Origin of the sequence: Akkermansia biwaensis, assembly GCF_026072915.1 — a bacterium.
Lineage (GTDB): Bacteria > Verrucomicrobiota > Verrucomicrobiia > Verrucomicrobiales > Akkermansiaceae > Akkermansia > Akkermansia biwaensis.
Genome location: NZ_AP025943.1, coordinates 2,882,834 through 2,940,504, shown reverse-complemented (window position 1 = coordinate 2,940,504; position 57,671 = coordinate 2,882,834). Strand labels below are relative to the sequence as shown.

Annotated in this window: 46 protein-coding genes and 3 tRNA genes (2 of these 49 running past the window's edge); 24 read left to right on the top strand and 25 right to left on the bottom strand. The window is 53.9% G+C overall.

Translation table 11 applies throughout. The features are described from left to right. On the bottom strand, positions 1-102 hold the beginning of the coding sequence (locus OQH67_RS12130) for an adenosylcobalamin-dependent ribonucleoside-diphosphate reductase (protein WP_215436515.1). Its footprint begins 3,441 nt before the window's first position; only the first 102 of its 3,543 coding nucleotides appear in the window; it begins with the start codon at positions 100-102; its stop codon lies beyond the left edge, outside the window. A gap of 74 nt (positions 103-176) precedes the next feature. After that, the gene (locus OQH67_RS12125) at positions 177-383 is read right to left on the bottom strand and encodes a hypothetical protein (RefSeq protein ID WP_215436512.1); all 207 of its coding nucleotides are present in this window, start codon (positions 381-383) and stop codon (positions 177-179) included. Positions 384-549: 166 nt separating this feature from the next. Here OQH67_RS12125 and OQH67_RS12120 point away from each other — a divergent pair, with 166 nt between their 5' ends. Both OQH67_RS12120 and OQH67_RS12115 read left to right on the top strand, forming a co-directional pair. Then, entirely contained in the window at positions 550-1,392 is an 843-nt protein-coding gene (locus OQH67_RS12120) for a hypothetical protein (protein ID WP_215436509.1), read from the top strand. Between the two features lie 85 nt (positions 1,393-1,477). Then, the gene (locus tag OQH67_RS12115; protein WP_215436506.1) at positions 1,478-2,851 is read left to right on the top strand and encodes an NADase-type glycan-binding domain-containing protein; all 1,374 of its coding nucleotides are present in this window, start codon (positions 1,478-1,480) and stop codon (positions 2,849-2,851) included. A gap of 114 nt (positions 2,852-2,965) precedes the next feature. Here OQH67_RS12115 and OQH67_RS12110 read toward each other — a convergent pair whose 3' ends face one another. Beyond that, positions 2,966-4,648 carry a glycoside hydrolase family 16 protein gene (locus OQH67_RS12110; RefSeq protein ID WP_215436503.1) on the bottom strand — a complete coding sequence of 561 codons (1,683 nt, stop codon included), beginning with the start codon at positions 4,646-4,648 and terminating at the stop codon, positions 2,966-2,968. A gap of 49 nt (positions 4,649-4,697) precedes the next feature. Next, positions 4,698-5,384, bottom strand: a complete 687-nt coding sequence (locus OQH67_RS12105; RefSeq protein WP_215841572.1) for a YwaF family protein — start codon at positions 5,382-5,384, stop codon at positions 4,698-4,700. Positions 5,385-5,531: 147 nt separating this feature from the next. Between OQH67_RS12105 and OQH67_RS12100 the strand changes: the two genes are divergently transcribed. Beyond that, positions 5,532-6,041 carry a thioredoxin family protein gene (locus OQH67_RS12100; RefSeq protein WP_251828206.1) on the top strand — a complete coding sequence of 170 codons (510 nt, stop codon included), beginning with the start codon at positions 5,532-5,534 and terminating at the stop codon, positions 6,039-6,041. Between the two features lie 274 nt (positions 6,042-6,315). On the opposite strand, the gene OQH67_RS12095 is transcribed toward OQH67_RS12100, so the two are convergent. The 4 genes from OQH67_RS12095 to OQH67_RS12080 form a co-directional block, all read right to left on the bottom strand. Next, a complete protein-coding gene (locus OQH67_RS12095) occupies positions 6,316-8,649 on the bottom strand; it encodes a glycosyl hydrolase family 95 catalytic domain-containing protein (protein WP_215436494.1) in 2,334 nt (777 codons plus the stop codon). A 215-nt stretch (positions 8,650-8,864) separates the two neighbouring features. Then, positions 8,865-11,975, bottom strand: a complete 3,111-nt coding sequence (locus OQH67_RS12090; RefSeq protein WP_215436491.1) for an efflux RND transporter permease subunit — start codon at positions 11,973-11,975, stop codon at positions 8,865-8,867. Between the two features lie 7 nt (positions 11,976-11,982). Next, positions 11,983-13,116, bottom strand: a complete 1,134-nt coding sequence (locus OQH67_RS12085) for an efflux RND transporter periplasmic adaptor subunit (RefSeq protein ID WP_215436489.1) — start codon at positions 13,114-13,116, stop codon at positions 11,983-11,985. Positions 13,117-13,122: 6 nt separating this feature from the next. After that, positions 13,123-13,593 (bottom strand): MarR family winged helix-turn-helix transcriptional regulator, encoded by a 471-nt coding sequence (locus OQH67_RS12080; RefSeq protein WP_215436487.1) that lies wholly within the window; start codon positions 13,591-13,593, stop codon positions 13,123-13,125. A gap of 229 nt (positions 13,594-13,822) precedes the next feature. Here OQH67_RS12080 and OQH67_RS12075 point away from each other — a divergent pair. The 5 genes from OQH67_RS12075 to ruvC all read left to right on the top strand — a co-directional run bounded on the left by OQH67_RS12075 (position 13,823) and on the right by ruvC (position 17,656). Further along, a tRNA-Asp gene (locus OQH67_RS12075) sits at positions 13,823-13,900 on the top strand. Positions 13,901-14,130: 230 nt separating this feature from the next. Next, positions 14,131-15,156, top strand: coding sequence for a dihydroorotase (gene pyrC, locus OQH67_RS12070; RefSeq protein ID WP_215436485.1), 1,026 nt, complete (start codon positions 14,131-14,133; stop codon positions 15,154-15,156). Between the two features lie 63 nt (positions 15,157-15,219). Continuing rightward, positions 15,220-15,849 (top strand): MBL fold metallo-hydrolase, encoded by a 630-nt coding sequence (locus tag OQH67_RS12065; RefSeq protein WP_215436482.1) that lies wholly within the window; start codon positions 15,220-15,222, stop codon positions 15,847-15,849. A 64-nt stretch (positions 15,850-15,913) separates the two neighbouring features. Then, complete coding sequence (locus OQH67_RS12060; protein ID WP_215458925.1) at positions 15,914-17,116, top strand: DEAD/DEAH box helicase; 1,203 nt, start codon at positions 15,914-15,916, stop codon at positions 17,114-17,116. Between the two features lie 36 nt (positions 17,117-17,152). Then, entirely contained in the window at positions 17,153-17,656 is a 504-nt protein-coding gene (gene ruvC, locus OQH67_RS12055; RefSeq protein WP_067571880.1) for a crossover junction endodeoxyribonuclease RuvC, read from the top strand. A 124-nt stretch (positions 17,657-17,780) separates the two neighbouring features. Here ruvC and OQH67_RS12050 read toward each other — a convergent pair whose 3' ends face one another. Both OQH67_RS12050 and OQH67_RS12045 read right to left on the bottom strand, forming a co-directional pair. Then, on the bottom strand, positions 17,781-18,302 hold the full coding sequence (locus OQH67_RS12050) for a Rossmann-fold NAD(P)-binding domain-containing protein (protein ID WP_215458924.1): 522 nt from the start codon (positions 18,300-18,302) through the stop codon (positions 17,781-17,783). Positions 18,303-18,560: 258 nt separating this feature from the next. Continuing rightward, positions 18,561-18,686, bottom strand: a complete 126-nt coding sequence (locus tag OQH67_RS12045) for a hypothetical protein (RefSeq protein ID WP_257226997.1) — start codon at positions 18,684-18,686, stop codon at positions 18,561-18,563. Positions 18,687-19,408: 722 nt separating this feature from the next. Here OQH67_RS12045 and OQH67_RS12040 point away from each other — a divergent pair. The 11 genes from OQH67_RS12040 (at position 19,409) to OQH67_RS11990 (ending at position 33,825) form a co-directional block, all read left to right on the top strand. Beyond that, positions 19,409-20,194, top strand: coding sequence for a T9SS type B sorting domain-containing protein (locus OQH67_RS12040; protein ID WP_251828294.1), 786 nt, complete (start codon positions 19,409-19,411; stop codon positions 20,192-20,194). After that, positions 20,185-20,826 (top strand): hypothetical protein, encoded by a 642-nt coding sequence (locus OQH67_RS12035; protein ID WP_251828295.1) that lies wholly within the window; start codon positions 20,185-20,187, stop codon positions 20,824-20,826. Before OQH67_RS12040 ends, OQH67_RS12035 begins: the two co-directional genes overlap by 10 nt. Positions 20,827-20,829: 3 nt before the next feature. After that, positions 20,830-25,074, top strand: a complete 4,245-nt coding sequence (locus OQH67_RS12030) for an RHS repeat-associated core domain-containing protein (protein WP_257226996.1) — start codon at positions 20,830-20,832, stop codon at positions 25,072-25,074. 13 nt (positions 25,075-25,087) lie between these two features. After that, positions 25,088-25,651 (top strand): hypothetical protein, encoded by a 564-nt coding sequence (locus OQH67_RS12025; protein WP_215437872.1) that lies wholly within the window; start codon positions 25,088-25,090, stop codon positions 25,649-25,651. A gap of 35 nt (positions 25,652-25,686) precedes the next feature. Continuing rightward, positions 25,687-26,361 (top strand): RHS repeat-associated core domain-containing protein, encoded by a 675-nt coding sequence (locus OQH67_RS12020; RefSeq protein ID WP_215711747.1) that lies wholly within the window; start codon positions 25,687-25,689, stop codon positions 26,359-26,361. Positions 26,362-27,015: 654 nt separating this feature from the next. After that, positions 27,016-27,360 (top strand): hypothetical protein, encoded by a 345-nt coding sequence (locus OQH67_RS12015; RefSeq protein ID WP_215437869.1) that lies wholly within the window; start codon positions 27,016-27,018, stop codon positions 27,358-27,360. A 60-nt stretch (positions 27,361-27,420) separates the two neighbouring features. Continuing rightward, positions 27,421-27,843 carry a helicase-related protein gene (locus tag OQH67_RS12010; RefSeq protein WP_272501864.1) on the top strand — a complete coding sequence of 141 codons (423 nt, stop codon included), beginning with the start codon at positions 27,421-27,423 and terminating at the stop codon, positions 27,841-27,843. 947 nt (positions 27,844-28,790) lie between these two features. Beyond that, the gene (locus OQH67_RS12005; RefSeq protein WP_215433623.1) at positions 28,791-30,194 is read left to right on the top strand and encodes a reverse transcriptase domain-containing protein; all 1,404 of its coding nucleotides are present in this window, start codon (positions 28,791-28,793) and stop codon (positions 30,192-30,194) included. Between the two features lie 60 nt (positions 30,195-30,254). Beyond that, positions 30,255-31,280, top strand: a complete 1,026-nt coding sequence (locus OQH67_RS12000; protein ID WP_215433626.1) for a DUF4917 family protein — start codon at positions 30,255-30,257, stop codon at positions 31,278-31,280. Positions 31,281-31,543: 263 nt separating this feature from the next. Beyond that, positions 31,544-32,692, top strand: coding sequence for an acyltransferase family protein (locus OQH67_RS11995; protein WP_215433629.1), 1,149 nt, complete (start codon positions 31,544-31,546; stop codon positions 32,690-32,692). Between the two features lie 656 nt (positions 32,693-33,348). After that, entirely contained in the window at positions 33,349-33,825 is a 477-nt protein-coding gene (locus OQH67_RS11990; RefSeq protein ID WP_215433632.1) for an NUDIX domain-containing protein, read from the top strand. On the opposite strand, the gene meaB is transcribed toward OQH67_RS11990, so the two are convergent. The 4 genes from meaB to OQH67_RS11970 all read right to left on the bottom strand — a co-directional run bounded on the left by meaB (position 33,800) and on the right by OQH67_RS11970 (position 38,332). Continuing rightward, on the bottom strand, positions 33,800-34,819 hold the full coding sequence (meaB, locus tag OQH67_RS11985; RefSeq protein ID WP_215433635.1) for a methylmalonyl Co-A mutase-associated GTPase MeaB: 1,020 nt from the start codon (positions 34,817-34,819) through the stop codon (positions 33,800-33,802). The genes OQH67_RS11990 and meaB overlap by 26 nt on opposite strands. 20 nt (positions 34,820-34,839) lie before the next feature. Next, the gene (locus OQH67_RS11980) at positions 34,840-36,318 is read right to left on the bottom strand and encodes a beta-N-acetylhexosaminidase (RefSeq protein ID WP_215433638.1); all 1,479 of its coding nucleotides are present in this window, start codon (positions 36,316-36,318) and stop codon (positions 34,840-34,842) included. Positions 36,319-36,385: 67 nt separating this feature from the next. Continuing rightward, positions 36,386-37,867, bottom strand: a complete 1,482-nt coding sequence (locus OQH67_RS11975; protein ID WP_215433641.1) for a beta-N-acetylhexosaminidase — start codon at positions 37,865-37,867, stop codon at positions 36,386-36,388. Positions 37,868-37,966: 99 nt separating this feature from the next. Next, positions 37,967-38,332, bottom strand: coding sequence for a hypothetical protein (locus OQH67_RS11970; protein WP_215433645.1), 366 nt, complete (start codon positions 38,330-38,332; stop codon positions 37,967-37,969). A 128-nt stretch (positions 38,333-38,460) separates the two neighbouring features. Between OQH67_RS11970 and OQH67_RS11965 the strand changes: the two genes are divergently transcribed. Next, positions 38,461-39,723, top strand: coding sequence for an ISL3 family transposase (locus tag OQH67_RS11965; protein ID WP_215433648.1), 1,263 nt, complete (start codon positions 38,461-38,463; stop codon positions 39,721-39,723). Positions 39,724-39,907: 184 nt separating this feature from the next. Here the strand turns inward: OQH67_RS11965 and OQH67_RS11960 are convergent. From OQH67_RS11960 to OQH67_RS11920, 9 genes are all read right to left on the bottom strand, one after another. After that, a tRNA-Gln gene (locus OQH67_RS11960) sits at positions 39,908-39,982 on the bottom strand. 162 nt (positions 39,983-40,144) lie between these two features. After that, positions 40,145-43,294 carry a type I restriction endonuclease subunit R gene (locus OQH67_RS11955; protein WP_215433651.1) on the bottom strand — a complete coding sequence of 1,050 codons (3,150 nt, stop codon included), beginning with the start codon at positions 43,292-43,294 and terminating at the stop codon, positions 40,145-40,147. Positions 43,295-43,480: 186 nt separating this feature from the next. After that, positions 43,481-44,647: a restriction endonuclease subunit S gene (locus OQH67_RS11950; protein WP_215433653.1), complete on the bottom strand. Its 1,167-nt coding sequence runs from the start codon at positions 44,645-44,647 to the stop codon at positions 43,481-43,483. Next, positions 44,637-46,142, bottom strand: a complete 1,506-nt coding sequence (locus OQH67_RS11945; RefSeq protein ID WP_215433657.1) for a type I restriction-modification system subunit M — start codon at positions 46,140-46,142, stop codon at positions 44,637-44,639. The genes OQH67_RS11950 and OQH67_RS11945 overlap by 11 nt, the downstream gene beginning before the upstream one ends. A gap of 225 nt (positions 46,143-46,367) precedes the next feature. Then, positions 46,368-46,871 (bottom strand): threonine/serine exporter family protein, encoded by a 504-nt coding sequence (locus OQH67_RS11940; RefSeq protein ID WP_215433660.1) that lies wholly within the window; start codon positions 46,869-46,871, stop codon positions 46,368-46,370. Further along, positions 46,868-47,644 (bottom strand): threonine/serine exporter family protein, encoded by a 777-nt coding sequence (locus tag OQH67_RS11935; RefSeq protein ID WP_215433663.1) that lies wholly within the window; start codon positions 47,642-47,644, stop codon positions 46,868-46,870. Before OQH67_RS11935 ends, OQH67_RS11940 begins: the two co-directional genes overlap by 4 nt. 25 nt (positions 47,645-47,669) lie before the next feature. Then, positions 47,670-51,431 carry a methionine synthase gene (gene metH, locus OQH67_RS11930; RefSeq protein ID WP_215433666.1) on the bottom strand — a complete coding sequence of 1,254 codons (3,762 nt, stop codon included), beginning with the start codon at positions 51,429-51,431 and terminating at the stop codon, positions 47,670-47,672. 643 nt (positions 51,432-52,074) lie between these two features. Further along, entirely contained in the window at positions 52,075-52,698 is a 624-nt protein-coding gene (locus OQH67_RS11925; RefSeq protein ID WP_215433669.1) for a PA14 domain-containing protein, read from the bottom strand. Positions 52,699-52,770: 72 nt separating this feature from the next. Continuing rightward, positions 52,771-53,046, bottom strand: a complete 276-nt coding sequence (locus OQH67_RS11920) for a hypothetical protein (protein WP_215433671.1) — start codon at positions 53,044-53,046, stop codon at positions 52,771-52,773. Positions 53,047-53,265: 219 nt separating this feature from the next. On the opposite strand from OQH67_RS11920, the gene OQH67_RS11915 reads away from it, so the two are divergent. Beyond that, positions 53,266-53,341 (top strand) — tRNA-Ala (locus OQH67_RS11915). A gap of 242 nt (positions 53,342-53,583) precedes the next feature. On the opposite strand, the gene OQH67_RS11910 is transcribed toward OQH67_RS11915, so the two are convergent. Next, positions 53,584-53,757 carry a hypothetical protein gene (locus OQH67_RS11910; protein WP_215459025.1) on the bottom strand — a complete coding sequence of 58 codons (174 nt, stop codon included), beginning with the start codon at positions 53,755-53,757 and terminating at the stop codon, positions 53,584-53,586. 411 nt (positions 53,758-54,168) lie between these two features. Between OQH67_RS11910 and OQH67_RS11905 the strand changes: the two genes are divergently transcribed. Continuing rightward, a complete protein-coding gene (locus OQH67_RS11905; protein ID WP_215434026.1) occupies positions 54,169-55,014 on the top strand; it encodes an aldo/keto reductase in 846 nt (281 codons plus the stop codon). Between the two features lie 186 nt (positions 55,015-55,200). After that, positions 55,201-56,337, top strand: coding sequence for a metallophosphoesterase (locus OQH67_RS11900; protein WP_215433692.1), 1,137 nt, complete (start codon positions 55,201-55,203; stop codon positions 56,335-56,337). A gap of 91 nt (positions 56,338-56,428) precedes the next feature. Here the strand turns inward: OQH67_RS11900 and OQH67_RS11895 are convergent, their stop codons facing one another. Continuing rightward, entirely contained in the window at positions 56,429-57,241 is an 813-nt protein-coding gene (locus OQH67_RS11895) for a MerR family transcriptional regulator (protein WP_215433693.1), read from the bottom strand. A 286-nt stretch (positions 57,242-57,527) separates the two neighbouring features. Here OQH67_RS11895 and OQH67_RS11890 point away from each other — a divergent pair, with 286 nt between their 5' ends. After that, on the top strand, positions 57,528-57,671 hold the beginning of the coding sequence (locus tag OQH67_RS11890; protein WP_215433695.1) for an efflux RND transporter periplasmic adaptor subunit. Its footprint extends 1,008 nt past the window's final position; the window shows 144 of its 1,152 coding nt (coding positions 1-144); its start codon is at positions 57,528-57,530; its stop codon lies off the right edge, out of view.

Sequence of the window (57,671 nt, the reverse complement as noted above, 5' to 3'; positions counted from 1 at the left end):
TCTGGTGAACTTCAGGCCGCCCAGCAGGTCCTTCCTGGGGGGGAGGATGATTTCCTGTCCGGTGCGTAATTTGAGCGTAATTTGCGAGTTGTCAGTAGTCATGGTTTGCGAAGTGAAAGGTACTGAGGGCGTTGCTTCGTCGCGGTGTTGGGGGCGGCGCGTAACGTTTGCATTATCTACTGAAAAAAAATCGCGATGAAAAGGAAATATTGTACGGATATTTTTAATGCATACCACATATGGTAGTATTGGCGTTGTTTCCAAGGGATTTCCGTCCGGTCTTGCGGACATTTTTTTTGTCTTCCGAATTCAACTTTTTTTGCTTGACGGGAATGCTCTTCCGGGAACGTTTTTTCTTCTTTTCCCTTGCTTCCTTTCATCATGAAAGAGCTATGTAACGGCAGCGGTTCCGGACGGCGGAATTTCCGGCGGACGGCTGGCGGGAGTGCTTTTTTACGTGGAAGGCGGATGAGGGGGGCTGGTCCGACTCCGGAGAAGGAAGATTATTCCTTGAATGTTATTAATGAGATGGATATAGTGTTATCTAACATGAACTACCCTGTAATTTTTCTCTTGTTCTGCTGGGGAGCCGCCGATTCCGGCGTTGCTCTGCCGGAACCCTTTCCCGAAGCCCGCGGTCCTGTTTACGGGTGTGGCGTCACTCCTCAGGGAAGGAGCCGCGGGACGCGGCTTTCGCGGGAATGGAAAAATCCTGGCCGGCTCGGAACCGGAACGGCGGAAGGAAAAGAGGGCGGCCAATGGCTTCAGGACCCTTTTTCCCGGGATTCCGACATGGGGCGCGTCCGGTATCAATGGAGCTACAGGAGCGGCCGCCTGATGAAGGTTCCCCATACACTTGCGGCGCCGAATTTTTGTTTTTCCGGCAGATTGCCCTGTGCAGTGGATCGTGAAGAGTTGGAAGACGCCCTGGAAGATACGCTCATCGTTGCGGAAAATCCTCTTCCGGAGGAAGGACGTCCCTGTATTTTTCTTTACCGGGGGAAGGTTTGCCATTCCCTGGATGAGGTCGGGAAAAATACCGGAGTCTTGTCCATCCTGTATGTTGTTTTCTCTCCGGATGTGGCCGAAGAGGAACAGGCTTCCGTTCGGGCGGCATTTTTTGGGGCAACGGATTTTTATGTGATGAAAGACATGTTCAGCGCCGGCCGGCGGCAGGCTCAAGGGGAAGACATTTTCCTTTCCGGTCCCCGCCAGGAAGAGACCGTTGTGTTCATGGAGGGATTGGGGGCTGTTCCTATCTCCTTTTTCATGACGCCGGATTGGGCGGTCGGAAAAGTCCGGAACAGGGAGAAGTTTTTCCAGCCTCCGGCCCGGGGAATTGCTCATGATTCTCTGTCGAAGGTTCGTTCCCGTTCCGTTATTCCGGATTGAAAGAGGGGCGGAGGCAAGCGGACGGACTCCGGCGGTCCGGAAAATGAACCTTGATGAACGGATGAAGAGACATTATTTTAACGGCATGAGACTGGCTTCTCTCATTTGTCTGGCCGGCGCCGTGGGCTGTGCGCCGTGCATGGCCGCCGCGCCGCCGCCTCAGGAACAGCCCGCTGGGGAAAAGACCCGGCAGGATGCTCCGCGCCATGTCGCGGTCCAGAGCATAGCCCCGGTGCCCGGGTTGCCGGTTCCCATGGATTTGACGCAGGCGGACGGCATCCGCCTGGAGGCCCTGGACCTGACCGTTGCCCTGAAGCAGCACCAGGCTTTCCTGATTTATACCTGTGCCCTGGACATTCCCAAAGGCATCAAGGGGAAAACCATTCCCGTGGGCGTTCCGTTCCGGTACAACCCTCCTGATGAACGGGCCAACGCCGCCAGTCCGGAGCCCATACGCAATCTTCCCTTCACCAAGGCGGTGTTGGATGCCGTGGCGTCCGTGGACGATTTGAAGTGCGATTCCTCCCTTACCGAGGGACGCCACCAGCAGGCGGACGCGCCCACCATGGCTCCCGTGGCCGGCATTGCCCACTGGCTGGTGGCCCAGGTTCCCAATAAGCCGGGAACGCACGTGCTGACTTTTCAGTTTTCCGTGCCTTACACGCAGGATATCAGCATCACCCCAGGAACGGAAGTCAGGATGGGTGAACCGCGCCTGACGCTGCTCACTTCTCCCGTCATGACCTGGACGGGCGGAACGCCCAGGGCGGTGGTGAATGTGTACAGTTCCGAGATGACCAACCAGTCCGTGAAGCTGGACCCTTCCGCCGATGCCAAGTCCATCGTCACGACGCCCAAAGGCGTTTATACCTGGTCCCTGCTGGGGGCGGACGGCCGTCCGTACGCGCCCTCCGTGGTGCTGACTCCCGGCCCAGGCTGGACGCTGGACAAGAATGGCCATGTCACCATCCGCGGGGAGAAGGGTTCCCTGACGGACCAGTACGACATTACGGCCAGTTCCACCCTGGAAAAGGACCCTTACGGCAATCCCTGCTCCCCGGACAATCTGAAACACGGCCAGGGATACTGGGCGGAGGGCGTTTCCGGAGACGGGCAGGGGGAAACCCTGGAGGTGAAGCTTAAGAATCCGGGCCGTTTGCTGGGAATCATGCTGGAATCAGGAATTTCCCCGATAACGCTGCCGGAAAACGATACGGAGGCTCGCCGTCATCCGAATATTGCGTATTCCATGTTCGGCCGTCCCAAAAGCGTCCAGGTAACGCTGAACGGGGAGTACACTTTTGACGCCACCCTGCGGGACGACTGGACGCCGCAGATTGTCATTCCCCCGTATTACAAGGCTCCCGTGCATACCATCAGGATCAGGATAGATTCCATTTATCCCGGGACGGGCACGGCGGATACCTATCTGGGCGTGCTCAAGCCGATCGTGAGATAGGGTGGATAGGGTGGATAGGGTGAGTGGCTCCGTTCTGGGGAGATTTTCCCTTATTTATTCATCCCGGTCCGGGACGGATGAAGGGGGCCTTTTTCCGGGGATGATGGAAGGATTTTAACGGGAGGGGGCCGTTTTGTCCACGGAGAGGACCGTCAGCAGAATTCCCGTATCCGTGTAATGGATGCGCAGGGAGGCTTTTCCGGCGAGCGAGGTTTTCAACGGGGAATCACGGTATATTTCAGCGTCAAAAACGCGGCCTTCCGGCAGGTTGAAGAAAGTTCCCCCGGCGGTCTTTTTAAGGCCGTCCGCCAGGATGATCCGGTCGCCCGGTTCCGGGACATAGAAAAATTCGGGGTACAGGGAAACGTTTTTCTCCAGTTCCAGCCCTCCCTCCGCCTTTATTTTGGGAGACGCATTTTTGCCGTCCAGATGAACGACAAGACGGGAATTCCGGCGGAAAACGGTTTTGCCGGAGATGGACAGGCTCCCGGAAGGACCGAGAGCGACTTGCCCTTTCACGTCCATTTCCCCCTGGAGGGTGACGGGGGCGTTGAAGAGAAACGTGGAGTTCACGAGTGTTCCGCTGCCGCAGCGGAGGATCAGGCTGCCTTTTCCGTGTACGGGGCCGTTGGCGCACAAGGAGGAATAGGGTTCAAACAGAGTCCAGGCGACATCGCCGCCTTCAAGCGCCATTTTCGTGTCAAAGACCATATCTATTCTTTCCAGCGCGGCGATTCCGCTCCGTACGACCAGCGTTTTATCCCTGCCTTCCAGGTGGAAGAATTTTCCTTTCCCGACGGTGAGGGAGTCCACGACGGCGTCTCGGTCCAGAAGCAGGCTGCTTGTCCTTTCCCTGTTGAACCAGACGTTGGCTCCGTCCGGGGGCGCCAGCCGGGCGATTTTCCTGCCGGAAGGCAGGACGGTTTCCCATTGGCGGTCGCTCCATTTTCCGTCGGGCGCGGTCCGGTAGGAATCGGGCAGGGAGTAAACCCGCACGTAGTCCACGTTCATGGCCGTTGGGCTTTTGTCCCTGCTGCCGTAGCCGTTTGCGGGGATGTCGCCTGCCCAGTTTTTATCCCGGATTTCCGAACTCAGGATGATGTATTCCGGAATGCAGGACAGGGCTTCCTGCGTTTTCCAGACTTCCTTTCCGTCCATATAGAACGTGTATCCTCCGGCCGTCCGGAGCACGCCGTAGGTGTGATAGCCTTCCAGAAGTCCGATTTTGTGCTGTTTTGCCGCCGATTTGTGGTGTTCCCCGTAGCCGTGGTAGTGGATGGCCTGGTTGGTTTCATATCCGTTGGCGGGGTTGGGCCTGTATTCCACAATGTCTATTTCCGTGCCGTATTTTCCCGTGTTGCCCACGGTGGAAATGGTGTCGCTCTGGAGCCAGAAGGCGGACCACATGCCGGAAGAGGCATTCCTGTCTCCGGTGAACTCAATGGAAGCCTCGTAAAAGCCGTATGTCCGGTCCAGGCTTTTCTTTTTTGTGGCGATCATTCCGGTATGATGCTTGCCGTTTTCCGTATAGGTGCGGATGCTTAGAATTCCGTTGCCCGCGGAGACGGCCTCCGGGGTGTTTACGGCGTCGTGGCGCGGCCCGGTCTGGCGGTAGAACCATTTTTCCATGTCAAGGGACGCGCCTCCGAATTCGTCATTCCATGAGAGGGCGTAGCCGGAGGGAAGGGGAACGGAAGGCTGCGCCGCGGGAGGATGGGCAGGGATGCCCGGGAAGAGGTGAAGAAGGAAGTAAAAGACCGCTCCGGCGGGGAGAAACAGGTAGAGGTATGGAAACATGGAAGGATGATGATGCAGGATGGCAGGGATGTTTTTCTGCGTAAGTTTTTCAGTTCCGGAACAGGGAACTGCCCGTACGGCCCTTGGGATAATGGCGGAAGGGCAGTGTGAGCAGGTACATCAGGATCAGGGCCGGAATCTGCATCCACAGCAGGTACCAGGGCCACGCCCCCAGCAGGTCCAGCACGGATCCGGAGGCGGGCGTGGAGACCGTAAAGCCGTAATTGGTGCCCAGGAATTTGTTGACGGGATGCACCGCGGCCAGATACAGGTTGGCGAAGAGGAGGGCCCACAGGAAGTCCCACCGCGCCGGCTTCCATTGCAGGGCCAGGGGCAGGTAGAGAGCCGCAATGACCGTAACGCCGTGGGAGAAGAAGAAGGCGAAGTACGTCCATGACGGGAAGTCGTGGGCCACGGAAGGCGTCACCAGCCCCTGAAGAGTGGCGCACAGCACGCAGTAGTACACGATGGAGCGCAGAATGCGGGAAGGTATCCAGAGGCTCAGGGCGCACGCCACCTGCATCACGGAGCAGAAGTGAAGGGGCAGCAACCACTCCCAGGATTTGTCCGGTTCGTCGGCAAGCAGGGCGATCAGGTCCGGAACCAGGCTCAACAGGCATGCGGTCCCCAGCCAGAATGTCGTGCGGTTTCTGACGGATTTTTTGTAGGACTGCCCCAGTTCCACAAGGCACAGGCCCGCCGCCAGCAGAACGGCCAGGGCCGCCCAATGGGACATTCCTCCAAATTCCAGTGGCGGCACGCTGTTCATTCAGTGACTACCATAACAGAGACGGGACGGTCAAGGCAACCGCGAAAACGCGGAATCCTGATGGAAAGGTTCAGTCTTGCAAATTCGCCTTTCGCGGGCATACTTGCCTCCGTGATGAGGCAGGGAGCGTTTATAGTGATCAGCGGGCTGTTGCTGGCCGCACTGGCCGGCTGCGACGATTCCAATGACCGGCGTTCCCGCTATGCGGAGAAGAAGCCCGCTCCGCGTCCGCTGGAGCGGAATTTTGACCCTCCCAGACAGGTATTGCCGCCTTCCGCCCCCAAAAAGAAGGAACCCGCATGGATGGATTACCGGGGGGAGGACATGCGGCAGTTGACGGAACTTTCCGGGCGCAGGGTGCTGGTCGTCTTTTACGCCCCGTGGAGTTCCCAGGCCATGCAGTACGTCCAGGCGGTCAAATCCTATGCCGAGGCGCAGGATGGGAAGGCCTTTGCCGTATTGATTGACGCGGACGCGCATCCGGAGCTGGCCCGCAAGTACGATCTGGAGGCGGTTCCGCTGACGGTCCTGTATCTGGAGGGAATGAAGCTCCGTGAGATGGTGGGAGGCGTTTCAGCGGCCCGTCTGGACCAGTTGATCGAACAGACCGTGCGGGTGGAATAAATGCATTCCCCGGTTTCCTGCACGGAGCAGGCGGGATTTGGAAGAAACGCAGGTTCTGTGCCGCTTTCCTCAGGAGATGGTCCCCTTTTACCGTTTATTCTGTGGACAGGGAACGGAAGCTTTGCCGAAGGGAAGGGGGCACGCACCGGCGGCTCCGGGCTGGCCTTCCGTTTCATCCGGTACGGCACTGAAAGGCGGCCATACCTGCCGGGCCAGAGGGGACGCCGGGGTGAACGAGGCATGGCCGCCTTTACCTGTGTTAAGGCAGGAGGGATTAAAAGGAGATGTTGACGCTGTCCCCCGCTTTCATGACCACATCTTTTTTCCTGCCCTGGTGCATGAAACGGAATTTTCCGGGACGGGAGGCTTTGGCCGTGGCCTTGATGCCGCCGTCCTTCCAGGACAGGTTGACCGTAAGACCCCCGCGGGTGCGGAGTCCCGTGGCCGAACCCTCCGTCCATGAGTCGGCCAGCGCCGGGGCGAGCATGATGACGCGGTAGCCTTGCTGCTCAACCTGGCTCTGGATCAGGCATTGGGCCAGGCCGGACGCCATGCCGAAGTTGCCGTCGATCTGGTAGGGGGGGTGCATGTCGAACAGGTTGGGGTTGATGTATTTTTTCAACTGCGTGTAAATGCGTTCCTCCGCATCGTTGCCGCAGCCGAGCGTGGCGTACATGTTGATCAGCCACGCGGTGCTCCATCCGGTGCATATGCCGTTTTTTCCGGTAAAGCTGCGGCGGTAGTCCACGGATTTCTTGACGGCGGCGGCGTATTCGGGGGTGTTGAGCACATCCCATTCATTTCCCGGAAACAGGCCGTACAGGTGGCTGATGTGGCGGTGGCCCTTCTGGACTTCCTCAAAGGGTTCCAGCCATTCCCGGATGCGGCCGTCCTTCCCGATGGCCGGCTGGGGAATGCGCGGCAGGAACTGGCGGGCTTTTGCCAGTACGGGCGTATTGATTCCGAGTTCCCGGCACGCGGTGATGTAGTTGCGCAGGGCTTCCCTGCCGAGAAGGAGGTCATGGGAACAGCCGTTGGAGACGGAAAGGCTGATTTTTTTTCCTGTTTCATCCTGGACTCTGAAGACGTTTTCCGGAGAAGTCCCCGGACCGGAGATATAGCGCCCTTTCCCGTCTTTCTGGAACCAGGACATGATGAACCGGGCGTTGGATTCCAGGATGGGAAGGGATTTTTTCAGGAATGCCTTGTCCCCCGTGAAGCGGTAGCTGTCCATCAGGTGGGCGCAGGCCCACGCCCCATTCATCAGGCTGGCCGAGTATTCGGGTACGCTCCCGATGTAGTAGGTTTCCTTCCAGCAGTCCACGTTGTGGCCAAAACAAAAGCCGTCAAGTTTCAGGAAGCGGGCGAATTTTTCACCGCCGGGCTGAAGGCTGACCACGAATTCAAGGAAGGGACGGTGGTATTCCCCCAGTCCGGTCACGTCGGCCGGCCACTGGTTCATCTGGCAGTTGATGTTCAGGAAAAAGCACCCCTTCCAGGCGGCGTTGAGATCCGGGTTCCACAGCCCTTGCAGGCCGCAGGGCAGCGCGCCGGGGCGCGTGTTGGCAATGATGCAGTAGCGGCCGAACTGGAAAAGCTGTTCAATCAGGTCCGGGTCCTTGCCTCCCTGTTTGACCAGCTGGATGCGTTCGGGGGTCGTTTTTTGGGCGATTTCGGCAGGCGTGTCCCCAATGTCCACCTGGCAGCGCATCATGCGTTCGGAAAAGTATTTGGCCGTTTCCTGTTCCAGCTTTTTCCATCCTGCCCTGGAAGCGGCGTCCAGAATGTTCCGGTTGAGGTCTGCCAGGTTGTTTTTCAGTGGACTGTCCGGTTCCCGGCTGTTGTAGTCGGTTTTCGTGGAGGAGAGAACGAGCAGTTCCTTGCAGTTGTCTATCCTGAGAATGCCGCCGTCCTGGGAAACGTGTCCATCGATGGCCTGCACCCTGACAGCGTTTTCAAAGCGGGTGCCTCCGTTGTGGCCCTGGCCCTGGAGAATCCATCCGTCCCTGGCTGGAGTGATGACGGATTTTTTGTCCGGATGGCGCAGGGAGAGGGTGACGGTGCAGCCCTTGGGAAGTGTGCAGGTCATGCGGTAGGCGATGCAGTCGGCATAGGGAGCGGCGACCAGTTCCGTTTTCAGCGCCCCGTCCGCAAAATGGACGTCCATTTGGGCCTTCCCGTGTTTCATGTCCAGCTTTCTGGAGAAAGAAGTGGAAGGGGGGAGGTCCTGCCACTGGACGTCCAGCAGGCCGCCCTGCTGGTAACTGCCGGAGGAGGATTTGTTTGACAGGACTTTCCTGCGGAAAGTTTCGTCCGCCTTTTTATAATCCCCGCGGGCGCACCATTCCCTGGCCTCTTTCAGGCCTTCCGCCGCACCCTCCCTGGGGACAATGCTGGACTTGGCAAAGATGCTTTCTTCATTGAGGACGAGAATTTCCTTGGGGAATTCTCCATAGGAAAGGGCTCCCAGCCTGCCGTTTCCGACTCCGTAGCCCTGTGTCCAGATGGTTGCGGACTCGTGGGCGGTCACTTCCATGGGGGCCGGGACTGCCTGGGCGTGGAGGGCGGCCGATGCCATGATGAGAGGAACGAGTGGAGTCTGTTTCATAGTACGGGGCATTATCATGGGACCAAACTGGCGTGCAAGATAAAAAGACCAGCGCCTTTTTTCGGGAGCAGGAAAAGCCGGGGTTTTTTTGCGTCACACGCAGATTTTCAGATTTTATTTCTTTTTAAGAAAATGGTGGAATTTACAAATTCCGGAAATGAAAAAGGACGGAGCGGATGAGCCGCTCCGTCCGGATGGGAGATCCCGGAGACCCATTAGCCGGCCTTGCCGGAGAACAGGTTTTTCACCCATTCCCGGTAGCGCTGGAACATGGAGTACAGAGCCGGAATGAATAGAATGCCCACGATCGTGGCCAGGATCATTCCATAGAAGGTGGTGATGCCGATGGCCTTGCGGCTTTCCGCTCCCGCCCCGGAAGCGATCACCATCGGGAATACGCCGATGATGAAGGAGATGGCCGTCATCATCACGGCGCGGAAACGCTGCCGCGCGCCTTCCAGGGCCGCCTGCTGGATGGGAACGCCGTGTTCGCGCTCCGCCTTGGAGAATTCCACCATCAGGATGGCGTTCTTCCCGGCCAGGCCTATGAGCATGACCAGCCCGAGCTGGGCGTAAATGCTCAGGGGCGTGCTGCAGATCAGCAAGCCGAGCAGGGCGCCCAGAAGAGCCACGGATACGGAGACAATCACGGAGACGGGGACCGTCCAGCTTTCATACTGGGCCACCAGGAACAGGTAGCCGAAGAGCAGGGCCAGGCCCATCAGCAGGACGATTTTTCCGTCGTTCTGGCGCTCCTGGTAGCTCATGTCCGTCCAGGTGATGGAGTAGTTTTCCGGCAGGGGAATGGCTTCAATCTGGTTCATCAGGTCCCCGCTGCTGGTTCCCGGCCTGGTCTGCACGGTCACTTCCGCGGACATGAGCTGGTTGAACCGCGCGATTTGGCGGGGCCCCACCATGTACGACAGGGTGGCCACGGAGCTGAGCGGCACCATCTGGCCCTGGTCGTTCTGGATGTAGGTGTTCATGATGTCGTTGATGGTGGTGCGGTCCTCCGGTGCGGACTGCATTTTCACCTTGAACGTGTAGCCGATGAGGTTGAAGTCATTGATGTACATGGAGGCCAGCTTGCTCTGAAGCGTGGTGAAAATGCGGTTGACGGGCACGTGCATGCTCTGCGCCTTTTCACGGTCGATGTTCAGGAAGAGCTGGGGCGTGTTCGCCTCATAGGAGCTGCGCGGGAACAGGGCTCCCGGGAGTTTTTCAATCTGGTCGATCAGTTTTTCCAGCTCCCGCTCCAGATCCTTGGGGGTTTCATCCCCGCTGGCCTGGAGCATGAAGGAGACGCCGCCGGTCAGGCCCAGCCCCATGATGGCCGGCGGGCTGAAGACGGTGGCCTTGGCCGCGGGAATCTCGTCGCACAGGTTGGAGGCCTGATGGATAATGGAATCCACGGAGAGTTCCGGAGTCTTGCGTTTGTCCCAGGAATCAAGCTGGGCGATGCACATGCCCAGGTTTTCTCCGTTGCCGCCCATGAAGCTGAAGCCGGAGGTGGAGGAGACCTGGCGCACGCCGGGGATGCCCATGAGCTTTTGTTCCGCACTGCGCAGGGCCTGTTCCGTACGGCCCAGGGTGGCGCCGGGCGCAAGCTGGATGTCGCAAAAGACGGTGCCCTTGTCTTCCTTGGGCAGGAAGGATTTGGGAACGGTTTCAAACAGTTTCCAGTTGGCGGCGAAGACCGCGGCCAGGAGAATCAGGGTGAGCCACGCGCGGCGCACCATGACGCCGGCGCACTTGATGTAGCTCCGGCGCGCCCATTCCAGGGAGGCGTTGAAGGGCCGGAAGAGGCTGAACCTTTTCTGCTTCTTCTCCTTCCTGTTCTTCAGCAGCAACACGCACAGGGCGGGGCTGAGCGTCAGGGAGTTTACGGCGGAAAGGCAGAGAGCCACGCACATGGTTACGGAGAACTGCATGTAGATGTTGCCCACCATGCCGCCGAAGAAGGCGATGGGGACGTAAATGGCCACCGTCACCAGCGTAGTGGCGATGATGGCGCCCGTAATCTGGTGCATGCTCTTTTTGGTGGCCTCTTCCGGGGTCAGGTCCTCCGTCTCCAGAATGCGCATGGTGTTTTCCACCACGATGATCCCGTCGTCCACCAGGGAGCCGATCACCAGAATCAGGCCGAACATGGTCAGCACGTTGATGGAGAAACCCAGCGGGTACAGGATGGCGAATGTGCCGATCAGGGAGACGGGAATGGCCAGGGCCGGAATGAGGGTGGCGCGCCAGTCCTGCAGGAACAGGTAGGTGATGCCCACCACCAGGATGAGGGCGATGATGAGTGTTTCCACGATTTCCGCCATGGTGGCGGAAATGTACTGCGTGGGGTCGTAGCTCACCTCATAGGAAACGCCGGGAGGGAAGCGCTTGGAAAGCTCCTGCAGGGCGTCCTTCACCCCGGTCATGGCTTCCATGGCGTTGGCGTCGTCCAGGCGGTATACGGCCATGTTCACGGAGTCCTCCCCGTTGTTGCGGCTGCTGCCCGAGTAGGTTTCCGCGCCCAGTTCGATTCTGGCGATGTCGTCCAGACGGGTGACGTGCCCGTCCTGGCCCGTGCGGACGATGATCTTGCTGAATTCCTCCACCGTCTTCAGGCGGCCGGTGACGTTCACCTTGTACTGGATGAAGTTGTTTTCCCCTTCGGAACCGATGGAACCGGCGGCGGCCTGGACGTTCTGCGCCTTGATGGCGTTGGAGACGTCATCCGGCGTGATGTTCAGGGCGGACATGCGCAGGGCGTCCAGCCAGATGCGCATGCTGTAGTTTTTTTCCGGCATCAGGTTGATGGCGGAAATGCCCGGCACGCGGGCGATCTCGTCCTTCACCCTGGATTTGACGAAGTTGTTCAGCTCCAAGGAGCTCATGTTGGTGGAGCGGAAGGCGAAGAAGCCCAGGATGTCCGAGGAACGCTTCCTGATCTTGATGCCCTGGTCCGTCACTTCCTTGGGCAGCTTGTATTCCACCCGCTTGAGCGCGTTCTGGACGTTCACCATGTTGATGTCCGAGTCCGTGCCGCTCTTGAACGTCAGGGACAGGGAATAGCCGCCGGTGTTGTCCGACTTGGAGGAGAAGTAGATCAGGTTTTCCAGGCCGTTGAGTTCTTCCTCAATGGGGGAGGCCAGGGTCTCCATCACCACCTGGGCGCTGGCCCCCGTATAGGTGGCCTGCACGTTGATGCTGGTGGGGGCGATTTCCGGATATTCCGCCACGGGCAGCTTTTCCAGGCAAAGCAACCCGGCCAGCACCATCAGGATGGCGATGACGATGGCGAATTTGGGACGTTTGATAAACAGGTCCGCAATCATGGAAACATCAGTTTTGAGTGGAATATACGGGGTTCACCTTGGCGCCTGGACGCACCTTGTGCATGCCGTCGATGACGATGACTTCCCCTTCCTTGACGCCGGAGCTGAAACATTGCTCGTTGTTGACCGTGTTGCCCAGCGTGACGTCCCGGCGTTCCACCACGCCCTGGTCGTTCACGACGTAAACATAGCTCTTGTAGGCGTCATGCATGACGGAGGAGATGTTTGCGGCCGGGAAGCGGTCCACATTTTTCTTGGAGAGATTGACGGTCACCACGCCGCCGGGCGTCAGCACGTCCTCCTGGTTGGGGAATTTGGCCCAGACGTTCAGCGTGTCCGTGGTGGTCTGGACGGTGTTGTCCGTCATGAACACCTTGCCCGGATGGGCGTAAGCCTTGCCGTTGGCCAGGGTCAGGGTGACGACGGCCTCCTTCTTCATGTTGTCCTGGGTGCCGAACAGGGAAAGGAAGTCGCGTTCGCTGATGGGAAACTTTACATACACCTCTTCAATGCCCGTGATGGTCACCAGGGAGCCGGAAGTGGGGGTGATGTAGTTGCCCGTGGAAAACGTGACCCTCCCGGTGCGGCCCGTGATGGGGGCCGTGATTCTGGTATAATTCAGATCATCCTTCGCCACGATGATGGAGGCGTCCGCGGACTGTATTTCCGCTTCCAGCGCGTGCATGGTGCTTTTGGCGTTTTCCACCGTGTCCATGGAGACGGATTTGGAGGCGAGCAGCTTGTTGTAGCGTTCAAAGCTGTTCCTGGCATAGAGAAGCTTGGCTTCCAGCTGCGCCTTCTTGGCTTCCGCCTCCTCCACGGCAGCCTTGTAGCGCGTGTCTTCTATTTCAAAAAGGAGGTCGCCCTGTCTGACCACGTTCCCTTCCCGGAACCTGGTGGCCACAATGTTGCCGGAAACGCGGGGCTGCACGGTGACGCGGTCGATGGATTCCACCTGGCCTATGTACTTCTTGTTTACTGCGCTGTCGATCGTGCTGGCCTTCTGGACGAGCACGGTGCTGGGCTTGGCGGGGGCCCCCGGCATTCCCTGGGAGTAGCCCGGCATCATGAGGCTGAAAAGCAGGCCGGAACCGGCCAGCAGGCGGAGCGGAATCTTCCGTTCATGAGTATGTATGTTCATATGGTATTATTTGGTATAGACGTGGTTGTAAAGGGTGTCCACAATGCGGCAGAAATCTTCCTGGTCCTGCTCGGAAAGGATGCCGAACAGGGAATCCAGACGCTTCTTCATGCCGTTGTAAAGCATTTGGAATCTGGATTCTCCCTCCTCGGAAAGGCGGATGCAGAGGGAACGCCTGTCTCGCGGGTTCTCTTTGCGGTCAAACAGACCCTTCTTCACCATGCTGTCCACCAGCAGGGACGTGGAGGGGACGCTCATGCGGAGGTGGTGGGCCAGCGTCTTCAGAGGAATGCCCTCATGGCGGTTGGTCATCAGCCTGTTGAGGGCGCCAAGAGCGTTCATCTGGCGGACGGAGAGCGCCATGATTTTCTGGTAGTGGTTCTCGTCCACTTCATTCAGGTTATCCCGTTTAAACTGGTAGAGAATGGTTTCAAACTTGTGGACGGAGGTGGTAATATCTACGGCAGGTTGGATCATGCGGATGTTATGTCAAATGGTGTGAATAGTTGTCAAACTAAAATAAATAATGCAGGGAAGTTGTTATCGTTTTGAAATAAATAGAGAGTTAAAACGATAATATCTTTAATGATAAACACCGGCGTCCGTTTCCGGTTGCAAAAATAAACTTTTTTCTTGTCAGAATCTTTTCGGGCGTATATAAACCTCACGTCCTCGCCGCAAGGCAGGGGACGGCAGTCAAGGTTATGGAGCGGTAGCTCAGTTCGGTTAGAGCGCCAGCCTGTCACGCTGGAGGTCGCGGGTTCGAGCCCCGTCCGCTTCGCCACCTTGCCTTGCAGAAACAACCGCCTCCGGGCGGTTTTTTTGTGCCCGGCTGCCGCGTTTCGGCATGTTCGGTATGGAGTGCTCCTGCGACAGCTGCTCCTGATTTTATGGGAAAGGAAAGGTACCGGCCGTTCCTGAATTTCTCTGCGGAAATACCGTTTCCTGCCGCTTCCTTCCCGCGGGCGGGGGACCATGCTTGATTTCGAGAGTTGCTTCCGGCATGATGCCCCCATGATTCTGGAACTGCACTCTCCGCTGGACATGCATCTTCACTTGAGGGACGGCGACATGCTGAAACTGGTCGCCCCGCTGAGTTCAGCCTCTTTCGCCGGGGCGGTCGTCATGCCCAACCTGGTTCCCCCCGTGGCGGATGCGGAGGCGGTGCAGGCCTACCGCGGCCGCATTATGGACGCCTGCGGCGGCGATGTATTCAAGCCTTACATGACGGCGTTCTTCCGCTCCTACACGGAAAAGGAGCTGGAGCGGCTCAGGGACCTGGTCTTCGGAATCAAGCTTTATCCGGCGGGGGCCACCACGAACAGCGAAGGCGGCGTGAAGGCCATGAAGGACGCGGAAGCCACCATGGCCATGATGCAGGAAATGGGCATTCCCCTGCTGGTACACGGTGAAACCCACGGATTCGTGATGGACCGGGAAGCGGAATTCCTGGACATCTACCGGAATCTTGCGGAACAATTTCCCCGGCTGACTATTTGCATGGAGCATATCACCACGGCCGCCGCCGTCCGGCTGCTGGACGAATTTGAAAACCTGGCGGCCACCGTCACCCTTCAGCATCTCCTCATCACGCTGGACGACGTGGCGGGCGGCATGCTGCGCCCCCACCTGTTCTGCAAGCCCATCGCGAAAAGGCCGGAAGACCGGGAAGCGCTGCTGAAAGCCGCCCTGTCCGGCCATCCCCGCCTCATGTTCGGCAGTGACTCGGCGCCTCATCCCGTCCATGCCAAGGAAGCCTGCGGCTGCGCCGCCGGCGTGTTTACCGCGCCCATCGCCCTGCCGCGCCTGGCCGCCCTGTTTGAAGAACACGATGCGCTGGACCGCCTGCAGGGATTTGTTTCCGGCCACGCGTGCGCGCTGTACGGACTCACGCCGCCCGCCAAGACGGTGCGCCTGGAAAGGCGGGAAATGCTGGTGCCGGACGCTTATGAAGGATACGGGCAGAAGGTGGTGCCCATGGAAGCCGGGTGCGTCATCCCGTGGAGCCTGATGCAGAGCGGCTTTACAAAAATGACATAAAGCGGGTTGCATGTCCTGTCTTTGTACTGGATATTCACGCCGATTCCATTACAATCCCTCCCCATGGATCGGATTCGTGTTTATACGGGCGGAGTAGCTTCCTGTAATGGTTATCTTTTCAAGACAAAGGATAACACTTACGTGGCGGTGGACGCTCCCTCCGGATTCGCGGATTGGATTTACTCCAAAAAACCCGATATCATCATCACGGACTTGCTGATTACCCATCAGCACTTTGACCATGTGGAGGATGCCTGCCGGATGCGCCAGATTTTCGACTGCCGCATTCATGCCGGCCAGCCGTACAATGAGAACCTGACACTTGAAAAAATGGCCCGCGACGCGTGGGGGCTCCCCCTCAACGTCCAGCCCTTCGTGGTGGATGAAGTGCTCACGTCCGACATCCATACGGCCAACTGGGGCGGTTTGCTCTGGCACCTGCACCAGGTGCCCGGCCATTCTGCGGACAGCATCGTGTACGATCTTCCGGACGAGGGGATCATGTTCACCGGGGACGTCATCTTTGCCGGTTCCATCGGCAGGACGGACCTTCCCGGCGGCAATCTGCGCCTGCTGAAGAAGGGCATAGAAACAAAAGTGCTCAACCAGCCGGCCACCACCATGATCTTCCCGGGCCACGGACCGTACACCACCGTGAAAAACGAATTGCTGACCAATCCGTTTATTTCCTGACCCCGCCTGCCTCGCCGTCCGGCGCCGCGTTGGGGGTCTTGCGTTTATCAAACATACAAAATCAATGTTATTTTCAGAATTAGGCCTATCGGAACCCGTCTTGAAGGCGGTGGAAAAATGCGGTTATGAACATCCCACCCCCATTCAGGAGCAGGCCATCCCCATCATCCTGGAGGGCAGGGACCTGATCGGAGCGTCCCAGACGGGAACGGGCAAGACCGCGGCCTTCGCCCTGCCGCTGCTGACCAAAATACAGCCGATGGGCAAGCCCCAGATACTGGTGCTGGAACCCACCCGCGAGCTGGCGGACCAGGTGGCGGAAGCCTTTGCCGAATACGGCGAATTCACCGGGCTGAAAGTGGCCCTGTTGTACGGCGGCCTGGGCTACGGCAAGCAGACGGAAGAGCTGAACAAGGGCGCGGACATCGTCGTCGCCACGCCCGGCCGCCTGGTGGACCACTTCTACCGCGGCACGATGCGCTTCGGAGAGATCAAGGCGCTGGTGCTGGATGAAGTGGACCGCATGCTGGACATGGGCTTCCTGCCCATCGTCCGTAAAATCGTCAACCTGTGCCCGTGGGAGGGCAGGCAGACGCTCTTCTTCTCCGCCACCATGCCTCCGGTCATTGCCGGATTTGCCAAATGGTGCCTGACGGACCCCGCGGAAGTGACCATCGCCCGCCGGGAAGTGGCCGCCACCATCAACCACGCCATCTATCCGGTGGCCCTGGACCAGCGCGACGAACTGCTGCTGGCCCTGCTCAAGGGAACGGACTTCCACTCCGTCATGATCTTCACCCGCACCCGCAAGGAGGCGGACGCCGTGTGCGGCATGCTCAAGCAGCACGGCTACCGCGGCGAAGTGGCAGTCATGCACTCCGATATTCCTCAAAAGGAACGCATGGAGGCGCTCAAGGGATTCAAGGCCGGCAAATACGAAATTCTGGTGGCTACGGACGTGGCCGCGCGCGGGATTGACATCAGCGGCGTTACCCACGTCATCAACTACCGCGTTCCGGAAAACGCGGAAGACTACGTACACCGCATCGGCCGTACGGGCCGTGCCGAAGCCACGGGGGACGCCTTCACGATCATGACGGCGGATGAAGTGGACTTTGCCGCCGCCGTGGAAAACTTCATCGGCAAGCCCATTGCCCGCAAAAAGCTGGAAGGCTTCAACTACACTTACTCCGCCCTTCTGGAAGACGAGCCCGTGCGCTCCGTCCGCAAGCCCAAGCACGCGGCTCCCAAGCGCCGCAGGCGCTAGGAATCACAAGGAACGGCGGGGAAGGAACCCTGTCCCATGCGTATTCTTGCCATAGACCCAGCCATCCGCAATACGGGATACGCCGTGGTGGAAGGCGACCACCGACGGGCGCATGCCCTGGACTACGGCACGCTGTCCATTCCCCGGACCGTGTCCCAGTCCGGCTGCCTGCTGGCCATCAAGCAGCATCTGGGCAACCTCATTGACAAATGGGAGCCGGATGAAATGGCGGTGGAACGCATCATCTACGTCCAGTCCCACCAGACCGCCATCACGATGGGAGCGGCCAAGGCGGCCGTGGTCATTGCCGCGGCGGAAGCCGGACTACGCATCATGGAATACTCCCCCAAAAGCGTCAAACTCTCCGTCGTGGGGCGGGGCGGGGCGCAAAAGGCGCAAGTCGCCTTCATGGTACGCGCCCTGCTGGAACTCCGGGAAACGCCGGAATCCGATGCCGCGGATGCCCTGGCCATCGGCCTCACCCACCTCTTTGCCGCGGACCCCTTGAAGGCCCACATGATAGAGCGGAAATATATTTGAGGTCGAGGTCTCAAATACGGAAGACAAAAGATCAAAGACCAAAAAGCGAGTGCCCGGACATTCCGTCCCTGGACCTCAACAACTTTAGTCTTTAATCTTTAGTATTCAGTCTTTCTTTCCACCTTTACGGCTTGAAAGTCCTCCCCTTTCCGTCCTGCCACGCTTTCAGGAGGGAGGCGTACATTTTGTTGAGCTGTTCCAGCGTAGCCACGCGGAACTCGACGGTATTCGTATTCGGGTACGCCTTGACGACGGTCGTATCCGGGTCGATGCCTCCTCCGGTCGCCCGGTTGACGGCGCCGGAACCGAGTTCCTTCGCCCGTTCGGTCACATTCTTGATGGCGTTGATTCCCGACCCCTGTCCCAGCGTTTCCAGATAATAAAACTTGGTGGGCGTATTTCCCATGGTGATGAGGGTCACCTCATGCACCATGCAGGCATTGTCCAGAATGTACCTGTGCTGGGCCACGGCCACAATGCGGCTGAGATGCACCACATACTGCCCCTCCGGAAAATTGCCGATCCAGAACTGGCTCTGGTTGTAATCGTCCGTGGATTGAGTAGGAGCTCCCGTCCTGGACTGGGCTGAAAGTGGAGCAGCGGAACAAACGCAAAGCGCCAGAGCAGAAAAGAAAAACCGTTTCATATGCCGTTATTTAATATCAGCCAAGTAGCCGAGGGAAGGAAAATTTGCCGGAACGCCCATTCGCGGCTGTTGCCCGCCTGCCTGGAGGTGGAGCGCGTCAATTGAAGATATACCACATCAATGCTCTGAAGCCGCTTAAGGGAGTATATTTTGATGTCTCACATGAGACCATCGCCCCTTTCAGTGATTTATTGCTGCAAACTCCGTTCGTAACCCTTTCGTCCAGTTTCAACAATCTGGCAAATTCGAGGGTTTTAATCATTTTTCAAGCATTGATGCTTGGTCACATTCCTGATGCTTGTCCGCTCCGGTAAGCACCTGGAAAAAGCTTTCTCCGGTTCCCAGGCAGGTTTCAATCTGCTTGATTTTGTCGGCATCCATCATTCACATGGGCTATGTGCATATCTCATAATGTTGCATGCTGACTAGTTCAGTTCCACACATTTGCAGCGGCCGGGAACATGACTGAGGGCTCCCATACAATCCATCACGACGTCATAGGGGTCGGCGATCCGTCCCACCACCACAGGAATTCTGTACGGTGCTCCAGCAAGGCAACCATTTCCCGATGGCGGGGCATCACCAGGGAGACCGCTCCCGTGACGCCGACAGGACGACATACTTGGTACAAGTGGCGCGGAATACAGGGAAGGACCACTCACGTGGTATCCCTCCAAAGGATAGCTTTTCAACCATGTTTCGTGCTGGTGTAGGAGCACAGGAAATTCTTTCTGTCGATAGAAGTGGACAAATCTCTCAGAATGCGCGCCGGAATACGGGCATGGCGGAATGGTACGGGGTCTACGGAAACGGGAAACCTTTCTCATCTGAATTTCATAAAAATTTAACTGACATAAACAAGAAATCATTCCCTGCGTATCTTTTTCTAACAAATAGAAAATATTTATGTCCATGGCATGGAGAAGCTGATCATAAAAATGATATACTTATTTTTTGATGGAAAATATTCACCATGATTTCATAAGCAAACAGAAATTTTCAAATAAACTTTATTGACACTGGATCTGAATAATACTACTGGGGAAATGATCATAGAGAACTGCCCTCCTCTCATTTCATTATTAATCCCAACACCTTAATACCTTATGAACACACCCCATCGTTTTTCCTCCGGCCATCATTCTTCCGTTCCTGTTTACCGCAAGTGGTACTTTGGTTCCGGTGCAAAACAGTCCGGCTCTATTCGCGGTGTGCGGTCATCCGGTGCCCCGGAGCCCGATCCGCTGCCGTTTGAACCAATCCACGAAAAAGACAACCATAAAGTAGGTCCTCCCAGCACCTCGGCGGACGGGTACGACACCTACGGCACTTTCACCATTCCGGAAGGAGCCGATGGCAAAAAACTTTACGGCACCTGCTCGCTCTTCCTGGGGGTGGACGACTGGGGGAGCCTGGAGGTGAAGGACTCCGGCGGCAAGGTGGTGGCGCAGGTGGACCTGAAGAAAAACTCGCAGACGGAAGGCGAGCAGGGCGGCCACAAATACCACACGGGCACCGGCGGGGCGCAGCTGCCTTCCGGCACTTACAGCTGGGAAGTCAACCAGACCAACATCGACTACAAGCCTGAAAGCGCCAACGTCTCCATCTGCAACTACAGCATCGACGTGGTGCCGACGGAACCGGGCGGCCAAAAGAAACCCGATCCATGCCCGTGCGAGGGAGACACGTGCGACCATAGCGGCGGAACGCCGCCTTCCCCGTCGCTGGCCCGGTCGGGATCCGCGGCGGGTGTGAGAAGCAGTACATTGGGAGATTATTCCTCGGCAGGGTGCAGCGTGACGGCGGAAAGCACGGCCACGCTGATGTACTGGTCGTGCAACTTCGGGGCATTCAGGGGGCTGGGGGTATTCCCGCCGGAAGGGTGGAATTGAGGAGTGAGGAACATGTCTCCGGCCTGGAAAACCCGTCGTCTCTGGCTTACAACCATCCCTTGAACAGCCGTCTGGACGTTCCGGAAGGAGGCATTGTGCCCGGAGTGCGGTTTAATCTGATCCAGGGAGACCGGGTGATTGCGATGCGCTGCTACACCAACGGGTCCGTGCTGCCCATCGGGGTGGACACGTCGGGCGGCGGGCGTGCGGCGCTGGCCACGGTGGAAGGACAATCCTGCTTGCGCTGGGTGGTGGAAGACGGCAGCCAGTATCTCTTCTCGGCGGAAACAGGAACGCTTCTCTCCTACACCACGGCGGACAGGCAGGTCATCTCCAATGCCGCCACTTATCTGGACGTCAGGCATGCCCAGGACGGCTCCATCAGGCAAATCTGGAATCTGTGGGACGGCCTGCTCAACGTGGAAGATGTCACGGCTACGGGCTACACCATCGCGCTCTACACGCCGGGGCAAATCACCGGAACGGACGAACAGGGATTTTATACGGTCACGGGCGCTCCCTTCAAAACGTTTGCCCTCTCCCTTTCCACGGACGGCCAATTCACCATCACGGAACAAACGCCAGCCAGGCAGCCCTATGCCGTCACGTGGTGGAAAAACGGCCTGGCCTGAAACATGCGGAAGGGAACGGGGGAAGACGCGACTACAACCATCCGCACGCGCACGGAGGTGGAAGCGGAAGACTCGGTCTGGCAACTGGTGACGGAAGTTTCCAAAGGGGGCATCATAGCGGCGCGCACCTGCGCCATCTACCAGACCACGGACGTAGGAGACCTGTTGCTCACTCAAGTGGAAGGCTACCAAAGTCCGGAGGCGCAAACTACGCAATACGCCTACGACCAGTGCGGGAGGCTCAAAACAGAGACGGCTCCGGACGGCAGCCAGATCCACTACACCTATGACTTCTACGGCCGGCTGCTTACCCGCGACGAACCGTGGGCGGAAAGCGGGAGGCGCATCACGCGTTACACCTATGCGTTTTCGGGAGAGGACGACTTCAACAACGATCCCGCCACAGAAACGGTGGACCTGCTTCCGCTGGAAGGGCACATCAAAATACTGACCACCACCACTTACAAGTACACGACGGCCAACCACGTCAAAAGGACGGAAAAGCGGGTCACGGGGCTGGGCGTCACGGGCACGCGCCTGACGGCTACGGAACAATGGCTGGCCGGGGCTCCCGACGTCTACGCCCGCGGACGCACCCGGATGACCCGGGAAGTCAACGGCGTGCAAACCTGGCACGACTACGCGGCTACGACGGAACACGGCGCCCTCTACACGGAAACGGTGGAAACGCGCATCAACGGGGAAGCCGTACCGGGACAGAGCACGCGCACCACAACGTGGATCACGGCGGAAGGGCAGCGCGTCAGGGAGGAAAGCCACGTTCTGCTCAGCAGCGGGGAATGGGTCATCACAGACAGCTCCTCTTACGAATTCGACACGCAGAACCGATGGGTGAAGCGAACGGGGGGCAACGGCCGGGTGACGCAGCGCGAATTGATGTGCGACGGACGCCTGCTGTGGAACATTGATGAAAACGGCGTAAGGACCGACTACACATACGACACGGCGCGCCAACTGGTGGAAACCACTCGCTCGGCGGTGATGGACGGGGAAACCGTCATCACTCCGGAAACCATCACCACCTACACCCGGGATGCGGCGGGACGCATCCTCTCCACGCGCCGGGATACGGGGGCCATGACGACCCAAGAAAGCTCATTGTATAACCTTCTCGGCCGCACAACAACCACCACCGACGTCCTGGGCCGGATCACTACCTACGCCTACAGCCAGGACGGTTTGACGACGACGCAAACCGTTCCCTCGGGAGCCACATTCATCACGCGCCATGCACCGGACGGAACGGTCCTGGAAGAATCCGGTACGGGACAGCGGCATCTGGCTTACTCCATTGACTTGGCCAATGACGGTGTGCGGACCTTCACGAAAGCCGTGTCCGGTGAAACGGAAACCGAACTGCAGCGCAGCATTGTCAATGGAATCGGGGAAACCCTGCGCACGGGCGTCCCCAACACCGTCGGCGGAGTCATTTACACGAGAAACACCTACAACGCCAAGGGACAGCTCACCAAAACACAGACGGATGCGGGCAACGCGGCCACGACGATGGCCCCGACCCTGTGGGAATACGACGCCTTCGGCAACAGGACGAAAGAAACCTGGAAGCTGGCCGATCCGGCCACCGTATCCAACTCGCGCATCACTACGTGGAGCTACGGCGTGGAACAGGTAGAAGATGGTGTCTATCGCGTCGTCACGGCGACCAGGAACAACGGCCAGGGGACTATCTATGGCGAAACGCAGAAGACGCTGGTTTCCTCCCTCTCGCTCACGCTGGAAAGCAAAGTCATTTCCATCGATCCCAGAGGAAATATATCCACGCAATGGAGCGAATACGGAATAGGCGCCCTGCGGACACAAAAAAGCAGCATCCCCACTTCCAATGTTACGTCCACCGCTACAGTCATCGACGGGTTCACCACGTCGCAAACGGACCACGCGGGTATTACTTCCACGCAGACCCGCTCCTATGCGGAAACCGGCATCATCTACGCCAGCACCGACGGCCGGGGCAACACGACCACGACGAAGACCGACATCGCCGGGCGTACTGTCTCGGTCACGGACGCGGCGGGCAACACGACTTCTACCGCCTACGGTCCTTATTTCGACCAGCCTTCCGTGGTCACCAACGCGCTTGGGAACACGATGTGCTACAGCTACGATCTCCGGGGCCGCAAGACCGCAGAATGGGGAACTGCCATTCAGCCGGCTCTCTTCGACTATGACGAAGCGGACAGAATGACCAGCCTCACCACCTTCCGGGAAGACGCGGGTGACATCACCACCGATCCTACGGGACGCACGGACGGGGACCTCACCACCTGGAGCTACGATAACGCCACGGGCCTGCTCATCCGCAAAACCTATGCGGACGGCACCCATGAAGACACCGCCTACAATGCCCTGAACCTCAGATCCACGCTCACGGACGCGCGGGGTGTGGTTACCACTTGGGGCTACAACCTGAAAAAAGGAGTCAACAACTCCGTCTCCTACAGCGACTCCACGCCCGGCATCCAGTACGCCTACAACTACCTCAACCGGCTGACCCGGGTCACGGACGCTTCCGGTACGCGCACCATTACTTACACCCCCTACAACGAACCGGACACCGATAGCATCACGATAGAGGGAGTCTCCTACCAGCTCCAGGAAAACTACGACACTTACGGTCGATCCTCCGGCTATACCTTAAAGCAGGGAACGAACGTCCTCCAGGAAGTCAGCCAGGGCTACGCAGACGACGGACGGCTGGCCAGCGCCGGAATCATGCACGGGGGAGAAGAACAGACATTTGCCTACGGTTATCTGGCGGGAAGCAGCCTGCTCTCCAGCCTCGCGATGCCCAACGGCATCGTCAGGGAACTTTCTTACGAACAGCGGCGTGACCTGGCAGTGGCCATAAGCTGCCGTCTGGGGGAAACCGTGCTGGTCTCCCGCAGCCAGAGCTACGACGCATTGGGACGCCCGACTGCCCGCACCCAGCAGCGGGGAACCGAAGCAACTCGTACTGACAGCTTCAGCTACAACGGCAGAAACGAACTCACTGGGGCTACCTTGGGCACCGCCCCCTACGGTTACAGCTACGACAACATCGGAAACCGCAAGACGGCGCAGGAAATAGCCGAGGAACTCACCTACACGGCCAACAACCTCAACCAGTACACCCGCATTGAAGAAAGCGGGGAAACGCCTTTTGTGCCGACGTACGACGCCTCGGGCAACCAGACTCTCATCAAAACCTCAACGGGTATTTGGACGGTCGTGTACAATGCGGCCAACCGGGCGGTGAGCTTCACCAGCCGGGACGGAAACATAGTAGTGGAATGCGGCTACGACTACCAGGGACGCCGCTACATGAAGAAAGTGACGGTTAACGGGACGGTCGCCAGCCATGAGCGCTACCTGTACCGTGGCTATTTGCAAATAGCGGCATTGGATATGCTCAATAGCAAGAATGTGCACCGGACACTGTTGTGGGATCCACTGGAACCGGTGGCAACGCGTCCCCTGGCCCTGGTGCAGGAAAATGCCCTTTACTGCTATGGAATGGACTTTAACAAGGACGTCACGGAGGTGTTCGCTGGAGAGGGAGCTGTTGCGGCAACTTATGACTACTCTCCCTATGGGACTGTAACTGGTACGGGCAACCTTGTCCAGCCGGTGCAGTGGAGCAGCGAGATGAACGACCATGAATTGGCCCTGGTCTACTACAACTACCGTTATTACAATCCTGCAGACGGCAGGTGGATCAATCGTGATCCCATCGCGGAAGAAGGAGGTTGGAATTTGTATGGGTTCGTCGGGAGTAATAGTATTCTTGAAACGGATATATTAGGGACAGCTTGGTCGTCGCTGCAAACAGAGGCGGGAGCCGCATTGGCTGCCCGGCAAGCGGCAGAAGCTGCAGCAAAGGCAGCAGCCAGAGCAGCAGGAACAGCAATTGCTGCTGAAAGAAGTAAAAAGAATAAAAGGTGTGCAGAATTATATCGCGAAAAATCCGAAGCAAAAAAAGAGGCTAGGGGAAGTTCCTGTAAAAAAATGATAATTCCTGAATGTCCTACTCAAGATGAGTGTAACATTTTTAATGATCGATATGAAAAAATGAAAAGGTTCGCGGAGGCACGTAAGGCCTATGATGATGAGTGCTATCAAGGAGGTGACGCCGGACATCAAAAGCAAAGAGAAGGCTGGTTTGAAGGTGCCCAAAATTGTAAAAGTAAGTATGATGAATGTATTACTAAAATAAATCAACTAGTTTAATTATAATTAAATTATGGAAGAGAATTTTTATAAAGAGAAAATTAGAGAATTATACGATTTGTTTCCTGTTTATTCTCCTCCCTTTCCCAGCAATAGTTTGCATGATCTGCTTATTAATTCTGATGATGAAGTCTATAATTATGCCCGGCCTTTATTGGGATTAAGCTGGATAGAGGTTGATTGCAAATTTTGGTATGATTACGGAGATTATTTATTTTTTGCAACAGCCAAAGGGTTTTCTTATTTCCTACCTTCTTTAATAAAATGTTGTTATGGATGGTTTTTAGATCATAAAATTAATGTTGGAACAGCCATAGATTTTGTCTTGTATTGTATGGCAGATAAATTTGACAATGATGCAGAGTTCGAACATGTACTGACTCAGAATGACAAAGGATATTTGTTAAATAGGATCTATGAGGTTTTTTTATCCTATAATATTGATCAAATTCTTGCTGTAAAACAATGGATCACACAGGAAGAAGCATCCGATATGAGATTAAGTAAAGGTGCATTTAATGCAACTACATATCAACATATCTATTATATAATTAATGATGTTTTGAAGTCAAAATGAAAAAAGCGGCTACGACTACCAAGGGCCGCCGCTGCATGAAAAAAGTAACCGTCAACGGAACGGTCGCCAGCCATGCACGCTACCTGTACCGCGGCTATTTGCAAATAGCCGCGCTGGACATGCTCAATAGCCGAAACGTGCTTCGGACACTGTTGTGGGATCCCCTGGAACCGATTGCCACCCGCCCGCTCGCTCTGGTGCAGGATGCCTCTCTTTACTGCTATGGATGGGACTTCAACAAGAATGTGACGGAGGTGTTCGATGGGCAGGGAACTGTTGCGGCGGCTTACGACTACTCTCCCTATGGACAGGTTGCTTCCACGGGAGACCTTGTCCAGCCCGTGCAGTGGTCCAGCGAGATGAACGACGCGGAACTCTCCCTGATCTATTACAATTACCGCTATTACAATCCCGCAGACGGCAGGTGGATCAACAGGGATCCCATCGCTGAAGAAGGGGGATGGAATCTTTATGGGTTCGTCGGAAATAATTCTGTAGGCAGTATTGATAGAAATGGTTTATTTGTTGATCGTTTAGTGTCTGTAGCAATTTCTGCTGTTGTCGATATTGGATTTCAAGTTACTACTAATATTATAGAGGGAAAACCTGCAGATGACATCGATTGGGTTTCCGTAGGTGCTGCAGAGCGTTTATCTATTCCAACACTTCCTCCTCCCTCACCATCTAGGCCATGGCCTGCATTAAATTGAAAATTTAAGAGGTATGTCTGATATATTATGGGCTATTGTTTCATCATTTTTTATATGTCTGCTAAATTCAAAAACAAAAAAAGAAAATAAATTTTATAGAAAGAAAGAAATTCAGAATATAGTTAAAAAATATAAAATTAGCGCTGAAATCATAGGCTCATTATTTCTTATTGTTTTATGTGTACTCATTCTATTAGCTTTATACCAATCTGGCAAGTGTCCTGTGGTTGCTATATTCTTAAGTTCTTTATACACTTTATTATTGATGGTCTCTACGTCTATCCTTGTATACATTCTTTGCAAAATAAATAGACATTGGAATCCAGATGAAATTTACCTTGTAATTGCTATTCGAGCAAACATGTCTCTTAGACGATTGAAACAAGTACAGTTCTTTCTTTTAGGAATGTCTTGTTCAGGACTCATATATTCGACTATTTATTTAATACTAAACGGAATTATCTAATCTAGTCTTGTGTTGCATGATTTATCTGGATTCTTCGTGGCGGATCATTGAACAAGCATATTAAACTTTTGCATTTATCATTTGAATCCTATTATTGGAAAAGAAAAACGGTGTCACAAGGCTATTCTATATAATTCCGAAATTAATTAATAATATTTTCTTTTTTTATAAAATTAATCATCCATATTATGAATTATCCTGAATCTCCTTTAACTGGATATGAATATTTTGAATTGGTATGTGGATGTATTTTTGTAATCTTATTCTTAAGAAGCCTTGTTTGGATCAAAAAAAATACTCTTATTTTTTCATTTAATAATCTCCCCCTTTCAATTGTCAAAATTACAATTTATTTATTTTTGATTTCAGGAATATTTGGAGTTTTATCAACAATTTATTATGGTATAAATATAATATGGAAAAACTTTTCTAATGGGCTTTTGATATCATATATAACATTAATTCTTGCTTATCTTATTATAGTTTACGAATGTTTTAGAATAATAAAAATTTTAAAGGAAATTAAAAAATAAAAATCTGATTTCAAATTGAAATAATTTACAAAACAGATGGATTGACTTTTAAAAATAAAAGTGACTTTAAGATGTGCAATTGATAGACATCATTTCCATTCTGAAGGAAAAGAACGCATGGAGGCGCTCAAGGGATTCAAGGCCGGCAAATACGAAATTCTGGTGGCTACGGACGTGGCCGCGCGCGGCATTGACATCAGCGGCGTTACCCACGTCATCAACTACCGCGTTCCGGAAAACGCGGAAGACTATGTACACCGCATCGGCCGTACGGGCCGTGCCGAAGCCACGGGGGACGCCTTCACGATCATGACGGCGGATGAAGTGGACTTTGCCACCGCCGTGGAAAACTTCATCGGCAAGCCCATTGCCCGCAAAAAGCTGGAAGGCTTCAACTACACTTACTCCGCCCTTCTGGAAGACGAGCCCGTGCGCTCCGTCCGCAAGCCCAAGCACGCGGCTCCCAAGCGCCGCAGGCGCTAGGAATCACAAGGAACGGCGGGGAAGGAACCCTGTCCCAGCGTTTCCAGATAATAAAACTTGAGGGCGTATTTCTCATGGTGATGAGGGTCACTTCATGCACCATGCAGGCATTATCCAGAATTGGCTTTGGTTGTAATCGTCCGTGGACTGAACGGGAGCCCCCGTCCTGGACTGGGCTGAAAGTGGAGCAGCGGAACAAACGCAAAGCGCCAGAGCAGAAAAGAAAAACCGTTTCATGCCCGCTATTTAATATCAGCTAGGCGATGGTGTGAAGGAAAATCCTCCGAATCGCTTTAATGTACTAACATATATCTCTTTGTAAAAGCAATAGATCTTGACTGTTAAATGGTCGTCTCCTTCTTACTCATCGATAAGGAGGTGGAAGTTCTTCATATTCTATATCAATTTTCCAAAGTAATGAGTTTATAATGAATAATGTTAATTTTTTAACAGAGAAATAGGTGTTCAATTCCTGCTGGATTACCTTTCCCTCCCGCGGATTTGCTGTAAAAGGGAAAAGTCTTATGCTGAATGGTTAATCAACTATATAGGTCTCTATTAAAAATTAATTGGAGAAAAAAGTTGAATATTTTTCCAAAAGTAGATATACTAAGCTCACGCCATGAAGGCTATTATTGCAGTGAATGGCCGAATGCTATTGATGTCAATGATTATTGTTGCACCATCCCAGAACATGGGAGCGAGCATCACGGTCAAAGACATTATGGGAATATGGAAGCGGTTCATGCGGCTCATTCTAATGACTGTATCAATCGTACCCATAACTTCATTATAGCTTAATGCAAGATTCGATAACAGGGCTATGTTTAAGCTTGCTTTTACATAGAATGTTTTGTTTATAGGAGAGGAGTTTGATCTATGTCACAGGCTCCCCTGAAGACCTGAGTATAATTTGTATGCTACTCCTCTCCTATAGAGACTGAATAATGAATCTTTCTAATAATTATCAACATAAAATAAAAGCTTATATTCACTGCGATTTTCCTGTTGGATTAAAAAAAGCTACAGAAATTATAAATTCTGATATATCAAAACATCGCTTTAGGCCATTTTTTGGATATAATATCTTTGTTGAGAAGATAAAAAAGCTAAAATCAGAAGAATATTTTTCTTTAAAAAAAGAGCGTCCAGATGGAATTATTTTTATCAATGATTCAAAATTTTTAATAAAAAAAATAAAAAATCGTCCTATAAAATATGCATCTCACCAAGATTCTTGCATTTATTCTAATTTTGCATGTATTCTAGAAATTCCTTATGAAGAAGAGATAAGAAAAAAAGGTCTTCATCTAACTGTTTGTGCTTATAGAAAAAATAGAGGAAGTAACTATAAGATAGCAGCAGAAGCTTTCAGTTATATTAAACCTCTAGAAAATTATATAGTTGGAACTTTTGATATAAGAAGTTTTTTTGATAATATAGACCATTCATTATTAAAGGATAAAGTTTTTGATTTATTAAATAAAGAATCAAAAAAATATTGTTCAAATAAGGAGATATCAAGTATATTAAAATCGCTTTGTCAGTACTCCTATATAGATCTAGATGAAAATATAACTGATAATACAACAGTCAAAACATTTATAAATGATCGTAAGTTACATGGATATAAAGTTGCTTTCGAAATAGATGAATTTAGAGAGTTATGTAAAAATAGAATTATTACCAAAGTGAATAAATATTCACATGGAATCCCTCAAGGTTCCGCCGCTAGCGCAATACTCTCAAACATATATTTGCTAGAATTTGATGCAAAATTACAGAGTGCATTGAAAAAAATAAATGGGATTTATAGAAGATATAGTGATGACATTTTCATTGCTTTTCCTGCAAATTATAATTCTTCCCGTGATGAAATCAATACCTTGATAGAATTAGAACTTTCTCAATTAAAGCTTGAGATTCAAAAAGAGAAAACATGCTGGTATAATATACCAGAATCTTTTAGAAAAGGGAAAATGATTAACTATTTGGGATTTTCCTTTAATGGAAAATATATCTATATTAGAGAATCGTCACTTAATCGATATTTTCTCAAGATGAAAAGAGGTGTTAATCGTGCGAAAATAAGATTTAAAGAATACTGTACGCGGAAAAATCCTAATGGGGATAAAATGTATACTTCCAATCTTCTTAAAAGATATACTTGTTCCATTTGGGTTTTACCTAAAAGGAAATTTAAAAGAGGAACAAAATTATATTATTCTGAAAATAAAAACTTTATTACATATGCACATTCATCAAATATTGAATTTCATAGAAATAAGATTAGAACAAAAATAAGAAAGCAAATTAGAAATCATGTAAAAATTTTCAATGATTTATTTTGAATTATTTTAAGTATGGAATTCTGTTTGTTTTTATTATAGAAATTCATCCAGTATGGTTTTATGATAGACAATATTATAACATTTCAAGAAGCAATAGAAAAATGTGAAGGACAAGGAAAGCATATTCTTCTGGGTAATGGATTTAGTATTGCGTGCAAAAAGGATATTTTTCTTTATGAAAAATTATTTGAAACTGCCGATTTTAAAAATAATATACGGCTTAGGGAAATATTCAATTTACTTAAGACGTATGATTTTGAAAAAATCATACGAATTCTTAATGACACGACAATAATATTATCTTCCTATACTGATGATTCCTCAATAATTAATCAGATGCAATACGATGCAAAATCATTAAAAGAAATACTAATTCAAACTATATGTAGAAAGCATCCTGATTTTCCCAGTGAGATAAAACAAACAGAATATGAATCCTGTCGTTCTTTTTTATCAAATTTTGATAGAATTTTTACTTTAAATTATGATCTTTTACTTTATTGGACAATGATGAATTCTTTGGAAGATACAAGTAAAAAACAAAATTTTAATGACGGTTTTGGTAAAATAAAAGACATTAATGATTATGTAGTTTGGGATTCAAAAAATAATGCAAGTGTATATTTTTTACATGGTGCCTTACACATATTTGATTCTGATGACGAGATTAAAAAATTTACATGGATTAATACTGGTAAAAGATTAATTGACCAAATTAGAAGTGCATTAAACAGTAATAAATTCCCCATTTTTGTATCTGAAGGAACAAGTAAAGAAAAGAAAGCTAAAATTTTTCATAATGCATATCTAAGTAAAGCGTATAGAAGCTTTGAATCTATAGGAAAAAATCTTTTTATATTTGGCCATTCTTTAGACGAAAATGATTCTCATATTTTACATATGATAGCTTCAGGAAAAATAGAAAATGTTTATATAAGTATATATGGGGATGGGAATAGCTCTTATAATAAGAAAATTATTTTAAATGCAAATAAATTAAAAGAAAAAAGTATAGAATGCCGGAAAAATAAAATTCTTCTAAATATTCATTTTTACGATGCAGAAAGTGCTCATGTTTGGGGATAGTTAAATACTTTATTCTTTACTCTTTCTATTTGAAATTTTATTTCCCTTCATTTTTTTTCTGTTTCTTTTTTTTCATTAGTAATCGTACAAATCCTAAAACTTCAATTAGTTTAACGAATATATTTTAGAAATTTATTAATGATATGAGAAAAAAATCTGGGAAGTTAAACAATACATATTGTAACGTTGGAAAACCGAAAATATGGACCATTGTAGCAACTACCATTCATAGACGACCATCTTTTAGATTCCGGAATTTATTCATGTCAGAAACACAACTCTCTACAGCTACGCTTCCGAATACAAAACCGCATTATCATATTCTCGACGGGCTGCGTGGGGTAGCGGCCATCATGGTGGTATGGTTCCACATTTTTGAGGCTTACGCGACCAGCCATTTGGATCAGAATATCAATCATGGTTATCTGGCGGTCGATTTTTTCTTTATCCTGTCCGGGTTCGTGATCGGCTACGCTTATGACGACCGCTGGGGGAAGATGGGGATCAAGGAGTTCATCAAGCGCCGGGTGATACGCCTGCATCCGATGGTGGTGATGGGGGCCGTCATCGGGGGGATCATGTTTTATTTTCAAGGCTGCTCCGTGTGGGATGTGTCTACGGTGACTGTTCTGGCTCTGTTTATCGCCACGTTCATCAACGCGTTGTTGATTCCGGCCACGCCGGGAACGGAAGTCCGGGGGTTGGGAGAGATGTACCCCTTGAATGGTCCCAGCTGGTCCCTGTTTTTCGAGTATATCGGAAACGTTCTTTATGCCTTGTTCATCCACAAGTTTTCCACCAAGGCTCTTGCGTTGCTGGTTTTTGCCGCCGGCTGCGGGCTGGCCGCATTTGCCATTCTGGGGCCGTACGGTGATATTTGTGCAGGATTTTCCCTGACCGGGACAGAGTTTACCGCGGGATTCCTGCGGCTGATGTTTTCCTTTTCCGCAGGATTGCTCCTTTTCCGCATGTTCAAGCCTGCCCGGGTGAAGGGCGCCTTTTGGATATGCAGCCTCTCGATCGTCGTTCTTCTGTCCGTGCCGCGCCTGGGCGGGGCAGAGAATTTATGGATGAATGGTTTGTACGATACGGTCTGTTTCGCCCTGTTTTTCCCGCTTCTCGTCTATCTTGGGGCCTCCGGCAAGACGACCGACAAGTACACGACGCGTATCTGTAATTTCCTGGGAGACATTTCCTATCCCCTGTATATGGTCCATTATCCGTTCATTTACCTGTATTATGCCTGGGTCAAGAATGAGGAGCTTACCTTTTGGGAGTCGTTTCCCGGTGCGCTGGGTGTGGTCGTCGGGAGCATTGTATTAGCTTATGTGTGCTTGAGATGGTATGATATACCTGTGCGGAAGTATCTGATCGGCCGATTTTTAAAGCCTAAGAACAGTGTGAAGGGGTAGGGGGGCTTTCTTCATCAGCATCGGGAAAGGAACCTGGCACATTGTTTCATCTCCTGCTGTGCAGGGGGACATGCATGGTCCTTGGAACGGTCTGCCGATTTCCTGTTGACTGATTGCAAATGATGCCACCTGTTGAGGCGGGAAAGGGAGAAGAAGGCGGCTGTTTCATTTTTGTCCCGGCATGGAAGGTGAAGCATGATCAATTCGAGAAGCGGACATGATTTTTTCCTGCCGCCGCTTTCATTCGTCTTTCCCCTTCCTTGTTTCTTCCACAGTCCATTTCCCGTGTTCCATTGGCTGCATGCACTGTTCATGTTCAACTTCTGCACTCTCTCAATTTGTCAGAATCATCCGTTGCTGTGTTACAAGGCGGAAGTTTGTGGAGGCCGATTTTTTTCCTTCAAGAGATGGGGCATCATCGGCAATCCTTTTTTACCGTCTTTTCATTGCTCCGAATTCCCGCGGTGTTGTTCAGTTAGTTCTCCGTTACCATTTCCTTTCATCCTGAACAATTTTTCACGGGCTGTATTTTCCCATTTGAAGGCAGGAATTTATGGAGAACCGGAGAGCCTTTTCACGTTTTATGTCCTGTAACAGCACTTTTATTACAGGAACATGTCTGGAAATGCCGGGGGGGTTGTGTTAGGACGAGGGACATGGAAAGATTATATCGTCCCAATGTGGCGGGGTTGATGATCCGGGAGGACGGAAAGCTGTTGATTTGTGAGCGTTCCAGGGAACCCGGAGCCTGGCAGTTTCCCCAGGGGGGGATTGATCCGGGAGAGACGGCCCTGGAGGCCGTGCACCGGGAGGTTTGCGAGGAGGTCGGTTTTTTGCCTTCCCAGTATTCCATTGAAGAGTCCCGCGGGGGGTACCGTTATGATTATCCGCCGGAGGTACTCGATTACGTCCGGAAGAAGAGGGACCAGCCTTTCGTGGGGCAGGAACAGGAGTATTTCCTGTGCCGCCTGCACGCGGACGCTCCGGAACCCACGCTGGATTACCGGGAGTTCTGCGCCTTCAGGTGGATAGACCCGCAGGAGTTCAGGCTGGAATGGCTGCCGGATTTCAAGAAGGAGGTGTACGCCAGGGTTCTGGCGGATTTCTTCAATGTCCGGGCAGAGGGTAGGTGAAGTGGCTCAGCAGGTCGTGGGCGGCGGAGACGGGGTCCATTTTATCCGCCGCCACCATGTTTTCCAGAATGGGCATGCGTTCCGCCACGGCGGGATGCTGCTCAAAGGAGGTGAGGAGCGCCTCGTGCACCAGCGCCTGCACCCATGAGAGGGACTGGTTCCTCCGGCGGTTGTACCAGAAGCCGGATTCCTTCATGCTGTCCCGGAAGCGGAAGAGCGTCTCTTCAATGGTGTCCAGTCCGCGCCCTTCCAGGGAGGAGCAGGTGAGGACGGAGGGCGTCCAGCCGGGCGTGGGGCTTTGGAGGTAGTGAAGCACCATTTTCAGTTCCTGACAGTGGGCGGCGGCGCGCTGGCGGTTGTCGCCGTCGTCCTTCGTGACGACGAGGATGTCCGCCAGTTCCATGATGCCGCGCTTGATGCCTTGAAGGTCGTCCCCGGCCCCCGTGATGAGCAGGAGCATGAAGATGTCCACCATGGAGCGCACCGTGGTTTCCGACTGGCCCACGCCGACGGTTTCAATGAGGATGACATCGAAGCCCGCGGCTTCGCACGCGATCATGGTTTCACGCGTTTTCCGGGCCACGCCGCCCAGGGAGCCTCCGGACGGGGAAGGGCGGATGAAGGCGTTTTCTTCCCCGGAGAGCTCTTCCATACGGGTTTTGTCCCCCATGATGGAACCTCTGGAGACGGAGGAGGAGGGGTCGATGGCAAGGACGGCCACTTTGAAGCCTTTTCTGCACAGGTAGGTGCCGAAGGCCTCGATGAAGGAGGATTTGCCCGCTCCCGGAACGCCCGTGATGCCGATCCGGACGGCATTGCCGGAGTGGGGAAGGAGCTTGGAGATGAGTTCCCGGGAGGCTTCCTGGTCCCTGGCGGCGTTGCTTTCTATCAGGGTGATGGCCCTGCCCAGCAGGGCTCTGTTTCCGGAGATGACCCCCTGGACGAGTTCTTCTACGGAGGGGCGGTGGGGGCGTATTATTTTGATGCTGCTCATGAGAAAGGGATACGGAGTGTTTATTTGAAAGGAGGCTCGTTTTCCTTCGTTCGTTCCAGATCGTAGTTGAAGCGTTTGAGGACGAAGGCGCGGTGATCCGCCACCTTGCGCCGGAAGTTGTCCCAGGAGCGGACATTCATCGGGGTCCATCCCGCTTCCGCAATGGCCATGGCCCGCGGATAGGTGCGGTAAAGGAGGTGGTTCAGCGTGGGGAGTTGTTCCGCCCACATGGTGGCCTGCACGCCGATGATGTGGTCCGTTTCCTTTTCCGGCCTGCCGTAGGCGGGGTCCAGCTTGTAGCTTTGTTCCAGCGTGGTGGTAGGCATCCAGCCGCGGTTGTCCTGGCCGGGGATTTGCGGGTAGTCCAGGTAGCAGTGTTCCCCAGCGGCGATGATGAGGGGAAGCCCCTGTTTTTTGGTTTCCGTGATGGTGGAGGGCGTCAGCCCCATGCGCCAGGTGAAGACGGTGTCCCCCTTGCGGTAGATTCCGGCTTCCGCCCACGGCTTTTCATACCAGAGCTGGGGGCGTTTTCCGCGCGCGGCAAGCATGGAGGCCATTTTTCCCTCAAATTCCTTCAGTTCCTCGTGAACGTCCTTCATACCCTTTTTCTGGCGGTACTTGACGCTGAGGGGGCATTTTTCCCAGGTTTTTTCCAGAGGAGCTTCGTCACCGCCCAGATGGACGATCTTTGACGGGAAGATGTCCTTGAGGGCATCAAAGACGGCGGAATAGAATTTCCAGATTTCCGGCTTGTGGGGGCAGACCAGGTGCAGGCTGACGCCTCCGGTGGTGCGCACTTTCGTGCCAGGGTCCGGGAAGCAGAAGAATTCCGGATAGGCCGCAGCCAGGGCCTGGTTGTGGCCCGGAAGGTCGATTTCCGGAATCACCTCGATACCGCGTTCCGCACAGTAGGCCACCAGTTCTTTCAGTTCCTCCCGGGTGTACATGCCTTCGTGGGGCGTGCGGTTACCAAAGCTTTCCGCCCTTTTGGAGGCCACGCTTTTCAGTCTGGGATAGCCGGGAACGGGCAGCCGCCAGCCCTGGTCGTCCGTCAGGTGGAGCTGGAGCTTGTTGAATTTGTAGTAGGCCATCAGGTCCGCGAATTTTTTCAGGTCCGCCAGCGGGATGAAATGGCGCGCGGGATCCACCATCAGCCCGCGCCAGGAGTAGCGCGGCTTGTCCTTGATGACGCCGCAGGGGATGCCCTCCGGCTGTGCGGCAAGCTGGTCCTGGAGCTGGCGGAGGGTGGCCTGTCCGTACAGCCTGCCTTCCCGGCCGCCGGAAGCCAGATGCACGCCGCCGGGGGTGACGGCCAGCCGGTAGGCATCCTTGCCCAGGGAAGCTTCGGCCTTGTCGGAAAGAAGCTTGAGCGTTTTGGTGGTCTGCGGTTTCAGTTCCGTGCGCTCCGGCTCCGGAATAATGCTGTATTTGTCCGCGGCTTGAGCCATGCCAGCGACGGAGAGAAGAGTACAGGCCAGAATGCGGAGGAAGCGGAACATGAAGGGCGGTGATTTCCGGAACTATTCTACCATGATGAACCGTGCGTGATAAGGAAAAACAGCGGAATTACTTTTTGTTTTCCCAGCGGAAGGGCGGTTCGTTTTCCTTCGTGCGTTCCAGATCGTAGTTAAAGCGTTTGAGGACGAAGGCGCGGTGATCCGCCACCTTGCGCCGGAAGTTGTCCCAGGAGCGGACGTCCATCGGGGACCATCCAGCTTCCGCAATGGCCATGGCCCGCGGGTAGACGCGGTAGAGCAGATGATTCAGGTCCGGCAGGTGTTCCGCCCACGCTGCGGCGTGAACTCCCCGTATATGTCCGGTTTCCTGCGGGGATTTGCCGAAGGCCGGGTCCAGTTCATAGCATTTCCGGAGCGTGGTCGTCCGCATCCATCCCCAGTTGTATTGTCCCTGTATCTGGGGAAAGTCCAGGTAGCAGTATTCGTTGGAGGCCATGATCAGGTTCAGTCCGGCCTTTTTCGTCTTGTCAATGGACTGGCGCGCCTGGTCCTGCCGCCAGGCGTACACTGTTTCCCCCGGGTGGTAGATTCCGGCATTTCCTTCGTACCAGAATTGCGGCGTTTGCCCGTTTTTGGCGAGAAGGGCAGTCATCCGGGCGAAGAAGGCCCGCATCTGTTCCTGCTCGTCCCTCATGCCGGCCCTGGCGCGCGCCTGACGGCACAGCGGGCATTTTTCCCAAAGTTCCGTGGGTGCCTCGTCGCCGCCCAGATGGACGATTTTTGACGGAAAGATGTCCTTGAGCTCCTTGAAGACGGCCGCATAGAATTTCCATACTTCCGGCTTTTGCGGGCAGACCAGTTCCTTGCTGTTTCCGGCCACGGTGCGGACTTTCATGTCCGGTTTGGGGAAGCAGAAGAATTCGGGATAGGCAGCGGCCAGGGCTTCGTTGTGGCCCGGCACGTCGATTTCCGGAATCACCTCAATGCCGCGTTCCGCGCAGTAGGCCACCAGCTCTTTCAGTTCCTCCCGGGTGTACATGCCTCCATGGGGGATTCCGTCTCCAAAGGTTTCCGCCCTTTTGGAGGCCACGCTTTCCAGCCTGGGATAGCCGGGAACGGGCAGCCGCCAGCCCTGGTTGTCCGTCAGGTGCAGATGCAGTTTGTTGAATTTGTAGTAGGCCATCAGGTCCGCGAACTTTTTCAGGTCCGCCAGCGGGATAAAATGGCGCGCCGGGTCCACCATCAGTCCGCGCCAGGGGTAGCGCGGCTTGTCCTTGATGACGCCGCAGGGGATGCCCTCCGGCTGTGCGGCAAGCTGGTCCTGGAGTTGGCGGAGGGTGGCCTGTCCGTACAGCCTGCCTTCCCGGCCGCCGGAAGCCAGATGCACGCCGCCGGGGGTGACGGCCAGCCGGTAGGCATCCTTGCCCAGGGAAGCTTCGGCCTTGTCGGAAAGAAGCTTGAGCGTCCTGGTGGCCTGCGGTTTCAGTTCCGTGCGCCCCGGCTCCGGAATAATGCTGTATTTGTCCGCGGCCACGGACGGAAGGATCGCGCACAACAAAATTCCGGCAAATATGGAGAGAAGATGTTTCATGTTTCCAGTATAAGCCGCTCCCGGGAAAAGTCCGTCAAAAAATGTCGATTTTAAATCAGATGGCTCTTTTTATGGCTCAAGATATTGTGACGACACGATCTAGGGCAATTGTCTGAAAGCCGGAGCGCACATGTCAGCGCGGGTGATTTTACCGTTGCTGATTGTCAACTGTAGCATGACGACTTTGACGGTATCTGTCATAGATTGTTCCAGATCGATTTCGATCAGGGTATCGGAATAGCGCGTATTTTTGACGTTTATATTGCAGCAGCTGCGTTGGATGGCATTAAACTTGCTTGTCAGATAATCGACATAGGTATCTGCTCCGCGCATGGTATCAAAGACCCATTGTGAGGCGTATTCAAAATCAGCGGCTAATACATCACGAAGTCCGTTTGTAGAGCGTTTTTCCCATGCGTTGGCAACGAGTAAGGCTATTTTTTCAGCGGTGTGTAAGGCAGACATAGATACATTAATTTGGAATCAATTTAAATTTTATCGGAATCATCTACTTTAATCCTATCCCGCTTCAGTTATTTGAATTTTATCCATCTGGTCATTGGATAAGAAAGGCTCATCGTCACAATCGGTGGATGACCCCACAAAAGAACCGCAAGGAAAAGAACGATTCGTTGAAAAACAAGTTGGGCATGGAGGGACGTATTCCTACCATGCCCGCTGTGTATCATAGAAACTTCAAAATACTCTACACCACAGGCACCCCTCAAGCCACAACTTCACGTGTAGAATACATTACCACTCGTCCTATTACCTGCCCTCAATGTCGTAGTCGTACACTAAAACTCTACGACCACTACTCGCGCAAAGCCGCCTTCATCAATCATGAAGGCGTCAGAAGAACATTGCTCATCAAAGCAAAACGCTACAAATGTCAGCGCTGCTCCCACCTCTTCCGGGAACCCATGGAAGGCCTCCTCCCTAAAAAGCGATCCAGCGAACAATACAGGCAAATGATTGCCCATGAATACTGCAAAAACGTCAACAACAAAACCATTGCTCGTGAATTCGGCCTCTCCCAAAGCACCGTAGAACGCATCATCCACGAACGTTTCCACCTCAAAATCAAAGAAGCCCTCAACTACCCCGCGCCCCTCATGATAGGTATCGACGAACACACCATCCACAAAGGACGAACATTCGCCACCACCATCGCCGACCTGGGCAATCACCGCATCTACGACATCATCGAAGGCAAATCACTCACTCAAATAGAAAGAAACTTAAAACGTTATAAAAACAGAGACAAAGTACAAATGGTCTGGATGGACCTAAGCTCCAGCTACAGAAACATCGTGCGCAAATGCTTCCCCAACGCCAAAATAGTAGCAGACCGCTTCCACGTCATCCGTATGATCCAGCACCACTTCATGGAATTCTGCAAACAGGCCCAACAAACCATACGCTGGCAGCGCCCCATCATCCATCCTCTCAGAAAAAAAGCCAGCAACCTCACCCCGCGAGAAAAACAAACCTTACATCAACTCTTTGAACTCAATCCTGCCATCCACGCCTGTCACACCTTTAAGGAACAACTCTGCGACCTGTTGAGACTTAAAACTCAAAACATCAAACAATGCCGCAACAACCTGCGCAAACTCAAGGAAATGATGGACTCACTCACTCACCATGCACCTGCGGAAATGAAAAAAATAGGTATCACCATCAGAAAATGGTTTACGCCCATCATCCGCATGTGGCACTTCGTCCAAAACAACGGCATCACGGAAGGCTTCCACCGAAAAATGAAACTCATCCAACGACGAGCCTACGGCTATCGAAACTTTCAAAACTACCGCTTGCGCGTGCTGGTTGAATGTGGTGGATTTAATCGATGAAAAACGCTCCAAAATTCCTCTTCCCACCGATTTTGGGGTTGACCCATAAGAAAACGTCATAAAAGCTTAACATTCCAATTTCACCATCTAACCGAACAACAGACTATTCTATCTTACCTGATGGCCAAAATCGTCCAAGTCGCTTTTCAGTGAGCTAAGATCCCTTTTTTAATTGAAGAAAAACTGGCAGCCCCACCAGGACTCGAACCTAGAAATACTGAACCAAAATCAGGTGTGTTACCAATTACACTATGGGGCTGTCTGCTCAGGCATTCCTGCCGTTGCGGGCCGCAGTAAACCACACGGGGCACAGTCTGGCAAGAGAAAAAATCCGAAAGGCGGGAATATGCTGCTCCGCCGATGTCTGGAACAGGCAGATGCGGATTTCATTTTTCATTCCTGGTTGAATGCCTTGCCATGATCAGCTGTTGACCCCGTATTGTTCCGGATCTTCCGCTACTCTGAGGGTTCCCTCATCCCCGGAAGAATCATTCAAATAACTCTTTTTCCTGACATCCATGATGTTATCCGCCCACAGCTCACACTGGCTCATGACGGTTTGAAGAGCCTCCGGCACATCATCGGGCGGGTACTTGTATTTTTTCAAAAGACGTTTGATCATGGTGCGCATTTTTGCCCGCGCCTGGGTGCGCTTTTGCCAGTCGATGGTGCTGTTTCTGCGCAGAGCCTCCGTCAGTTCCCTGCTCACGGCGATCAGCTCGTTATTTTTATAGAAATCCTTAACGGCCTGCGGCCTGTTCAGCGCGTCGTAAAAAGCTTCTTCTTCGGGGGAAAGGCCATGATTTCTGCCTTCCTTGCGGGCTTCCGCCATCTGTTTCGCGAGTTTCAGCATCTCCGCGATGACTTCCTCATTGGTAATTAAGCCATTGATGTAGGAATTAATCAGCCGCTGCATCTTCTCGCTGAATTTTTCCGACTTGACGATGTTGGTCCTCTTGTAAATGGAGACCTGCTCCAGAATCAGCTTTTTAAGCAATTCCAGGGCAAGGTTCTTTTCTTTCATCCTTGCAATTTCCTCCAGAAACGTTGGGTCAAAAAGTGAAAACTCCCTGGAAACATCGGAGAACAGGTTGATGACCCCTTCGCTTCGGATGCTTTGTTTTAGAAGTTCGTTAATCCTGTCATTCATCTCCTTCAGGGAGATTTTCTTTCCGGCTCCCGCGTTTCTGAGCCTTTGCACCAGGACTCGGACGGATTCAAAGAAGGCTGCCTCGAACCGGTCGGCTTCCTGGGCGATGGAGGCGCACAGGGACAGAGCCTGGCGCAACATGAGCGCTTCCTTAAGGAAACATTCCTGTTTCTTTTCCTTATCCCTGCCTATGATAAAGTTAACCGCGCCGCTGATGGTTCTGGCCCGTTCCAGATCAGTGCCCGTTGTGAATTTGGAATAATCAAATCCATGGAACAGGTCCCGGCAGATGCTGAGTTTTTCCAGAAACTTCGGATAAGCCGCCGTCGCCACGTCGGTATCTCCGTAGTTGGCTTTATCCCGGTTCGTATAGTCGTTCATCGCCTGTTTCAGGGCAGAGGCTATGCCCACATAGTCTACCACCAGGCCGCCTTCCTTGTCGCCGAATACACGGTTGACGCGGGCAATGGCCTGCATGAGGTTGTGGCCGTTCATCGGCTTGTAAACATACATGGTTGCCAGGGAAGGCACGTCAAATCCGGTCAGCCACATATCCACCACAATGGCGATTTTCATCGGGCTGTCGTTGTCCTTGAACTCCGTGGCCAGTTCATTCCTGTAGCTCTTGTTGCCGATGACTTCCCTCCATTCTTCCGGATCATTATTTCCAGAGGTCATCACCACCTTCACCTTCTCCCTCCATTCCGGGCGCAATTCCAGCATGCGCCGATAGATTTTCATGGCGATGGGGCGAGAATAAGCCACGATCATGGCCTTCCCGGTCAGCAGGTTTTCCCGATAATGCTCATAGTGGTCCAGTATGTCATGGACAAGGGAGTCAATGGTGTTGTCGTTGCCCAGAATGGCTTCCATTTGCCCCAGCTGCTGCTTGCTGCGCTCAATCACATCCGGGTCGGCGTTGGAGGCCATGATGTCGTATTCGTCATCAATCCGCTTCAAGGTGTCCTGATCCAGATTCAGCTTGATCACCCGGCTTTCATAGTAAACGGGGCGGGTGGCTCCGTCTTCTACCGCCTGAGTCATGTCATAGACATCAATGTAGTCCCCGAATACTTCGCGGGTGCTTCTGTCTCTGGTTGAGATGGGAGTGCCCGTAAAGCCGATATAGGTGGCATTCGGCAGGCTGTTGCGGATCATGCGCGCCGTGCCGACAACTCTTTTGGCAATTTTCTCGCCGTCTTCGTTTGTGAAGATCCTGATCTTTTCCGCCAGTCCGTATTGCCCCCGGTGGGCTTCATCCGCCATGACGATGATATTTCTGCGTTCGGAAAGAGCCTCATGGGATTCCTCAAACTTCTGCATGGTGGTGAAGAAAATTCCGTTGGCTTTCCTCCCCTGTAAAAGCTGTTTCAGGTGTTCCCGGCTTTCTGCCCGGATGGGTTCCTGCCTCAGAAAGTCCCTGCATTTGGCGAATTGACCGTATAACTGATCGTCCAAGTCGTTTCTGTCGGTAAGCACAACGATGGTCGGGCTTTCCAGAGCCTCTTGCAGAAGGTGGGCGTAAAAGACCATGGACAGTGATTTGCCGCTCCCCTGCGTATGCCAGAATACTCCGCCCTTGCCATCGGTAAGAGTGGCGTCCCGGGTAGATTCAATGGCCTTTTTGACGGCAAAATACTGGTGGTAGCCCGTCAGAATTTTAATGGTCTCTTTTCCGTTATTGGAGAAACAGATAAAGTTTTTGAGAATATCCAGCAGGCGTTGTTTCTGGAACAGTCCCTCGAAAAAGGTGTCGAACTGGGCGAACCTGGTATTTTCATAACTGCCGTCGACCGTTTTCCATTCCATGAAACGGTCTTCTCCGGAGGTAATGGTTCCGGCCTTGGAAGTCATTTGATCGCTCATCACGCAAATGGCGTTGTAAACGAACATGGAGGGGATTTCCTTCATGTAATTGCGAAGCTGCCGATAGGCTTCGGACGCATCCGTCTCTTCCCGGGACGGAGATTTCAACTCAACAAGCACTACGGGCAAGCCGTTCAGGAACAGAATCATGTCCGGCCTCTTGCAGCTGTTTTCCATGAATGTCCATTGATTGGCCACGACAAAGGAATTATTGGCCGGATTGCTGTAATCCGCCAGATAGACAATGTCGGAGCGGAGTTCTCCTTTGTCGCGGTATTGTACGGAAATGCCGTTTTGCAGATAGTCCATAAAGACGGCATTCCGCTGTACAAGCTCTCCATTATCAATGTTTTTTAATTTGTTAAGCGCTTCCGTCACAGCCCCTTTCGGCAGAGCGGGGTTTAAGTGGAAAATGGCGCTTTTCAATTCATCTTCATAAAAGGGAAGGTGATAGTCGCGCTCTACATCGGGGCCGTAAACGTGGGTGTAGCCCATGTTCTGGAATAGTTCCACTACAGACTTTTCATAGCTGTCTTCCGTGTATGCTCCTGCCATCTGAATGCATGCTTCAAGGTTGATGATGAATGTAATTATACAACTTTCTGTTGAAAATCAATCATTTTGTGATGAGAAAAGACGTTGGAATATCGGTTGGCAATGATGTTGATTAGGTTGTTGAACAAATATTGGAATATTTGTTCTTGGGCAAGATTAGAGTAGGCTAAATGATAATTTAGCGGCTTAGAGTCGGATGTCCGAAACATCAACTTCGCCGGACATCAGCTTGGGCAAAAGAACATCGCGCAATGCAGCCAATCTCTCGCTCTGTTCTTCGTTTTCCTTGATTGCCTTAATAATCGGAAGAATGAGCCGTAGATAATCAGGCATTTTGTCTTCGTCAAGTACCGGAATGGGTAAGGATTTGATCGTCGTGAGACTCAAATTTGCCTGAACAGCTTGTTGTACGCGCTTCGCATAATAATCAGTATGCCATCCACCGATGAAGCAAGTGTAAACATACTCAGGCAAGACTTTTTCGGTATCAACACGAATTATTGCAACAGCTTGATTAGTATTTGCCGGCAGTACATTTTCGTCAATCAGAGCGAAGCGGCCGAGTGTACCTGCAATAGTAAAGACAACATCGCCGGATTGAATTACTGATCTTTTCAACAGCGTGTTAGTTTTCTCATCAATGAAGGCAAATTTGCTTTTGTCTATGGAGTGGTTGTCTAAGATTGATTCAGCTTTTATGAAATTGATTCCACTTCCGACAAAAGGCTTGCCAAGTGTAGTCGGTGTTGTCCCCTTAGTAACAACATGGCACAGCTCAGACAACGGTATCTGCGTCATTCTTTCAAGTTCGGGATTGTCAGTAAAACGGCCCTTGAAAATTGCGCGAAGTTGCTGCTGCAAATTATCATTTATATCCGTATTAAGTTGTATTTTTTTATCAAGTGCCTCCAAAACTCCTGCTATTTTTTCCTGTTCCTCATAAGTAAAATATGGGATCTCATATTTCATTATGGCTGTCTTATCTCCACGAGGCATCTTCGTACCTTTGGATGTGATCATTGAATAATTGAAAAATGTATCATCTGTAAGAACATAGTAGAGAAATCTCTTGCTGATGCCGTCCTTCGCTCTCAATACCAGAACATCATTGGAGCATCCGCCATTAAATTCAGCAAACCATATTTTTTTGAAATATGGTCGAATATTTGATACCAAAACATCTCCTGCTTGAAACGACTGTGTTTGTGCCACACTGGGGAGTGAGGATGCTTTGGTGATGCCGCCTTTGTTAGAAATCATATTTTCTGTGGATATGTAGCTCTCATATCCCAAGGAAGCCACATTAACTTTGCCCTTGGCATAATCGCATATATCCGAAAGATTATATTTCATATCCAATAGCCCCTAATCGTTCCTTTATTTCCATTTCAAGCTTGTGGGATTTCGCGAAAAGATCGGACAGTTCGGAAGTCAAACGGGCCATTTTTTCTTTAAAAGGTTCTCCGTCGTCTTCCTGTTCCTCAATTCCGACGTAGCGGCCGGGGGTGAGGATGTAGTCCTGCCGTTTGATGGTTTCCAGATCTGCGATGGCGCAGAATCCCCTGACTTCCGCCAGGGCGCCTTTCTGGAAGGCTTCAAAGGCATCGGCCAGTTTCCGGATATCTTCCTCTGAAAAGTCGCGGTGCTTGCGGGTGACCATGGTTCCCATTTTCCGGGCGTCAATGAACAGCGTTTTGCCTTTCTGCCTCTTGTTTTTGCTGATGAACCAGAGGGTTACGGGAATGGTCACGCTGTAGAAGAGGTTGGGGGGCAGGGCGACGATGCCTTCCACCAAATCCGCCTCAATGATGTTTTTGCGGATTTCCCCCTCACCGGAAGACTGGGTGGACAGGGAGCCGTTGGCCAGCACCAGCCCGATTTTCCCGTTCGGGGCAAGGTGGTGGATCATGTGCTGGATCCATGCGTAGTTGGCGTTGCCCGCGGGGGGAATGCCGTATTTCCAGCGGACGTCGTCCCGCAGCTGGGGTTGTCCCCAGTTGGAGAGGTTGAAGGGAGGGTTGGCCATGATGAAGTCCGCCTTAAGGGAAGGATGCAGGTCCTTGAAGAAGGTGTCCGCCTGGTGGGGGCCGAAGTCGGCTTCAATACCCCGGATGGCCATGTTGATTTTTGCCATTTTCCACGTATCCGCATTGCTTTCCTGCCCGTAAACGGCGATGCCGTCCTTCCTGCCGCTGTGCGCCTGAAGGAATTTGACGCTCTGCACGAACATGCCCCCGGAGCCGCAGCACGGGTCGTAAACACGGCAGTTGTCAAAGGGTTTCAAGATGGCGACGATGGTTTTGACGATGCTGGCGGGGGTATAGAATTCGCCGCCTTTCACGCCTTCATAGGCGGCGAACTGGGCGATGCAGTATTCATAGGTCCTGCCCAGCAGGTCTTTCCCCGCCTCATCATCGCCCATGTCCATATTGGTGAAGATGTCCACGACGTTGCCCAGCACCCGTTTGTCCAGATCCGGACTGGCGTAGTTTTTGGGAAGGACATTTTTCAGGCTCCTGTTTTCGGTTTCGATGGCAAGCATGGCTTCATCAATGACCTTGCCGATTTCTTCCGTGTGCGCCGCCGCGGCGACGGCGGACCAGCGCGCTTTTTCCGGGATAAAGAAGATGCTTTCCGCCAGATATTCGTCACGGTCATTTTCAAAGCCTTCCTCCTCCGCCAGGAGCGCCTGGAATTTCCGTTCAAAGACGCAGGAGATGTAGCGCAGGAAAATCAGGCCGACGATGACTTTGCGATAGTCTGCGGCGGGGATGTGTCCCCACAGTTCGCAGGCGGCGTCCCATATTTGTTTTTCAAAGCCAATGTTGGCGTTATTTTTTTCAGCCATTGCAGTTATAGTTTTACGAAGAGGGAGTTTAAGGAAGATATGGGATGCGTCAAGATTCAAGGGAGAGGAATGGGGCGTTATGAAGATAGCCGGATAAGAAACTTCTGGAGTCCGTTCATCTTTCACCTGTGCCCGTCTCTTTGACATATCAAGAGCGTTTTTCAGTCCAGGCGCTTTGGTTCTCCGGGAAGTATAGATGATTAAAAAACGGGAGAGAGGCGGCCTCTAATGCTCTTTTACAATGTTCCTGGTATAGCTCAACCGTTTGAACATCAGCAAGGGAATGGCTACTCCAATCACCAGGGAGAAGATAATGAAGAAGGCCGTGATGCCGTTTTTGCAGATATCCACGATCAGCCTGTTCATGGTTTCCATGTCCTGGTTTTCCTGCATGAACTGCATCAGGGCCAGGATGGTCTTGTAGGCATACACGCCGGGAATCATCGGCAGAAGGGAGGGGAAGGCGAAGATTTCCGCGGGGCATTTCACCAGCTTGGCCGTCAGCACGCCCAGCATGCCGATGGTGAAGGCGGCAATAAAGGTGGCGCTGGAGATATCGATGGACCAGGAGTGCATCATGTAGAAGCGGAAGGCGTGACCGACGGCCGCGAGCAGGGCGGAAACGGCGATCGCCCGCTTGGGGGGATTGGAAATGACGGCAAAGCCCGTAGCCGCTATGGCGGCCATCAGGCCATCCCAGAGGATGGAAGAGAAGAAGTCCGGATTCATAAGCTGTTCACCCCCAGAATAAGCATGGTTGCGGAAAGGCCGATGGTGATGCAGGTGATTATCATGATGGAATGGACGCCCCGGGAAATCCCCATCAGGATGTGGCCGTGCATCAGGTCCATGATGGAGTTGATCATTTGCACGCCGGGAACCAGGAACAGAACGCTGGTGGCCAGCGCGATCTGGGGCGTCTCCCCGAACTGGAAGATGACGGCGCAGGCCGCCGCCATGGAGGCCGTGAACGCGGACAGGATGACCACGCCCAGGGGATTGAATTTCAGCCGTGAGAACTGCTGCTTTGCCAGAAAGCCCAGCAGGGTGGCGCCGAAGACGGTCAGCATGGCCCATATATCCCCGTTGAACAGGCGGCAGAAGGCGGCGTTGCCCACGCTGACCAGCAGCAGGTCCGTCCAGGGGGAAAAGCGTTTGGTTGCCGCAATGGACCGGAAGGCCCGCTCCATTTCCTCAATGCTGACGTTGTTGTCCACGGGAAGCCAGCTCAATTCGCTGAGCTGCTGGATCAGGTTCAGGTTGAAGGCCAGGGGTTTCAGTTTCCTGACGGAAGTCCGGCGCAGGTTCTCGTCATCAGTGCTGATGAGGCTCATGGTGATGTTGCGCTGGAAGATAGTCATGTCCGCCGCGTACCCGTAAGCGGCTGCAATGCGGGAGATGTTGCGCACGGCCCGGTTGGTGTGCACCCCGGCGCCCATGAGCGTAGTGGCGTATTCCAGCAGGAACTCGGACAGGGCCTGAATCTGGTCTGTATGGGGCATGGCGGAAGAGTGGGGAAGGGGAGGGTCAGGAATGGGTCCGCTGTTTTCTGGCGGCGTAGTCCCGCTGCTGGTCCCCGTCCGTGGCCCCTACGGAGAAGTAGGCGCTTTCCGGGTGGGAGAATACCAGCGCGCAGACGGCGGAAACGGGCTGCATCATCCATGTTTCCGTCAGGCTCATGCCCGCCTCTTCTCCGGCATGGAGCAGGCGGAACACGGTTTCCTTTTCCTGATGGTCCGGCTGGCTGGGGTATCCGCAGGCCGGGCGCACTCCCGTTCCGGCGGGTATGCCCCACAGCACGCGCAGTTTTTCATGGGCGGCCCCGGCAAAGGCTTCCACCAGCCGGTCCGCCAGGGAACTGACCAGAAGGGCGCGGTAGGAGTCATTCCTGGCTTCCCATTCCTGCGCCCACCGTTTGGCTCCGTGGATGCTGACGGCCATGGCCCCGATGTAGTCCTTTACCCCTTCCGGGGCGATGAAGTCCGCCAGGGCCAGACGCTTTCTGCCCTGGGCGTTCAACTGCTGCCGCTGGGTCAGCAGGGTGGCCTGCGGAACGGTTCTGGATTCATCCGTCCAGACGGTGATGTCGTCATGGTTGGGAGCGGAATTGGCCGGAAAGATGCCGATGACGCCGCGGGCCTGGTAGCGGTTTTCCTTCACGGCCTGTTCCAGCAGGTCGCGGGCATCCTTGTACAGGGCCGCGGCGGCGTCCGCCTTGGCCGGGTCCTTGGTGCGGAATTCCTGCCGGGAGTCGCTCCAGACACCATGCAGTTCCCAGGCATGGAAGAAGGGCGTCCAGTCGATGCGGCCGACCAGTTCCTGAATGGTCACGTAATACCGGGGATCGTCGCTGCAGCAGCCGCAGCTCACGGGACTGTGCAGGCTGCCGATGGAAACGGGGCCCAGACGCTCCGGCACGGGCGGCACATAGCCGCCGTCCGCGCCCCGCCAGCGCAGTTCCCGTGCTTCCTCCAGGGAGAGGAAGTCCTTCGAAGGCTTGTTTTCGTGGCTGGTGCGCAGTTCCTCCTGCCGTTCCTTGACGGCGGAAATGTAGGAATCCTTCTTTTCTCCCACCAGGGCCGCGGCGGCGGGCACCACCTGGGAGGCGTCCACGGTATGGACCACGGGCCCCTCGTAATGGGGGGCGATCTTCAGCGCCGTGTGCAGGGCGGACGTGGTGGCGCCCCCCACCATCAGGGGAACGGTCATGCCGCGGCGCTGCATTTCCGCCGCCACGTGGGACATTTCCTCCAGGGAAGGGGTGATGAGGCCGGAGAGCATCACCAGGTCCGCATGCTCCTGTTCCGCGCGGTCCAGAATCGTGTCGCAATGAACCATCACGCCCAGGTCCACCACTTCAAAGCCGTTGCAGCCCAGAACCACTCCGACGATGTTCTTGCCGATGTCATGCACGTCCCCCTTCACGGTGGCGATCACGGCCTTGCCCGTTTTGGAAGATCCTTTCTTGTCCGCCTCAATGTACGGGGTCAGCCATGCCACGGCCTGCTTCATCACGCGGGCGCTCTTCACCACCTGGGGCAGGAACATCTTTCCGTCGCCGAACAGTTCCCCCACCACCTTCATGCCGTCCATCAGCGGGCCTTCAATCACCTTCAGGGGGGAACCCAGTTCCTTGAACGCCTCTTCCGTATCCGCGTCCACAAACTCGGTGATCCCCTTGACCAGGGCGTGTTCCAGCCTCCCGGTCACGGGCTGTTCCCGCCAGGCCAGCACGGGTTTCTTTTCCGCGCCCGCCTGCGCTTTTTCCGCGGCCAGCTTCTCCGCGTAATCGGTCAGGCGTTCCGTGGCGTCCGGCCTCCTGTTCAGCAAAACGTCTTCGATCAGCTCCAGCCTTTCCTTGGGAATGTTGTCGTACACCTCCAGCATGCCGGCATTCACGATGCTCATGTCCAGCCCCTGCCGGGTGGCATGGTACAGGAAGGCGGAATGCATGGCTTCCCGCACCGGGTTGTTGCCCCGGAACGCAAAGGAGACATTGGAAATGCCGCCGGAAATGTGGGTATGGGGCAGGTGGGTGGAAATCCAGCCCGCCGCCTTGAAGAAATCCAGGGCGTAATTGGCGTGTTCCGGAATGCCCGTGCCGACGGTCAGCACGTTCGGGTCAAAGATGATGTCCTCCTCCGGGAACTGCACCCGGTTCACGAGCAGGTCATAGGCCCGCCGCGCGATGCGGATGCGGTCCTCGTAGTTGGCGGCCTGTCCTTCCTCGTCAAAGGCCATCACGACGACCGCTGCCCCGTACCTCTTGATCAGGCTGGCTTTCCTCAGGAATTCCTCCTCTCCTTCCTTCAGGGAAATGGAGTTGACGATGCCCTTGCCCTGCATGCATTGCAGCCCGGCTTCCAGCACCTCCCATTTGGAGGAATCTACCATGAAGGGGACTTTGGCGATGTCCGGCTCCGCGGAAACCAGGTTCAGGAAACGGACCATGGCCTCCCGGCTTTCAATCAGGCCGTCGTCAAAGCAGAAGTCCAGCACCAGCGCGCCGTTTTCCACCTGCTGGCGCGCGATGGAAACCGCCTCCTCATAGTTCCCCTCCCGGATCAGGCGGGCGAATTTGGGGGAACCCGCCACGTTGCAGCGTTCTCCGACAAAAAGGGTGTTTTTTTCACGGGTATGGTTGTAAGCCTCGTACCCGGACAGGCGCAGGGCGGGGGACTGGGCGGCAGGAATGCGGGGGGGAAGCCCCTCCACGGCCCGGGCGATGGCGCCGATGTGTTCCGGAGTGGTGCCGCAGCAGCCGCCCACAATATTCAGGATGCCCAGGGAGGCATACTCCTTCATGAATGCCGCCATGTCTTCCGGAAGCTGGTCGTAGCCCGTGGGGCTGAGCGGGTTGGGAAGCCCCGCGTTGGCGTAAATGGAAACGTAGCAGTCCGCAAGCCCGGCGATTTCCTCGGCAAAGGGGCGCATCAAATCCGCACCCAGAGCGCAGTTGATGCCCACGGAGAAGGGACGGACGTGGCGGATGGAATTCCAGAACGCCTCAATCGTCTGGCCGGACAGGGTGCGCCCCGCCTTGTCCGTCAGCGTTACGGACACCATCACCGGAACGGCGGCGTCCGGCTGTTCGTCGAACACCTCTTCCATGGCGAACAGAGCCGCCTTGGCGTTCAGCGTATCGAAAACCGTTTCCAGCAGAATCAGGTCCACCCCACCTTCCAGCATAGCCAGCACCTGTTCCCGGTAGGCCTGCCTGAGCTGGTTGAAATTCACGGACCGGAAGCCCGGATCATTCACGTCAGGAGACAGGGAGCAGGTGACGGACATGGGGCCGATGGAGCCGGCCACAAAGCGGGGCCTGCCGTCGCGCGCCTCCGCCTCGTCGCAGGCGCGGCGGGCCAGGGAAACGGCGGCCAGGTTCATATCCCGCACCAGGGACTTCAAAACGGGGGAATCCACCACTTGCTGGAAGTAGGACTGGTCCTTGCGCTCCCCCTCTTCCGGATGATGCCAGAAATAGTCGTGTTGCCCGATGCTGGTTGCGCCAAAGGAACAGGTTTCAATGATATCCGCACGGCCCGTATCCAGAAAGCGGCGGTGCACGTCCAGAATCACCTCCGGCCTGGTCAGCACGAGAAGGTCGTTGTTGTTCTTCAGGTCGTTGGGATACAATTCCGTATCCGAGAAGCGCTCTCCCCGGTAATCCTCCTCCTTCAGCTTGAACTTCTGGATATTAGTGCCCATGGCGCCGTCCAGGATTACAATCCTTTTGCGCAGTTGATCTTTGAGATAATCAAGACGTTTGAGTCGGGATGCTTTGGTCATAAGCGGGCGCGGAAAATCTACAGCCCGTACCCTCCGTGAACAAGGATAATTGACGTCACCCCTTTTCCGGGACGGGCGCGTATCGGGAAAATGCCCTTGCGGGTGAATTTCCCGAGGTAGAGGTATTGGAGAAAGGCATGTCCGGACTCGCCGTGCATCCCGAACCTCGCCAGGGGACGGAAAGCCGCCGCACTATCGCTATAAAGTCCGGCGACGGAAAAGCGTGCATGAGCCGGTACGCGGGCGGAAAGTGATCGGGAAAACGTATTCTTGTTTCAGCACGGGGATGTGGAAACCGGGGAAAGGATTTTACCGTGATTCAGGATGTACGGCTTTGAACGTCTGCAAGTTTTTATTGGGAAGGATGACGTGCGGAAAAAGAAAAATGTTAATAGAATGTGTATAATATGTGAATAACTAATCAACGAGAATCTTGGAAAAGGCGCTGGAAACTTCCGGACGGGCGCACCGGAACAACACCGGAAAAAAGAAAAGGGGCGGGGAAGCTTTCCTCTCTAAATGAGTAAATGCGACTGCACCTACTATCTCTTTTATCAGGAAAAATGGAGAATTCCTGCCATCTTCCGGCAGACGGAATGCATGGGACGCAGGAGAAACCGGGGACGGCCTCCGCCTGACGAAATCATTCGGCCAGACTCGGATTCAGATTCTGGGGTTGCGGCTTCTCCTCCGGCAACATGCCGGGAGGAAGGAACAGGGCGGACGCGGGAACCAGCACGGGCTGGGGAATGCCGGGGCCTGACCAGGCTACGGACATGTGGTCCGGGCCGCCGTCCTCCTTGTGAATCACCTGGAGAAAATAAAACTTGCCCGCTTCCAGGTGAACGGGTTCGGATGACTGGTTGGGCTGGTTGGTCCAGTTATGGCGGTCGGAATATCCCTTCACGGTGGCAATGCAGCTCATGTCCTTCTGGGTGGCGTCCTTGCCCAGCCACAGTTCGGCGGAATCGTCGGAAGACAGATAAAGGCGGTATTCTCCGGTAGCCGGGACGCGGAGCAGGGCGGAATAACGGGCTCCGTACTGGTCGCCCAGATTTTCTGCGTCCAGCCGGACGATCTTCCGGATGTCGGAAGAAGGCCTTTCAAAAACCTTCTGGTGCGTCAAATCCTTTACCGAACCTCCCGGAATGCCGAACCACAGCTCCTGAACCACGCCGGAGGGAAACTCCTCCGCGGGGGAGTCTGCGGCTGTTCCTGCCAGGGCTGTGCAGAAAAGAAGGCTCAGAACGGTAAGAAAAACATTCATGCAGTGTCGGGTGGAGGGGATGCTCTCTGCAACGACTACGGGCGGCATGGAACCATTCTTTCAGAAACGGCGTCATTCTTTGGGGCCGGTGTCATCATTGCCGGTCTCCGTATCCTGTCCGGCGTCCCGGTGGCGGCGGGAACCGTTCCGCCAGACCATCCAGCCGATCAGGAAGGCGAGCACGCCCAGCCCGGCAACCCGGCGTGGTGTGGAAATGCCGGACTCTTCCGTCCCGGAGGGTTCCTTTTCCATCCCGGCCGGCTCCTGGGCCTGGAGGGAACCTGCAAGGAAAAAGGCCGCCAGCGCCGTGGCGGCAAGAGTGCGGTGGAGAGAAATAGGCCGTTTCATCTTTTGTGAAAGGTTAAAACAGGCCGGAACCCCATTCAAACATATTTCCCCGGCTGTCCCGATTTTCCGCAGGTCTGCGGCCTGTCGCCGCAGGAGGTCCGGCATTTCCGGGAAAAATGTGGCCGCGAACGTTTTTTTTACAGAAAAAACTTGCGGTGGCATGATGATCATGCTAATTTTCCTCCGTCCTCTACGGGACACACCAAGACGAAAGTCAAAGGGGTATTAGCTCAGTTGGTAGAGCGCTTCAATGGCATTGAAGAGGTCAGCGGTTCGAACCCGCTATGCTCCACCAGATTTCATGTACCGCAGGTTATTGATATTCAATACTTGCGGTACGTCTGTTTTTAGGAAGTGCAGTGCAAGCCCGAGTACAGCCACCTGTTTCCACAACTGATTGGCAATTACGCCGGAAAGTGCATGATAAAATAGGTGTCTTCATCATTCTTCCTTCCATCTCCTGCCCGGTTCAGATCCGTTGATTTTCCGCAGCAGCATACCGCAGGACAACTCGCTCTTTCCCCCACGCTTTCCGGCTCATACGCTCCGTTCCTCCGGGGGCAGCCCGCGTTTCGCTTCAATCTTCTCCGGCATCTCCACCTTCACGCTCTGAACGGAAGACATCTCCTTCTGGCACAAATTCGACTTCTCGTCCCTCTCGCTCACGGGCGTCGTCACCACGGAGGAAAGCCACGACTTTGAGGAAGACACTGCCGTCCGCATCAAGGCTCGATCGGAATACGTCAACGTTCAGGAACAAACAATTGCCAGGGCCCCCCTCGGCTCCGCGAAGGGAAGCGGGCGTTTTTCTAAGAAAAGCAGGGATTTCCATGCGGAAAAATACCGTCTTTCGTATAACAAACCCGAACGCCCACCATCCTGCATCCTACATCCCTTGTTATAGGGGGATTGGCCTATTGCGCCGATAAAAGGATTCGGAATTATGTAGAATAATCTTGTTGGAATATTGCATTGCTGCTAACGCTGATATTCGGTAATAAATTGGCGGGAGAGGCAGCCAAAACGACTGATACAAGACTAAAGTAAATAGTTCCGAAGAGTTTTATATAAAAAGGCCGCGCAGAACGGCCTCCTGACAAGGGAATTCACAGAAAGCATATGATGGAAGAAATCATCCTGAATAACGGAGTGGCCATGCCCGTTCTGGGCTTTGGCGTTTACCAGATACCGGACGCCGCCGAATGCGAACGCTGCGTGCTGGACGCGATTGAGGTCGGCTACCGCTCCATTGACACGGCGCAGGCCTACCGCAATGAGGAAGCCGTGGGCCGCGCGGCGGAAAAGAGCGGGGTACCCCGCGGGGAACTGTTCATCACCACCAAGGTATGGATTTCCAACGGCGGTTATGAAAAGGCGAAGGCTTCCATCGAGGAATCCCTGAACAAGCTGCGCACGGACTATCTGGACCTGCTGCTCATCCACCAGCCCTTCAACGACTATTACGGGACCTACCGGGCCATGGAGGAGGCGTACCGCGCCGGAAAAATCCGCGCCCTCGGCGTCAGCAACTTCTATCCGGCCCGCTTTATCGATCTGGCGGAATTCTGCGAGGTCAAGCCGGCCGTCAACCAGATGGAAACGCACGTCTTCCACCAGCAGGTCCAGATACGGGAGGTCATGAAGAAGTACGGCACCCGCCTGGAATCCTGGGGGCCCTTTGCCGAAGGGCGCAACGGATTTTTCGACAATGAAGTGCTGAAAGCCGTTGGCGCGCAGTATGGCAGGACGGCGGCCCAGGTCGCCCTCCGCTTCCTGGTCCAGCAGGGCATCATTGCCATTCCCAAATCCACCCACCGGGAGAGAATGGTGGAGAATTTCAATATCTTTGACTTTGAACTCTCCCCGCAAGACATGAAAGCCATCGCCGCGCTGGACAGAGGAGAAAGCCTCTTCTTTTCCCATGAAGACCCCGCAACGGTGGAATTCCTGATCAATTACGGAAAATGAAAGGATGAGGCGCATTCCGGCAGGGAAGAGGAACAGTCCGGACAAAAAGGCCCATCCACGGGGGAGGCATGAAAAGCTTTCCGGGAATTTCCGCCCCTGAAGGCGCAGGAACCTTCACAAGTTCCTGTGCCGCTTCCCGTTCTTGCGGGGTGCGGCGGAATGCAGTAACATGAATGGAACAAACGCATGATCTTGATTTTTGAAGCATTGCTTGCGGGCTACATTTTCTGGCGGGCCATCCTGCCGTTGCGTCTGCATTGGGGATGGAAGGCGGCGCTTTCGGCGCTGCTGGCCGTGGCGGCGTTCAAATTCCACCTTCTGCACCTTTTCGGCGGCCCCATGTTTTTCTCTCCGGTTCTGCCGGAGTGGCTGCTGCTCGCCGCCGCGTGGCTGTTTTCCGTCCTGTTCCTGTTCTTCTTCCTGCTGCTGGCCGCCGACATCGTGGGCGGGCTTTATCGCCTGGTACTGTTCTGCCTCCGGAAAAAAAAGTCGGAGCGCTTCCGCACCATCGTCAACAGGGTGAACCTGGGTTTGCTGGTTCTTTCCTCCGTGCTCGCAACCGTGGGCGTCATCGGCGGGACCAGCGTGCCGGGAGTGCGGGAAGAAACGATTGCAGTCGGCCATCTGCCGGAAGAGGCGGACGGCATGACGATTGCGCTGCTGGCGGACCTCCACGCGGACGGCATCACGCGCGCCGACCGCATCCGCAGGATCGTGCAGCGCACGAACTCGCTGAATCCCGACCTTGTCGTGATTGCCGGGGACTTCGTGGACGGCACGGTTCCGGTGCACGGAGAGGACCTGCGGCCTCTTGCGGACCTGAAAGCCAGGTACGGCGTGTTCGGCGTTCCGGGCAACCACGAATATTATTCCGGCTATGAGGAATGGATGGAATTTCTTCCGACGCTCGGCGTCCGGATGCTTCCCAACGAACATGTCCTGACGGGCGGCGGAAACGTCGTTCTGGCGGGAGTGACGGATCCCGTGGCCGGGATGACGGGCAGGGAAGAGCCGGATATCGGCAAGGCGCTGGAAGGAGCGCCGCCGGGGAAAGCCCGGATTCTCGCCTCCCACCAGCCGCGCCTTGCCCATGAGGCGGCGCGGCAGGGCGTGGACCTCCAGCTCTCCGGCCATACGCACGGCGGCATGATCACCGGAATTGACCGGCTGGTGGCGCGGTTCAATGACGGCTTTGTTTCCGGGCCGTACCGGGTGGGCTCCATGAAGCTGTACGTTTCCAACGGAGCGGGGATATGGAACGGTTTTCCGGTCCGCATCGGCGTTCCCGCGGAAATCGTCCTGATCCGCCTGAAAAGGGAATGAAAGACGGCCACGGCCACGTGCAAGCCGGGAGTTTTTTATTCCGGGAGGATGGTGAAATCTCCCGGAACGGACTGTTCAAGAGCGCCGGGCCTCATGCCCCGCCGTCCGGCACGGAGCATCTGATTTCATAATGCGGGTGTGAAAAATAGTAATGGTCCGGGAACAGCTCCGTTTCCATCACGATACGGTCGTATTCCCGGCTGAACAGGTCCGGGAACAGGAAGGCGGCCTGTTCAATGTCGCTGTGGTCCGTTTTCATGCAGACGCAGGAAAGTTCCTGCAGATGAATGATTTCCTCCGGAAGCGGCTCGCGGGACTGCTCCATGTCCACCTCAATGTAAAGGAAGCGTTCCGTGACGCCGCCGCGGCTCATCATCAGGATGCCCGCTTCCGATCCTGTTTTCAGTCCGCGGCGGCTGATGTCCTCCAGCGCGCGGTTGAATTTCAGGTGGTATTCCGTGCTGCGCTGCCTTCCGCGGTAGGGAAGGGCCCAGCAGTATTTTTCCGGAATTGCCAGCTTGATGGGTCCGTTGTGGAACCGGTAGTTCTCCGCGTGCCGGATGTGTTTCTGCATCTCGTCCAGGATGTGCAGCTTGGTGTTGATGGCACGGATCTTTTCATCCGCCAGCATGGACCCGTACGCGATGAGCTTGCCGTAGCGGATGCTCTTCTTGTCTTCCGTCAGGAATTCCGTGAACCGGTTCAGCGGAATGTCCAGCTCCACGCACAACTGAATGGCCTCCACGAGCTGGATTTGGGAGAAATCGTAATAGCGGTATCCTGTTTCCGTGTCCACATGGGCTGGCGGCAGAATGCCTATTTTGTCGTAGTAACGGAGGGATTTGATGTGGACCCCGGTTTGTTTGGAGATGTTTCCGATGGTCAGCAAATGTTTTTTGTCCATGTATGGCAGAAATAGTTTAAAAGGGGGAGAAAGTGCCCGGCATGAATTTTATGGAGAAATATAATAAATTGTTAAACAGTCGTTTATATAATTCCCTAGTTACCGTTTTTATAAAGATTAGGCTTCAGAATCCCTTCCTGCGCAAAGGGAAAAATTTGCATTGCGGAATTTCGTGTTGACCCTCCTATTATGGGAGGGTTTATAGCATAGACCTCACTGCATGATCCATGGAAAAAGAGTGCATGACAAATGTCCTTTTCCCGGCATGTTCAACCTTGTTTGCCAAATGAAATCCCACTTTGTTTTCTCTTTATTTCTTGCCGCGGGACCGCTCCTCTCTTCCTGCCGGGACGACGGAAGCGCGCAGGACCCCATGATGATGCCGGAGCCTGAAGTGACGGTGACGACGGTGCGCGGGGAGGAAATCCCC

Coding starts and splice junctions, on each gene's coding strand:
- OQH67_RS12125 (WP_215436512.1), bottom strand. CDS start 383: ATGATGAAAGGAAGCAAGGGAAAAGAAGAAAAAACGTTCCCGGAAGAG.
- OQH67_RS12020 (WP_215711747.1), top strand. CDS start 25,687: ATGAAAAAAGTAACCGTCAACGGAACGGTCGCCAGCCATGCACGCTAC.
- OQH67_RS12090 (WP_215436491.1), bottom strand. CDS start 11,975: ATGATTGCGGACCTGTTTATCAAACGTCCCAAATTCGCCATCGTCATC.
- OQH67_RS11905 (WP_215434026.1), top strand. CDS start 54,169: ATGGAAGAAATCATCCTGAATAACGGAGTGGCCATGCCCGTTCTGGGC.
- OQH67_RS12030 (WP_257226996.1), top strand. CDS start 20,830: ATGCGGAAGGGAACGGGGGAAGACGCGACTACAACCATCCGCACGCGC.
- OQH67_RS11940 (WP_215433660.1), bottom strand. CDS start 46,871: ATGAATCCGGACTTCTTCTCTTCCATCCTCTGGGATGGCCTGATGGCC.
- ruvC (WP_067571880.1), top strand. CDS start 17,153: ATGCGTATTCTTGCCATAGACCCAGCCATCCGCAATACGGGATACGCC.
- OQH67_RS11935 (WP_215433663.1), bottom strand. CDS start 47,644: ATGCCCCATACAGACCAGATTCAGGCCCTGTCCGAGTTCCTGCTGGAA.
- OQH67_RS12105 (WP_215841572.1), bottom strand. CDS start 5,384: ATGTCCCATTGGGCGGCCCTGGCCGTTCTGCTGGCGGCGGGCCTGTGC.
- OQH67_RS11925 (WP_215433669.1), bottom strand. CDS start 52,698: ATGAATGTTTTTCTTACCGTTCTGAGCCTTCTTTTCTGCACAGCCCTG.
- OQH67_RS11995 (WP_215433629.1), top strand. CDS start 31,544: ATGTCAGAAACACAACTCTCTACAGCTACGCTTCCGAATACAAAACCG.
- OQH67_RS12120 (WP_215436509.1), top strand. CDS start 550: ATGAACTACCCTGTAATTTTTCTCTTGTTCTGCTGGGGAGCCGCCGAT.
- pyrC (WP_215436485.1), top strand. CDS start 14,131: ATGATTCTGGAACTGCACTCTCCGCTGGACATGCATCTTCACTTGAGG.
- OQH67_RS11990 (WP_215433632.1), top strand. CDS start 33,349: ATGGAAAGATTATATCGTCCCAATGTGGCGGGGTTGATGATCCGGGAG.
- OQH67_RS12005 (WP_215433623.1), top strand. CDS start 28,791: ATGAATCTTTCTAATAATTATCAACATAAAATAAAAGCTTATATTCAC.
- OQH67_RS11950 (WP_215433653.1), bottom strand. CDS start 44,647: ATGAAATATAATCTTTCGGATATATGCGATTATGCCAAGGGCAAAGTT.
- OQH67_RS12000 (WP_215433626.1), top strand. CDS start 30,255: ATGATAGACAATATTATAACATTTCAAGAAGCAATAGAAAAATGTGAA.
- OQH67_RS12080 (WP_215436487.1), bottom strand. CDS start 13,593: ATGATCCAACCTGCCGTAGATATTACCACCTCCGTCCACAAGTTTGAA.
- OQH67_RS11900 (WP_215433692.1), top strand. CDS start 55,201: ATGATCTTGATTTTTGAAGCATTGCTTGCGGGCTACATTTTCTGGCGG.
- OQH67_RS11965 (WP_215433648.1), top strand. CDS start 38,461: ATGACCCCACAAAAGAACCGCAAGGAAAAGAACGATTCGTTGAAAAAC.
- OQH67_RS11920 (WP_215433671.1), bottom strand. CDS start 53,046: ATGAAACGGCCTATTTCTCTCCACCGCACTCTTGCCGCCACGGCGCTG.
- metH (WP_215433666.1), bottom strand. CDS start 51,431: ATGACCAAAGCATCCCGACTCAAACGTCTTGATTATCTCAAAGATCAA.
- OQH67_RS12045 (WP_257226997.1), bottom strand. CDS start 18,686: ATGATGGATGCCGACAAAATCAAGCAGATTGAAACCTGCCTGGGAACC.
- OQH67_RS11955 (WP_215433651.1), bottom strand. CDS start 43,294: ATGGCAGGAGCATACACGGAAGACAGCTATGAAAAGTCTGTAGTGGAA.
- OQH67_RS12100 (WP_251828206.1), top strand. CDS start 5,532: ATGAGGCAGGGAGCGTTTATAGTGATCAGCGGGCTGTTGCTGGCCGCA.
- OQH67_RS12015 (WP_215437869.1), top strand. CDS start 27,016: ATGAATTATCCTGAATCTCCTTTAACTGGATATGAATATTTTGAATTG.
- meaB (WP_215433635.1), bottom strand. CDS start 34,819: ATGAGCAGCATCAAAATAATACGCCCCCACCGCCCCTCCGTAGAAGAA.
- OQH67_RS11975 (WP_215433641.1), bottom strand. CDS start 37,867: ATGAAACATCTTCTCTCCATATTTGCCGGAATTTTGTTGTGCGCGATC.
- OQH67_RS12085 (WP_215436489.1), bottom strand. CDS start 13,116: ATGAACATACATACTCATGAACGGAAGATTCCGCTCCGCCTGCTGGCC.
- OQH67_RS12065 (WP_215436482.1), top strand. CDS start 15,220: ATGGATCGGATTCGTGTTTATACGGGCGGAGTAGCTTCCTGTAATGGT.
- OQH67_RS11895 (WP_215433693.1), bottom strand. CDS start 57,241: ATGGACAAAAAACATTTGCTGACCATCGGAAACATCTCCAAACAAACC.
- OQH67_RS11970 (WP_215433645.1), bottom strand. CDS start 38,332: ATGTCTGCCTTACACACCGCTGAAAAAATAGCCTTACTCGTTGCCAAC.
- OQH67_RS12115 (WP_215436506.1), top strand. CDS start 1,478: ATGAGACTGGCTTCTCTCATTTGTCTGGCCGGCGCCGTGGGCTGTGCG.
- OQH67_RS12095 (WP_215436494.1), bottom strand. CDS start 8,649: ATGAAACAGACTCCACTCGTTCCTCTCATCATGGCATCGGCCGCCCTC.
- OQH67_RS12025 (WP_215437872.1), top strand. CDS start 25,088: ATGGAAGAGAATTTTTATAAAGAGAAAATTAGAGAATTATACGATTTG.
- OQH67_RS11980 (WP_215433638.1), bottom strand. CDS start 36,318: ATGTTCCGCTTCCTCCGCATTCTGGCCTGTACTCTTCTCTCCGTCGCT.
- OQH67_RS12060 (WP_215458925.1), top strand. CDS start 15,914: ATGTTATTTTCAGAATTAGGCCTATCGGAACCCGTCTTGAAGGCGGTG.
- OQH67_RS11945 (WP_215433657.1), bottom strand. CDS start 46,142: ATGGCTGAAAAAAATAACGCCAACATTGGCTTTGAAAAACAAATATGG.
- OQH67_RS12050 (WP_215458924.1), bottom strand. CDS start 18,302: ATGAAACGGTTTTTCTTTTCTGCTCTGGCGCTTTGCGTTTGTTCCGCT.
- OQH67_RS12040 (WP_251828294.1), top strand. CDS start 19,409: ATGAACACACCCCATCGTTTTTCCTCCGGCCATCATTCTTCCGTTCCT.
- OQH67_RS12110 (WP_215436503.1), bottom strand. CDS start 4,648: ATGTTTCCATACCTCTACCTGTTTCTCCCCGCCGGAGCGGTCTTTTAC.